The organism is Acinetobacter minutum, assembly GCF_035916735.1.
GTDB lineage: Bacteria > Pseudomonadota > Gammaproteobacteria > Pseudomonadales > Moraxellaceae > Acinetobacter.
Window position 1 is genome coordinate 1 of record NZ_JAQIHG010000008.1, and the last position, 45,792, is coordinate 45,792.

Sequence of the window (45,792 nt, forward strand, 5' to 3'; positions counted from 1 at the left end):
AAAGAAGGCGTTGAAATGGTTATGCCAGGTGACAACGTTGAAATGTCAGTAGAATTGATCCACCCAATCGCAATGGATCCAGGTCTACGTTTTGCGATCCGCGAAGGTGGTCGTACTGTAGGTGCTGGTGTTGTTGCGAAAGTAACTGCATAATATAATAAGTTGTGTTGCAAACCGGGAGCTACAGTTCTCGGTTTGTGTTGTAGGCCAGTAGTTCAATTGGTAGAGCGTCGGTCTCCAAAACCGAATGTTGGGGGTTCGAGTCCCTCCTGGCCTGCCATTTTTTTTCTAAATAAAAAGCTTGATGCTGGCTGAACTGTCCTATAATAAGTCGCGAATTCTACGACGAGTACAAAAATGTCGAATGATAAATCGCGTGACGCATTAAGCGAAGCGCCTATCCCTCAAAGAAATAATCCTGCTGAAGTTGTTGGTTCGAGTTCGCCTTTAGATATTGTGCTCTGGGTGATTGCATTAGGATTATTAATTGCTGCAACCTTGGTGAATCAGCATTTACCAGCGTACTGGGCACCAGCAAATGATATTTGGGTGCGCGTTGGGGTAATTTTGGCTTGTATCATCGTGGCTTTAGGTTTATTATACGCCACCCATCAAGGCAAAGGCTTTTCGCGTTTATTGAAAGATTCGCGAGTCGAGCTGCGTCGAGTCACTTGGCCAACCAAACAGGAAACTGTCAGTACCTCTTGGCAGGTGTTGTTGGTTGTAGTTGTGGCCTCACTGGTATTGTGGGGTTTTGATTACGCGTTGGGTTGGTTGATTAAGCTAATTATCGGGTAAAAGAGCTATGAAACGTTGGTATATTATTCATGCCTATTCTGGTTATGAAAAGCAGGTGATGCGTTCACTGAATGAGCGAATCCAGCGTAGCGCTGTTGCCGATAGCTTTGGTGAAGTTCTTGTTCCTACCGAAGAAGTGGTAGAAATGAAGGATGGCAAGAAGCGTAAGTCTGAGCGTAAATTCTTTCCAGGCTATGTGTTAGTCGAAATGGAAATGAATGATGAAACTTGGCACATCGTGAAAGAATGTCCGAAAGTGCTTGGTTTTATTGGTGGTACGGCAGAAAAACCGGCACCAATTACGCAAAAAGAAGCAGATGCGATTCTTGCTCGTGTACGCAATACTGGTGAAGCACCTCGTCCGAAGACGATGTTTGAACCAGGTGAAGAATTACTTGTAATTGACGGTCCATTCACCGACTTTAAAGGCGTGGTGGAAGAAGTTCAATACGAGAAGTCGCGTTTAACGTTGACGATTAATGTATTTAACCGACCAACTCAGGTTGAGCTGGAGTTTCGTCAAGTCGAAAAAACGATTTGATCTGAATTGGTTGAAAAACGCCCGATTTAATCGGGCATTGTTATTGTAACAATACTGTTACGTGAACGATTGGGGAGCCTAACGGCGTTTGTACCCAGAGGTAATTTGAAATGGCTAAGAAGATTGACGGCTATATCAAGCTGCAAGTTCCAGCTGGTAAAGCGAATCCATCTCCACCGATTGGTCCTGCATTAGGTCAACGTGGTGTAAACATCATGGCATTCTGTAAAGAATTCAATGCTGCTACACAAAAACTTGAAGTAGGTCTGCCAATTCCAGTCGTGATCACTGTGTACAACGACAAGTCGTTCACATTCATCATGAAAACTCCTCCTGCATCTATTCTTCTTAAGAAAGCTGCGGGTATCCAAAAGGGTTCATCTGTACCTAACAAAACTAAAGTTGGTAAGTTGACTCGTGCTCAGTTAGAAGAAATCGCGACTACTAAAGAACCAGATTTAACTGGTGCTGATTTAGACGCGCGTGTTCGTACCATCGCTGGTTCTGCACGTTCTATGGGCTTGGAAGTGGAGCTATAAGACATGGCAAAGTTAACTAAACGTCAAAAAGCCATTGCTGCTGCTGTAGAAGCAAACAAAGTTTACACTTTGGAAGAAGCTGTACAGGTTCTTGCTAGCTTGCCTGCTGCTAAGTTCAAAGAATCTTTGGACATTGCAGTAAATCTTGGTGTTGATCCACGTAAATCTGACCAAGTGGTTCGTGGTGCTACGACTCTTCCTGCTGGTACAGGTAAAACTGTACGCGTAGCAGTATTTGCTCAAGGCGCGCAAGCTGAAGCGGCTAAAGCTGCTGGTGCAGACATCGTTGGTTTCGATGACCTTGCTGAAAGCATCCAAGGTGGCAACCTTGACTTTGATGTTGTGATCGCCGCTCCAGACGCAATGCGCGTTGTAGGTAAATTGGGTACGATCCTTGGTCCACGTGGCTTAATGCCAAACCCGAAAGTGGGTACTGTAACTCCTGACGTTGCTGGCGCTGTGAAAAACGCGAAAGCGGGTCAAGCACGTTACCGTGTAGACAAAGCAGGTATTATCCATGCTGCGATCGGTCAGGTGGATTTTGCTGCTGAAGCTGTTCGTCAAAACGTTGAAACTTTGATTGCTGATTTGAAAAAATTGAAGCCAGCAACTTCTAAAGGTGTCTACATCAAGAAGATCACTTTGAGCTCAACTATGGGCCCTGGTCTGACTGTTGATGTGAACAACGTTTCTAACTAAGTCACGACTTAGACAGAATTTTAAAGCCCTGAGTGAGTTTTAAAGCCCTGCTTTAAAACTTACGCAAGAAACGCTCCGTCGTATTTTGCGAACTTAGGCAGACTTTGAATTGATAAATGTAAATTTATCAGCGTCAAAGACCTCAGGCGAGGGATGTTGTTCTTCGGAATAACATTCTTCTTAATACTCCAGCCTGCGTAGACGCGGTGGTGTGATTTATTCCTCCTCCGCGTGTAAGTCCAGTGATGGATTTACGAATTGGGAGTGTGCTTCGCGTAAGCACATAAATCACCGTTAGGAGGTTTTACAATGGCTCTTCTTATCGAAGACAAAAAACAGATCGTTGCTGAAGTAGCTGAAGTTGCTTCTACAGCGTTTGCTGCTGTTGTTGCTGACTATCAAGGTTTAACTGTTGAGCAATTAACTGCTCTTCGTGTTGAAGCTCGTAAGCTTGGTGTTACTACACGTATCGTGCGTAATACTTTGGCTAAACGTGCTCTTCAAGATACTCAATTCAATATCTTGAACGACAACCTTGTTGGCCCAACAATCTTAGCTTTCTCGACTTCTGAAGACGACATGGGCGCTGCTGCTCGTTTGTTCGAAGAATTTGCAAAAACTAACAAAGCATTTGAACTTAAAGCTGCTGCCTTTGATGGCAAGGTTTATGAAGGTGCTGACGTTAGCGTGATCGCGAATCTTCCGAACCAAGAAAAAGCACTTACTATGCTTGCGTCTGTTCTTCAAGCTCCTATTTCGAAATTGGGTCGCCTCATTACAGCGCTCAAAGAGAAAAACGAGTCAGAAGCTGCTTAAGCTTAAATCTACTTTCACACCATTCAATATCCATTTGGAGTTACTCTCATGGCTTTAACTAACGAAGAAATCCTAAACGCAGTTGCTGAAAAAACTGTTCTTGAGCTTGTTGAACTTATCTCTGCTTTCGAAGAGAAATTCAACGTATCTGCTGCTGCTGTAGCTGTTGCTGCTGCTCCAGGCGCTGGCGCTGCTGCTGCTGAAGAACAAACTGAATTCAACGTTGAGTTGACTTCTTTCGGCGCGAACAAAGTTGCTGTAATTAAAGCAGTTCGTGAAGCAACTGGCCTTGGTCTTAAAGAAGCGAAAGATCTTGTTGAAGGTGCTCCACAAGTTCTTAAAGAAGGCGTTTCTAAAGAAGAAGGCGAAGAACTTAAGAAGAAACTTGAAGAAGCTGGTGCTACAGTTACACTTAAGTAATTCTTTAAGGAGTCGATTTTTTAATCGGCTCCATAAAATGGCTGATGGCTCTTGGGTCATCAGCCTTTTTGCGTTACAATAATCGGCTCGATTTTTGTTTGTTCGATAAAATAATCGTCAAATTCAAGAATAAATGAATAAAGATCAAACGTTTACCAGTATTTTTATTGCTGTGAAAATATTGTTAAGCGTTTTTATACCACTAAAATTGCAGCATTTGTAAACAGTGGTGGCCATATCGGCCTGCGTAATTCCTTCTAAGTCCGTTCTGCAGGCGGCTTAGTTTACTTTCCGAGGACTCCAGATGGCATACTCATATACCGAAAAGAAACGGATCCGTAAGAATTTTGGTAAATTGCCCCAAGTCATGGAAGCTCCGTACCTGCTCGCGATTCAAGTCGACTCGTACAGAACTTTCTTGCAAGATGGCAAAACTCCAAAAAACCGCGAAGATATCGGTCTCCAAGCCGCATTTCGTTCAGTTTTTCCGATTGAAAGTTATTCTGGCAATGCTGCTTTAGAATTTGTTGAGTATAGCCTAGGTAAACCTGAGTTCGATGTACGCGAATGTATCCTTCGCGGTTCGACTTATGCGGCACCTATGCGCGTTAAAATTCGTTTGATCATTAAAGATCGCGAAACAAAATCAATCAAAGACGTTCGTGAGCAAGAAGTGTACATGGGTGAAATTCCACTCATGACCGAAAACGGTACGTTTGTGATTAACGGTACTGAGCGTGTAATCGTATCTCAGTTGCACCGTTCGCCAGGCGTATTCTTTGACCATGACAAAGGTAAGACCCACTCTAGTGGTAAAGTGTTGTATTCAGCACGTATCATTCCTTATCGCGGCTCATGGTTAGACTTCGAATTTGATGCCAAAGACCTGGTTTATGTACGTATTGACCGTCGTCGTAAATTATTGGCAACCGTGATCCTGCGTGCGCTAGGCTATAACAATGAACAGATCCTGAATTTGTTCTACGAAAAAGTGCCAGTGTACTTGGATATGGGCAGCTACCAGATTGACCTCGTTCCAGAGCGTCTACGTGGCGAAATGGCGCAATTCGACATTGCGGACAATGACGGTAAAGTGATTGTTGAGCAAGGCAAACGTATTAATGCGCGTCACGTACGTCAGATGGAAGCTGCGGGCATCCAGAAGCTTTCTGTACCTGATGAATACCTGTACGAACGTATCGTCGCAGAAAATGTTGAATTACGTGATGGTTCAGTGATTGAAGCCAATACCGTATTGAGCCATGAGATCATGGTGAAATTGGCTGAAGGTGGTGTTAAACAGTTTAACATCCTGTTCACCAATGACATTGACCGTGGTTCATTCGTTGCGGATTCTTTACGTGCCGATACAACTTCTGGTCGTGAAGAAGCACTGGTCGAAATTTATAAAGTGATGCGTCCAGGCGAGCCACCAACCAAAGAAGCCGCAGAGAACCTGTTCAATAACCTGTTCTTCTCTTCTGAGCGTTATGATCTTTCTCCAGTCGGTCGTATGAAGTTCAACCGTCGTTTGGGTCGTCCTTACGAAGTTGGTACTGATCAGAAGTCACGTGAAGTTGAAGGCATCCTGTCACATGATGACATCATCGATGTACTTCGTACTTTGGTTGAGATCCGTAACGGTAAAGGTGAAGTCGACGATATCGACCACTTGGGTAACCGTCGTGTCCGTTCAGTCGGTGAAATGACTGAAAACCAATTCCGTGTAGGTCTGGTTCGTGTTGAACGTGCGGTGAAAGAGCGTCTTTCACAAGCTGAAACTGATAACTTGTCGCCACAAGATTTGATCAATGCTAAACCAGTAGCTGCAGCGATCAAAGAATTCTTTGGTTCAAGCCAGTTATCTCAGTTCATGGACCAAAACAACCCATTGTCTGAAATCACGCACAAGCGTCGTGTTTCTGCACTTGGTCCAGGTGGTTTGACGCGTGAACGTGCGGGCTTCGAAGTGCGTGACGTACACCAGACGCACTATGGTCGTGTCTGTCCAATTGAAACACCTGAAGGTCCAAACATTGGTTTGATCAACTCGCTTTCTGTTTATGCGAAAGCCAACGACTTCGGTTTCTTGGAAACACCGTATCGTAAAGTGGTTGATGGTCGTGTAACAGACGAAGTTGAATACCTATCTGCGATTGAAGAAGTGGGTACTGTGATTGCACAGGCCGACTCGGCAATTGGTGCGGAAGGTCAGTTGACTGAAGAATTCGTTTCTGTTCGTCATCAAGGTGAATTTGTACGTATGCCACCAGAAAAAGTGACGCATATGGACGTATCTGCACAACAGGTCGTTTCTGTTGCTGCATCACTTATTCCGTTCCTTGAACACGATGACGCGAACCGTGCATTGATGGGTTCGAACATGCAACGTCAGGCAGTTCCAACGCTGATCGCGGATAAACCGTTGGTTGGTACTGGTATGGAAGCCAATGTTGCGCGTGACTCAGGCGTGTGTGTGATCGCGAAACGTGGCGGTACGATTGAATTCGTTGACGCATCACGTGTGGTGATTCGTGTGAATGAAGATGAAATGGTCGCAGGCGAAGCCGGTGTAGATATCTATAACCTGATCAAATACACACGTTCGAACCAGAACACCTGTATCAACCAGAAAGTTCTTGTGAATCTGGGTGATAAAGTTGGTCGTGGTGATGTATTGGCCGATGGTCCATCAACCGATGGTGGTGAATTGGCGCTTGGTCAAAACATGCGCGTTGCGTTCATGACCTGGAACGGTTACAACTACGAAGACTCGATCTTGCTCTCTGAGCGTGTCTTGCAGGAAGACCGTTTAACATCGATTCACATCCAAGAATTGTCATGTGTTGCACGTGATACCAAGTTGGGTGCTGAAGAAATTACTGCGGATATTCCGAACGTTGGTGAAGCTGCGCTGTCTAAACTGGATGAATCCGGTATCGTTTATATTGGTGCTGAAGTCACTGCAGGGGACATCCTTGTCGGTAAAGTGACACCAAAAGGCGAAACGCAATTAACACCTGAAGAAAAATTGCTTCGTGCAATCTTCGGTGAAAAAGCGGCAGACGTGAAAGACTCTTCTTTACGTGTTCCATCTGGTACTAAAGGTACAGTCATTGACGTTCAAGTCTTCACGCGCGATGGTCTGGAAAAAGATGACCGTGCATTGGCGATTGAAAAAGCGCAATTGGATGCTTACCGCAAAGACTTGAAAGAAGAATACAAAATCTTCGAAGAAGCAGCACGTGAACGTATTATCCGCCTGTTGAATAACCAAGTTTCGAATGGTGGTGGTAGTACTAAACGTGGTGACAAATTGTCTGAAGACGTATTGTCAGGTCTAGAGTTGGTTGATCTGCTTGAAATCCAGCCAGTAGATGAAGCAATTGCTGAGCGTTTGTCACAAATTCAAGTGTTCTTGAAAGAGAAGAGCGCAGAAATTGATGAGCGTTTTGCCGAGAAGAAACGCAAACTTTCGACTGGTGATGAACTCACCACGGGCGTATTGAAAGTTGTGAAAGTCTACTTGGCCGTTAAACGTCGTATCCAGCCAGGTGATAAGATGGCGGGTCGTCACGGTAACAAGGGTGTTGTATCTAACATTCTGCCAGTTGAAGACATGCCGCATGATGCCAATGGTGTTCCAGTAGACGTGGTATTGAACCCGCTCGGCGTACCATCGCGTATGAACGTGGGTCAGATTCTCGAAACTCACTTGGGCTTGGCAGCGAAAGGCTTGGGTGAGCAAATCGACAAGATGCTCAAACAGCAGCGTACGATTCTTGAATTGCGTGAATTCCTTGACAAGATTTACAACAAGGTTGGTGGTGAGCAGGAACAGCTTGATACCTTGACTGATGAAGAAATCTTGAAACTTTCAGGTAACTTGCGTGCCGGCGTTCCATTAGGAACTCCTGTATTCGATGGTGCGGAAGAGTCTCAAATTAAAGAATTGCTTGATCTGGCTGGTTATTCAAAAACAGGTCAGATGGACTTGTATGATGGCCGTACCGGTGAGAAATTTGACCGTCCTGTAACTGTAGGTTACATGTACATGCTCAAACTGAACCACTTGGTTGATGACAAGATGCATGCGCGTTCTACCGGTTCTTACTCGCTTGTAACGCAACAACCATTGGGTGGTAAAGCGCAGTTCGGTGGTCAGCGTTTCGGTGAGATGGAGGTTTGGGCACTTGAAGCATATGGTGCAGCGTACACGCTACAAGAAATGCTGACAGTGAAATCGGATGACGTCGAAGGACGTACACGCATCTATAAGAACATTGTAGATGGCAACCATTATATGGATCCGGGCATGCCTGAATCGTTCAACGTATTGACCAAAGAGATCCGTTCTTTAGGTATCAACATTGAACTGAAAAATGGTGATTAAGGCTTAAGCCTCACGAATTTTCAGGTAAACACAATATTTGTGACCCAGTCGGGTGAGCCAGGCTCCCCGACACACGGAGAAAAAAATTGAAAGACTTGCTCGATATCATGCGCAAAAAGACGGACTCAGACGGTCATGTACCCGTTGAGTTTGACCGTATCCGTATTGGTCTTGCGTCACCAGAAATGATTAAGTCATGGTCTCACGGTGAAGTGAAAAAGCCGGAAACCATTAACTACCGTACTTTCAAACCGGAACGTGACGGTTTGTTCTGTGCCAAAATCTTTGGTCCAGTAAAAGATTACGAATGCTTGTGTGGTAAATACAAGCGTATGAAATACAAAGGCGTCATTTGTGAGAAATGTGGCGTTGAAGTCACAACGGCAAAAGTTCGTCGTGAACGTATGGGTCACATTGAACTTGCATCTCCAGTCGCGCACATCTGGTTCTTGAAATCACTGCCAAGCCGTATCGGTTTATTGCTGGATATGACGCTACGTGATATCGAACGTGTATTGTATTTCGAATCATACGTCGTGACTGATCCTGGCATGACGCCAATGGAGAAATACCAGCTTTTAACCGATGAAGAGTACTTCAACGCGTTAGAAGAACACGGTGACGAATTCAGCGCGAAAATGGGTGCAGAAGCGGTTCAAGACTTGTTGAAAGACATCGACCTTGAAGCGGAAATTGCACGCCTACGTGAAGAAATCCCACAAACCACGTCTGAAACCAAGCTCAAGAAAGCTTCTAAGCGCTTGAAATTGATGGAAGCGTTCAAAGAGTCGAACAACAAGCCAGAATGGATGGTGATGAATGTACTGCCAGTACTTCCACCAGATCTTCGTCCGTTGGTTCCTCTTGAAGGTGGTCGTTTCGCGACTTCGGATCTGAACGACCTTTACCGTCGTGTGATCAACCGTAACAACCGTTTGAAACGTCTTCTTGATTTGGCTGCGCCAGATATCATCGTACGTAACGAAAAACGTATGTTGCAAGAATCTGTCGATGCCTTGCTTGATAACGGTCGTCGCGGTCGTGCGATTACTGGTTCGAACAAACGCCCATTAAAATCTTTGGCAGATATGATCAAAGGTAAACAAGGTCGTTTCCGTCAGAACTTGCTCGGTAAGCGTGTCGATTACTCTGGCCGTTCAGTGATTACCGTAGGTCCAACTTTACGTTTGCACCAATGTGGTCTTCCGAAGAAAATGGCTCTTGAACTGTTCAAGCCATTCATTTTTGCGAAACTACAAGCATCTGGCCAGGCAACCACCATTAAAGCTGCGAAGAAAATGGTTGAGCGTGAAACGCCGGAAGTTTGGGACGTTCTTGCTTCTGTGATCCGTCAGCATCCAGTGATGTTGAACCGTGCACCAACCCTGCACCGTTTGGGTCTGCAAGCATTTGAACCGATCCTGATCGAAGGTAAAGCGATCCGTTTGCATCCGTTGGTCTGTGCTGCGTTTAACGCCGACTTCGACGGTGACCAAATGGCGGTACACGTACCATTGACCCTTGAAGCACAGCTTGAAGCGCGTGCCTTGATGATGTCAACCAACAACATTTTGTCTCCAGCCAACGGTGAACCAATCATCGTACCGTCTCAGGACGTGGTCTTGGGTCTTTACTACATCACCCGTGATGCAGTAAATGCCAAAGGTGAAGGCATGGTGTTTGCGGATACGCATGAAGTGAACCGTGCTCTTGCAACCGGTCAGGTAAATTTACATGCCCGCGTAAAAGTACGTGTTCACCAAACTGTGATTAATGACGACGGTGAAAAAGAACATCAAACGATTATTGTCGATACCACACCAGGTCGTTGCTTGCTTTGGGAAGTTGTGCCACAAGGTTTAAGCTTCGAACAGATCAACCTTGAGATGACCAAGAAAAACATCTCAAAACTGATCAACTCTTGCTACCGTAAATTGGGTCTAAAAGATACCGTTATCTTCGCAGATCAATTGATGTACTTGGGTTTCCGTCAAGCAACACGTTCAGGCGTATCGGTTGGTATGGAAGACATGGTGATTCCACCAGCTAAGCATACGATTATCGATAAAGCTGAAGCCGAAGTCCGTGAAATCGAACAACAGTTCGAACAAGGTTTCGTAACCGCCGGCGAACGTTATAACAAAGTGGTCGATATCTGGGCACGCACCAACGACCAGGTTGCTAAAGCGATGATGGACAACTTGTCTTTCACCACTGTGAAGAACAAACAGGGTGAAGATGAGAAGCAAAAATCATTCAACAGCATCTACATGATGTCGGATTCGGGTGCGCGTGGTAGTGCAGCACAGATTCGTCAGTTGGCGGGTATGCGTGGTTTGATGGCGAAGCCGGATGGCTCGATCATTGAAACCCCAATTAAAGCGAACTTCCGTGAAGGTTTGACGGTACTTCAGTACTTCATTTCGACACACGGTGCGCGTAAAGGTTTGGCTGATACCGCATTGAAAACTGCGAACTCAGGTTACTTGACCCGTCGTCTGGTTGACGTAGCACAAGACTTGGTGATTACTGAGCCGGATTGTGGCACTTTAGGTGGCCTGGTCATGACGCCGTTAATTCAAGGCGGTGACGTGATTGAGCCATTACGTGACCGCGTATTGGGTCGTGTGATTGCTGATGATGTGAAACGTCCTGGTACAGAAGAAGTTCTGTTCCCTCGTAATACCTTGATTGATGAGAAGATCGCTTCTCAACTTGAAGAGGCCGGTGTGGATGAAATTCGCGTTCGTTCAGTCGTAAGCTGTGAATCTAGCTTCGGTGTCTGTGCGAAATGTTACGGTCGTGACTTGGCACGTGGTCACTTGGTGAACCCAGGCGAATCTGTTGGTGTTATGGCAGCGCAATCGATCGGTGAGCCAGGTACACAGTTAACCATGCGTACCTTCCACGTGGGTGGTGCAGCGAGCCGAACTTCTGCCGCGAATAGCATTCAAGTACGTAACAAAGGTACAGTACGTTTCCATAATGTGAAAACCGTACAGCACGCCAAAGGTCATCTGGTTTCAACCTCTCGTTCAGGCGAGATTGGTATTGCCGATGAGTTAGGCCGTGAGCGTGAACGCTATAAGATTCCATATGGTGCCAACATCATCATCAAAGATGGTGAAGCCGTTGAAGCTGGTGGAATTGTTGCGACTTGGGATCCGCATACCCATCCATTGGTTACAGAAGTTGCTGGTAAAGTCCGCTTCTCGCAAATTGCCGATGGTGTAACTGCAACATCGAAAACTGATGATGCTACAGGTATGACCACCGTTGAAATCTTGCCTGTGACTTCACGTCCTGCATCAGGCAAAGATTTGCGTCCAGCGATTGTGTTGGATACTGCAGATGGTGGCGAACAGTTCTACTTCTTGCCACAGAACACGATTGTGACTGTGCGTGATGGTGAAACCATTGGTGTCGGTGACGTTATTGGTCGTGTACCACAAGAATCTTCACGTACCCGTGATATTACCGGTGGTTTGCCACGTGTTGCCGACTTGTTCGAAGCACGTAAACCAAAAGAGCATGCGATCTTGGCAGAAGTGTCTGGTATCGTGAGCTTCGGTAAAGAGACCAAAGGTAAGAACCGTTTGGTAATTACGCCGGATGATGGTTCTGAGATCTATGAAGAACTGATTCCGAAATGGCGTACCATCAACGTGTTCGAAGGTGAACATGTGAACCGTGGTGAAACCATTTCCGATGGTCCACAGAACCCGCATGACATTTTACGTCTGAAAGGTGAAGTGGCGTTGACCAACTACATCGTGAACGAAGTTCAGGACGTTTACCGTCTGCAAGGTGTAAAAATCAACGACAAGCACATTGAAGTCATCGTACGTCAAATGTTGCGTAAAGTTGAAATTACCGATGGTGGTGATACAAGCTTTATCAAAGGCGAACAAGTGGATTACATCCGCGTAGTTCAAGAAAACCAAGCAGTACTTGCCCAGAACAAGTTCCCTGCGAAGTTTGAACGTCAATTGATGGGTATTACCAAAGCATCGCTTTCTACTGACTCGTTCATTTCTGCTGCATCGTTCCAGGAAACGACGCGTGTGTTAACTGAAGCGGCTGTAACCGGTAAAGAAGATGACCTGCGTGGTTTGAAAGAGAACGTTGTCGTGGGTCGTTTGATTCCAGCGGGTACAGGTCTTGCTTATCACTTGGAGCGTCGTCGTCAGGAAGCCGAAGCTGCAGAGCATGCTTTAGTGAATGACTTCTCTGAAGTGGATCAAGCCTTTTCTCAAGCTTTAAACCAAGAGCAATTCTAAGTTTAAGCGAATGATCAAAAAAGGAGCCTAAGGGCTCCTTTTTTATTGTGAACGATCTTATCTTTTTACAAAATTAGCCCCTATTTACTCTAGTTCGCTACATATGCTTACGTATTACTTCATCATTTAATCTTATGCTAAAGAGAGGAAAGAATAAGAGGGAATATTTCATGAAAAAGTCTTTAACGATCGTCTGCATAATGATGACATCAGGTCTACTTTTGACTGGCTGTGAAAGCATGAGTACGGCTGATCAACGGATCGGTGCAGCGGCACTAGGTGGTGCTGTTGGTGGTGGTGCAGGAAATGCTGTGGGTGGTAAAGTAGGTGGTGCAGTAGGTGCAGCTGTTGGTGCCGGTGTGGGAGCCAATTCGCAAGGTAGTAGCAAGACCACGACGACGAGCAGTGCAATCGGTGCCGGAATTGGGGCGATTGTGGGTGAGGCCGTCATTGGGGGGAATGCTGGGGCTGCAATTGGTGGTGCGATTGGTGGAGGTGCAGGTGCAGCCATCCAAGAGAAAAAATAATTTCCTTTTACAAAAGGCGCCGAATCAGGCGCTTTTTTTATTCTTAGGATAGATAAAAAACCATAGAAAAGAACCTGTTTAATTTTTGTGATATAAATATCCCTTATTTTTCGAAAATTTGTCTCATTAGTATAGTTTATTTAATTTATTCTTAATAAAAAAGAAGTAATTTTATAATGTATTCTGGTCAATAAATCATATTAAATCACTCGGATTAATAATAATTAAACTTGATTAACTTGGTTGGAATTTAAAACCAACCGTATTGGTCTATTTAAAATAAATATTTATATAAAACAATGTATTAAAAATATTTTATTAAATAAGTTATTAATAAGTATTGCCTAAAATTGAAACCCATGTTTTTATTAATGGTATGAATTAAAGGGGTGTTTATTATGTTAAAGCAAGCTGCGGTTATTACATTATTAGGTCTTTCTTCTGCCACTTTTGCGGGTGGTTGGCAAGTTAAAGTAGGTGCGAGTGCAATCGCTCCATCTGGTGAAAGTGATTTGGCTGGTGGTCTTAATGATGTATCAGCAACTAATGAAATTGGTTTTACGCCAGCAATTGAATATTTCTTTGCGGACACACCATTTTCTGCTGAGCTTTTGTTGGCTGCACCATATAAGCATGAGATTGAAACTCAAGGTACAAAAATTGGCTCTTTCAAACACTTACCACCAACATTGACAGTTAAATATAATTTTAAAAATACGAGCCGTTTTACACCTTATATTGGCGTTGGTGCAACAGCTGTGATTCCATTTGATGAACAATTAGATAGTGGTGCTGATCTTAAAGTGGATAATGCTTATGGTGTAGCGGGTCAGGTAGGCTTCTCATTCCAACCAGCAGATGCGAAAAATTGGGGTGTGTATGCTGATGTTCGCTATGCTGACATCGCAACAGATGTAGAAGTAAATGGTGCTAACTTGGGTGAATTAGAAGTAAATCCATGGGTTTATACCGTTGGTTATAGCTACAAGTTCTAATAACCAATAATAAAAATCATCATAATTAAGATAAGAAAAATTGCGCAGCCCCATTGGAAGAACAATGGGGCTTTTTTATTGAACTGAATATTAAAAAGTTACATTCTTTCATTTAACAAACTTTAAAAATGGCCTGGTAATTAAAATAAGTCCTCGCTACGCTCAGTAGACCGTATTTAATAAAATGAAGATAAAAATGCCAAGATGGATAATTTGTATATTCCTGCTGAGTAATATAGGAATATTCACTCAGGCACAGGCGGCCAGTTTTCGCTGTGAATTGGCTAAAACCAAAACTGAAGTGAAGATCTGTGCAAACCGTAGCTTGAATGATGCAGATGTGAAAATGGCAACCACTTATCAAATTCTGATCCGTCTGGTTCCCATGGGAAACCGTAACATTATTCAGGAAGAACAAGTGAAGTGGCTGCATTTGCGTAATCAATGTCAGGGTTCATTTCGCTGTTTGCAACGTCAATATTTGTTACGTCAGCAAGCTTTAGAACTTCATATGAATCGTATTTATCAGCAGGGCCCATTTTGATGGGCAATGAAAGTAAAAACAAAAATAAAAAATTTATTTTTTAGGATTGAAAAATTTAACAGCTCCTCCATTTCATAAGGCATCGAATAAATACGACCTGTGAATGTTAAGGAGTGATCTATGAGTGGGCAGAGCAATACACAACATTATAACTTCCAAGCGGAAGTGGCTCAGCTTCTACATTTGGTGACCCATTCTCTTTATTCTAATCCTGAAATTTTCTTGCGTGAGCTGGTATCGAATGCTTCGGATGCCTGTGATAAATTGCGCTTTGAAGGCATTAACCATCCAGAATATTATGAAAATGATGCAGATTTGCATGTGCGCATCTCGCTGGATAAAGAACAAAAAACATTGACCATTTCTGATAACGGGATTGGTTTGAGTCAACAAGAAGCCATTGATAATTTAGGAACGATCGCCAAATCAGGAACTAAAGACTTTATGTCCAAATTGACTGGTGATCAAAAATCCGATGCCCAACTGATCGGTCAATTCGGGGTAGGGTTTTATTCTGGCTTTATTGTGGCAGATAAAATTACCGTTGAATCCCGTCGCGCCGGTTTAGCAACCGATGAAGCTGTACGCTGGATTAGCGGTGGAACGGGCGCATTTGAGGTTGAAAAAATTCAGAAAGCTTCTCGTGGTACGGACATTATCCTACATTTGCGTGAAGATGCGCTTGATTATCTCGAATCGTGGAAAGTTAAACAGATTATTAATAAATATTCTGACCACATTAGCTTGCCAATCCAGATGCAAAAAGAAGTCTGGCAGGAAGACGAAGCCGCTGAGGGTGAAGAGTCAAAAGGCGGCCAGATGGTTAAGACGGATGAATGGGAAACCATTAACTCCGCGAGTGCTTTATGGACACGCAATAAAAACGAGATTAGTGAAGACCAATATACTGAATTCTATAAAAATCTCAGCCATGCCTTTGAAGCGCCATTGGCTTGGACACATAATCGTGTAGAAGGCAGTACCGAGTATACCCAGCTACTTTATATTCCAGCCAAAGCTCCGCATGACATTTTTACCCGTGAAGCGAAAGCTGGTATCAAGTTATATGTAAAACGCGTGTTCATTATGGATGATGCGGATAATTTGATTCCGAATTATTTGCGTTTCGTTCAGGGTGTGGTGGATAGTGCAGACCTTCCGCTCAACGTGAGCCGTGAGTTATTGCAGGAAAGCCGTGATGTGAAAACCATCCGTGAAGGCAACACACGTCGTATTCTGAATTTGTTGGATGGATTGGCAAAATCGGAAGATGAAAAAGAGCAGGAAAAATTCAAGCAGTTCTATCAGGAGTTCGGTGCCGTTCTGAAAGAAGGCTTGGGCGAAGACTTTGCCAACCGTGAGCGTATATTGAAGCTGTTACGTTTCGCGACTTCAACCCATGACGATGTAGCTACTTCTTTTGCCGAGTATAAGGCTCGCATGAAAGAAGGACAAAAGGCGATTTATTATGTGACAGCTGAAAGTCTGGCGGCAGCGAAAAATTCTCCGCAGCTTGAACTCTTCAAGAAAAAAGGGATTGAAGTCCTGTTAATGGCAGACCGTGTGGATGAGTGGGCGATGAATTTCGTGCATGAATTTGATGGTACACCGTTACAGAACGTTTCTAAAGGTGCTGTAGATTTGGGTGATCTGCAAGATGCCGAAGAGAAAAAAGCCCTTGAGCAAGCTGCTGAACAATTCAAGCCCGTCGTTGAACAATTGAGTAGCGCGTTAAAAGACAAAACTCAACAAGTTCGTGTTACGACGCGTCTGGTTGATTCGCCTGCCTGTCTAGTGACAGGAGAGGGTGAGTTGTCCCCACAATTAATCCGTATGTTAAAGCAAGCGGGCCAAGCTGTGCCGGAAAGTAAACCAATTCTGGAAATTAACCCAGAGCATCCATTGGTGAAAAAACTGGAAGGCTCGGAGCAGTTTGATGACTTGGCCAATGTGATTTTTGATCAGGCGGTGATTGCTGAAGGGGGGCTACCAGAAGATCCTGCTGCTTATGTGAAACGTATTAATAGCCTATTGTTAAAATAATTTTCCGAGAATAAAAAACCCTGAATATTCAGGGTTTTTTTATGACTATTTAAAATAGAGCTTCAAGGCGTAGCAGGGCACTTAAGTAATGATCGCGGTCTTCCCGATGATCATTGAAATAGTTAAGATCCCCTTGGACATAGAACCATTCACGCCACAAAGGCTGCCGCCAGGAGACAAATGGCCCCCAACTGTTCAGGCGCAAATCACTGTTATTATAAAAACCACCGGTATACAGCCCATAGTTAAAACGGTTACCTGCAAAAAACTGGTGTTGACGGAAAGTACGGTTGTCCCATGTCAGATCGTCCTCTTGTTCATCTGCATAAGTCAGATCAAACTGGTTGGCGAGAATTGCCTGGTTTGGATGAGCATGAACCAGTTGCAGGTTGGTTCTCAGGTAATTTTCACTGTCGATGCCGTACCGGTAAATTTGTTCAGCATAAAATGTGAAATCATTGCGTAATGGCCACTCTTTCGAGGCTTTGGCTCGTACGTAGAGATCATCGCCGGAGCGTAAACCCAAGTCGAGTTCGGTTTGGAAAGGTAAACGCGAGGAAAATTCAGACCAGCGCAATGCAAAGGAACTGTTTTCTTCGCGGCTGCGTTTCTCATCAATGACTTTATCCGTTTCTTTGCTACGATTTTCATTGGTAATCGCAACGTTATTGCTCAGTTCGTTGTCGAGAGAGTCATCACCAAAGACCAGACTAAGCTGGCGCTCTAGGGTCGGTAATTTGATTTTGCCGCGGATCCTTGGCTTGATTTCGTAGTCATCATATTTATTCCAGCGGTTATCCAGAATTACCCTTAAGCTCGCTGTCCCAGGTTTGTTGGGGTCAGATTCTCCAAACCAGCCATCAATTTTATGTGCTGTGTCATCTGCCCAGTGCCGGATGCCTTGTTGTTTTTGGTCAAACCAGGTTTGATTTTCTGTTTCTATTGTTGGTGGCACAATATTCTGGGCTGACTCGGGTGGCAGAATGGTTGGCGTGGCATCAATCCAGCGTGGAATACGGTCGAGCAAATGGTTGCTCTGATGGTGCGGTTCTAGGTTTGTATCGGTATTCGCTGGTACAGGGGAAGGGCTGGCGTAGCTGAGTACCTGTTCAGCCAAGGCAACCGGACTCAATACGCCAAGTAATGTGCATAAAATTCCCTGAGGCACAAATCGTAATGTTTTTTTCATCATGCTGTAATCTTTATTATCTGTCTTGTTGTCTATAACTGTTGTTGATTCCTTCCCTGAAATCAAGAGCTAACAACAAATTTAAGCACTTTTTATCTGATTTGTACCCTTTGAACGCTGCATGATACTGTTGAACAAGACTTCAGCTTGAACGGGCGTTGACAACTCCTGTAAGGCCTGTTGGATCAGTTGCCAAGAAATTCCGGACTGACGATCTAACATGAGATACGGTACAAAGATTTGTTCAGGGAAAGACTGCAAACGTGACAGACCATGTACCACTCGAATCTTTTGTCGCTCTTTGAGGAGGATTAATGGGGTTTCTGCACTCGCTGGCATTTCATCAAAGGCAATAAATTTATGGGTGTGTAATGCGGTGACAGGAACATAGCCTTGATACTGTTCACGTTGCCATAAAAATTTATCTTCTGAACTATATTGCTCAAATACAGCATCGATATTATTTAATGAATGGCGAATTCCTGACCAATCGAGCGTTTTGCAGGAGATTAGTTCATGGCGTTGATGGTGACTGAGCTGGTTCAGTAAACGTAAGGCTTGCACTTGGCTTTGTGCACCCAGTAGAACGAGATAAGCAACAAATTGTCCTTTTTTATTGATTTGTTCTCCGACATATATTGGATTCTGTGTCAGTTGTTCACTTTCATAGTGGCAGCTGTAGAGGCGTAAGAAAGCTGAACAATCAGTAGGTTGGCAGTCTAATTGATACAACTGTTCGGATGTTTGAGTTCCTAATTTTAACTGCTGGACCTGAACGTGTAAGCCATCAAGCAATAAACGCTTTGGCACAGTTTTAGGCTTGCTGAGTATAGGCGTTACAGTAGGGGGAGTCGGTTCACGTTGTATAGGTGTGGATGCTGTATTAATTTCGGTGGGTAAAGCGAATGCTTGTTCAGCAGTCTGGCTCAGTGAGGCGGAAATTGTTGGGAATGCGGTGGATGGCTCGTTAATTTCCAGAACAGGAACGATGGGGGTGAGTTGTTCATCGGGTAGTATCAGACCATCTTGTACATTTTGCTCCAGCCATTTGAAGCATTCTGCCAAACTCGATGCGCTAAAAGATCGGGTCTGTTCACTTTCTGGATGAGCGAATGCGATGAGCCAACCGGATTTTTTATGATAACTCAGCCCCCAACGTGGAGCACTGGCAGTTTTCAGTTGTTGTTGTAATTCATCGGGGGTATTGAAACGGCCACAAAAACTGAGTTGAAAATGGCTATTGAGGAGATACTCCTGCAAAGCCTGATCTGGAGATAAGCGCTCTTTCAGGGCCTGTTGCTGTTTCTGGAAAATGCAAGGATCACAGGATTGAAAAATATTTTTTAGGCGCTGTGTTACCTTAGCCCGCTCAAATAACGTCAATGAGGGCTGTTGCAAAATCTGGGTGAGTTGTTGAACTTCCTGAATAAGTTTGGCTTTTTCAATCAGGCTCATGCATTTCTCTTATACATACTCAAGTGCTTGTTCTAGATAACTGGCCAATACAATATTAAGAACCATCTCTAGTAATTTAAATTCACTTGAAGCAGGCTGTGGATGCTGCTCTGCGAGCGTTATTAAATGTTCGAGATCGGCCTGTAGAGGAGGCAGCTGACCTTGGATAATCGCCTGAAGTTGTTGCATGCTGCTAAAACCTTCATGTGACTTATTTTGTGCGTTTATTGATTATAAGGTTTTAGCCTCGATTTGCATGGGCAAGAGTCGTCATTTAACTGAGGAAGAGGTTGATAAAAGGTTGAATGCTATCGTGGATTGATCGTTATTTTATGGTTATTTTGTGAGATGGTTTTGGTTTTTTGAGTAAGGTGATTGGCATAAAGTATCATCTCGTTTGAATTTAAAACAGTTTTTAAAATGAAGATGAATTCTCTATTTACTAGATACAAGATATGTGAATTTGATCGCTTGGTATAGAGTTTTGTAATGGATAAGTTCCCTAAAAAATATCAGCAGATTTGGATTTTTCTGCATTTCTATGGGAAACAAGTTTATAGGGTCAAGTACAAAGTGAAATGAAAGGAAAGAAAATTCCCTATTTGATCTTATCGTAATCAGTGAACTGATCTTCTTTACTGCGATGTTTTTACAATGGTATTAAAGATCAGAGTCTTAGTGTGCCAATAGGTGCATTCGGAATGTGAAAGGAAGGAATGATCTTAAACGGTATTGTGGAAAGACCTCACCGATCTGAGGCCTTTCCAAGGCGATTGAGTTAAGCTGATTTTTTGAACCAGTTAAACCAGCCTTTTTTCTCTTTTTTAACTTCTGCTTGAGACGCTTGTGGTTGTAATTCAGTTTTGGCTTGAGCAGGAGTGTGCTCAATCTTATTCTCGATGGTTACAGCCTCCTGTTGAGCGGGTGCTGTCGAGGCCGCTAATTTTTCTTTGGCTACGCTAAGCTGCGCGGGTACTTGAGGGACTTGTTGTTGTGCAGTTTCCACTTTCAACTCAGCAGCCTGTTTTTTCATTTCCGCATTTTCATGAGCCAGTTGAGCTCGCTCTTGACCGTGCTGTTTGGCCATTTGCGCTTTTTGGCTCGCTTCCAATTGTGCTGCTTCTGCATGAGCAGGCGCTTGCATCATATTTTGCATGGTCGAGGCTGTCATTTTATGTTGATGTGTTTTTCCAGGTTCAGCCAGCGCATAACCAGAACTTGCAAGGACTGCCACAGATAAAACACTTTTCACTACTGTCATGATCTTTTACCGTTTCTTATTAAATGAAGCTGAAGAAAAATTAAATAGGCCTCAGCTGAAATCAAGTGTAGACCTGTGCTGATTGAAAAACTGTGTAAAAATACGCCGTTTTCTGTTGAATGATGGGTGATTAAGCAATCTTTACAATTATGTAACACAGGTCAGGTGAGGACTCATCGTTTTGAGGAATGCTGTCCTGTGCTGTTAGAAAATAATTTCCAGCAACACAGGTCAGGGATTAGTGACTGTAGGATGAATGTGTGGATTTACATTTACGTTGATACCAGTTACCTGCAATCCCGCCCAACAGTGCACCGCTAAATGTACCGAATACAGGGAGAATACGCCCTGCTACCGCACCGACCAGTACACCGGTCATGGTTGGTGAGATCGGTAAGGCATTGAGTGTACTGAGCGCCTGTTGTTTCATGCTTTGCTTTGTCATATCTGTTGCAGCCAAGGTGTTTTCGGCATTTTCATTACTGACTTCAGTTGTATCCTGCTGGGGTGTTTGATGGTCAAGTGTAGACATAAGGATTCTCTCTCTGTCAAAAAAAACAATTTCATTATGCTAAAGGGATTTATTCTGCTGGATGTAGTGAGGCTGTAATTCTGGGCAGATTTTTAGTAACTTTTCGCCGCTTTCTGTAGTTTTATTTCAGCATGATTAAATCACACGCTAGATTTTTCATTTTTTAAGTTATTTAAATATATAAATATTTTTAATTAATGGTCTGTCGGGCCAGTATAGGTATAAATTGAAGATATTGCTGTTTGCAAGGAATAAGCAGGGTTGTGTATGACTCTGGTGAGCGTTATTTAATTTTCAGGTTTTTCCTTAAAAGTGGCGTTAACTTAGAAAAACAATAAAATCATCTGAGGGTAAACTTATGTCGATTGCAAAAGTTTTGGAAATAACAGCGACCAGTAACCGTAGTTTTGAAGATGCGATTCAGAGTGGTATTGCCAAGGTGACTGAAACGGTACAAAACGTTCAAGGCGCTTGGATTAATGAGCAGAATATCGTGATTAAAGACAATGCTATCGTTGAATACCGAGTGAATTTAAAAGTAACTTTTGTCGTTGAATAAGCTTTCTTAACGCCAAAAAACCCCCATCTCAGATGGGGATTTTTTTATGCCTAATCGCTTTATGCCACTCGAAATAGTTTATATCTCAGGCAGTTCACAGTTATCAGTTTCACATTGTGCAGCCCCCTCTGTGCTGACCGCAGCATGTTCCAGATCATGTTGAACCTTGCTGAGTACTTCGGTGAAAACTTCTAACGGCTGAGCGCCTGATAGGGCAACGCGCTGGTCAAAAACGAAGAATGGAACGCCATTGACCTTAAGTTGTTCTTTGGCAATTTGTTCATCATGACGCACAAAATCGGCAAACAGATCGGTATCCAGCACATATTCGACTTCAGCGGCATCGAGACCAATTCGCGCTGCCACATCTTCAACCGTTTCACGCTCCCCAATCGGTAAGCCTTGGGTCATATAGCTATAGAAAAAAGCCTCTTGTGCCTGATGGCCTAGCCCTTTGCTCTGTGCTAAGTGAATAATGCGGTGGGCATTAAAGGTATTTCCCGAGTTGGCTTGTTGCCAGTTAAATTCAATGCCTTCTTCGGCAGCCATCTCTGCAATGCGCTGCTGCATCTCCTGCATGTCACTCAGGCTGCGGCCATATTTCTCTGCCAGTCGTTCAGTATTGCTGATCGCATGTTTTTCTGGTGCATCTGGATCAAGTTCATAACTGTGCCAGTGGATTTCAAGTTCGATGCCGGCTTGTTGTGCCGCTTTTTCAAGACGTTTCTTGCCGATATAACAGAACGGACAGACCACATCAGACCAGATATCTACACGCATGGGAATTCTCGATGATTACTTGAAACAAAATGATAGGGGGATCGGTCGTGCTTTAAAAGAGGAGAGCCGCAATTAAATTGTTGTGCTGAATTCAAATGTAAGGGAGTGACGAGGAAGGAGGCATTTATCGGATTTAAGTAAAATTCAGCCACAGCTATAAGAGTGATGGTCTAAGATATTCAAAAAGCAGAGATCTGGAGAGAGCAATGCGCCGTATCTTTCTGATTTTAGGTTTATCGGTTGTTTTGGTATTTGGTTTGCTTTTCTATCAATACCAGTTGCAGCAACGTGAGGCAGCCGAATTGCAGGTCTATCAAGCGGTGATGCAGGAAAAGATGACCCTCATTTACCAGCAAGCCCAAGATTGGTCCAAGCCAATTCATGTGCCCATTCAAGATCAACGCTTGCAGGATGACTATCAGATTATTGCCAATTTTGTCTTAACGCAGATGATACAGAATGCTGAGGCCCGCAATGCTTATTTACGTGCATTGGAGGCAGCACAGTGGCCACGTTTTTTACAGATCGAGCGTCTTGATCAGGATCGTCAGCACAATTTCCGTGAAACGGAACAGATGCTCAAACAGGTACATGCGATTACTGAACGCTATCAACAGCAGAGCCAGCTCCGAGAACAACAGGCACTAGAACAGGCGAAAGCCTTGCCCATCAAGGCACGTTTTCGTAAGCAGTTGGCGCAAAGCCTGCGAGAGAGCCATGAAAGTGACCAGACCTATGCTTTGTTTGCGCTGGAATTACAGGTTCTAACGAAAGCAGATGCGATGTTTGACATCCTTAAACGTGATAAATGGGTACGTAAAAACAAAACCTTTATGTTTGAAAATGCGCAGGCGGTCAAACAGTTTAATGCTCTCTACAAAGATGTACTGAGCTTAAATGCACAAATGGAGCGAATTAAAAAACAGAATATTCAGGCAGTTGAGCAGAAGCTATAAGATCACCATCTATCGGAAAATCCAGCATTTTTAGGCAGATGTCACAGAGCATTCAATCTTCTATTCTAGGCTTAAGACCGTGGACATAGATCACCCATCTGATCGGCAGGATTTGATATGAACACCATCCAAGTCTTTGATGAGCTTCAACAGAAATATGCTCAGTATCTGGAAAATCAGCATTATCCTAAACTGGAACGGTTAAATAACTGGGGCAAAAATCGATTTTTCTTTCATCAATATTTTCATCTGATCGAAGATCAGCATCAAACTGAACAGATCGTCATAGAGTTCCATCAGCGCCAATACTGCTTACAGACTGGCAAGGCACCAGATTTTATGGATCAGGAAAAGTATATGGCCTGGCTGATACAAGAATTATGGCATTAGAAAGGTAAGTTGGCTTTGGACGCTTGATCGGTCGCTGGATGTCATCGAGACTTTTTTCAGCTTGATGACCGATAAAAGAATCCCCGCACTGGACGGGGATTCTTTTTATTTCTTAGATCAGTTAAACACGCTCGATAATGGTGGCGATCCCCTGACCTAGACCAATACACATGGTAGCCAGACCGATTTGGGTGTCTTGTTGTTCCATCACATTCAGCAGGGTGGTGGTGATACGTGCGCCTGAACAGCCGAGTGGATGACCTAAGGCAATGGCGCCGCCATGCAGGTTAACGATGTCCTGTTTATCATACAGTCCCAGACCTTTTAGAACAGACAAACCTTGAGCAGCGAAGGCTTCATTAAGCTCGACCGTTTGAATATCACTGATGCTCAAACCCGCACGTTTTAAGGCCTTTTGTGTGGCTGGAACCGGACCATAGCCCATGATTGCAGCATCACAGCCTGCCACGGCCATAGAACGGATCACCGCACGTGGTTTTAAGCCGAGGGCTTGTGCACGTTCAGCAGACATTAACAGCATGGCTGAGGCACCATCGGAAAGTGCGGAAGAGGTTGCCGCCGTGATAGAACCTCCTTTTGGGTCAAAGGCAGGTTTGAGTGCTTGAAAGGCTTCTAGGTTGGCATCGGCACGGATGACTTCATCAATGTCACAGAGGATTTTAAAACCGTTGGTATCGTGGCCCTCAATACCGACGATTTCATTTTTGAAAGCACCGCTTTGAGTCGCTGCCCAGGCACGGCGGTGTGATTCCACACCAAAAGCATCCTGTTCTGCACGGCTAATCCCATTCATTCGGCCGAGCATTTCCGCAGTCAAGCCCATCATGTTGGAGGCTTTGGCATAATGCTTGGAGGCTTCCGGGTTAATGTCCACGCCATGCATCATGCTGACATGCCCCATGTGTTCAACACCCCCAATAATGAAGATGTCACCCTGGTTGGTTGCAATCTGTCCTGCTGCGGTATGAATCGCTTGCATCGACGAACCACATAAACGGTTGACCGTTTGACCAGCCACGGTTTTTGGTAAGTCGGCGAGTAGGCTGGCGGTGCGTGCAATATTCCAGCCTTGTTCGAGGGTCTGGTTGACACAACCCCAGATCACGTCTTCAATTTCATTCACATCAAACTGGTTACGTGCAACCAGCGCACGGATCAATTCGGCGGACATGCTGTCAGCACGGACATGACGGAACATGCCGTTTTTCGATTTGCCCATTGCAGTACGTACGCCATCTACAATCACAACGTCACGTGGATTTAAAGTAGTCATTCACGTTGCTCCTTAACCGTAGAATTTCTGATTATTTTCAGCCATGTCACGCAGCATTTGCGGTGCTTCATAGGCTTTGCCCAGATAGGCGTACTTGTTGCACAGCGCGACATATTCAGCCAAACCGGTCTGGTCGATATAACGGCATGGACCACCACGGAAGGCTGGGAAGCCAATCCCCATGATCATGGCCATATCGGCTTCGGCCGCAGTCGCGACAATCTTGTCTTCCAGACAGCGTACGGTTTCGTTACATAACGCCAGCATCATGCGATCAATAATGTCCTGCGGATCGAACTCACGTTTTTCACCGGTCACGACGGGTGCAATAATGTCGTAGGTGCTTGGGTCAACTTTTTTGGCTTTTTTACCTTTTTTGTCCAGTTCATAGTGATAGAAACCGACATCATTTTTCTGGCCCAAACGTTGTGCTTCGTAGAGGGTTTCAATGGAGCCTTTGAAATTCGGTTTCATGCGATCCGGGAAACCTTCGGCCATGACTTCGGCACCATGTACGCCAGTATCGATCCCGACCACATCCATCAGATAGGCAGGACCCATCGGCCAGCCAAATTTCTCCATGACCTTGTCGATTTGCTGGAAATCTGCGCCGTCTTTCAGGAGTAAGTCGAAAGCACCAAAATACGGGAACAGTACGCGGTTGACCAGGAAGCCCGGACAGTCATTGACTACGATTGGGGTTTTCCCCATTTTTTGTGCCAAGACCACTGTAGTCGCGATTGCTTCATCCGAGGTTTTTTCACCGCGGATCACTTCCACTAAGGGCATCATATGCACAGGGTTAAAGAAGTGCATGCCGACAAAGTTTTCCGGACGCTGCAGCGCTTTAGCCAAGCGAGTAATAGAGATGGTCGAGGTATTGGATGCAATAATGGTATTGTCACGAACCTTGCTTTCAGTATCACGAAGCACGGCTTCCTTGATTTTTGGATTTTCCGTGACTGCTTCGATTACGATATCGACTTCTTTAAACTCGTCATAGCTCAAGCTTGGACGGATGCGTGCCAGAGTTTCGCCCATTTTGGCTGGTGTGAGTTTCTGACGTTCCACCTGTTTGGTCAGTAACTTGTTGGCTTCTGACATGCCCAGTGCAAGCTGTGGGTTGCCAATGTCTTTCATGATGATTGGCGTGCCTTTCACTGCGGATTGATAGGCAATCCCACCACCCATAATGCCGGCACCCAGTACAGCCGCCTGATTGACCGGATGTGCGCCTTTTTCATATTTTTTCGCGGTCTTTTTCACGATCTGGTCGTTCAGGAACAGACCAATCAGAGCCTCAGCCTGTGGTGTGACTGCGACTTTGGCAAAGTTTTGTGCCTCGATTTTAACGGCTTCATCACGCGGCAGGCTGGCAGAAGCTTCGAGTGAATCCAGCAAAATTTTCGGTGCTGGATACTGTGCCGGATTGGCTTTGGCAAATACCACACCGCGTGCACTGTTAAATGCCATCATTTGTTCCAGTGCGCTGAGTTTGACCGGGTCAATTTTTTCCTGACGTTTGGTACGCCAGTCCAGACGCCCCGCAATTGCCTGTTTGACCAAATCTAATGCCGCAGCCTGGAGCTGGTCGGCTGCTACGACCGCATCTACGGCACCATCTTTCAGGGCGGCTTGTGCTTTTTTCGGTGCGGCCAGTGTCATCCATTCAATGGCATTATCAATCCCGATGACACGGCTCAAACGGATGGTTCCACCAAAGCCTGGAATCAGGCCCAGTTTGATTTCAGGCAGACCGACTTGTGCCTGCTCCGCCATCACACGGTAGTCACACACCAGACACATCTCAAAACCACCGCCGAAGGCAATGCCATTGATTGCGGCAACTTTCGGAACATCGAGATCTTCAAATCCGCTAAACACATCATGACTTGGCAATAACCAGTCGACGATGCCCTGTTCACCACGAGCGAAGTTTTCATCAAATTCGGTAATGTCCGCACCGACAATAAATGTGGATTTGGCCGAAGTCACGATCAGACCCTGAATTTCTGGATGTGCTTTCACGGCATCAATTGCGGCCTGAAAATCTTCAATCGTTGCACGGTTGAACTTGTTAACCGACTCACCTTGTAAGTCAAAGCGGAATTCTGCAATTCCGTCCGCAAGCATCTGGACGGTAATGGCATTGCCAGCGTGGATCATGCCCTGATCTCCTTTATTTTGGAGGACTATTTTGTTGATGTCATAAAGCGGGTGTACCTGTCCTGCACACCTCGAGGTTCGCTCAATCTTACGATAACTGTCCGAAAAATAAATATCACAAGTTGTATCAAGCCGTGACGCTAGGGTCACTAATTTTTTGTGGCTATGCTTGCGTAGTTGATCAGATTTTTTAGGCAAGTCTGATGACGCTGAGAAATCGTTCTGTTTTTATGGGATTTTTTAACCCGGGAGGAATGGTTCAGGGATGAAATGTTTACGGATTTCTGGCATTAGCTTTACAAATTTTCGGTCAAAATAGTCAATCCAAGTGATTAAACCACCATTGGATTGTGCCAAAAAGGACACGGCAGCGTTGCAGGATTGTGGATGGCGTGTTGCTGTTTTTTTGCTAGAATCCGTACAATTTTCAATGTTTTCTTGCTTTAAGACCGGCTTTTTTAAGTCGCTTAACGCTGTGTCCTGTTAGTGAGTGGTCATATGATTAAATGGATCATCCTCGCGATTTTCGTGATTTCCGCCCTGTATATTCAGCATCGCGGTAAAGTGCGTCACTCGTTTTATCGTCAGTTTTTTGACCATTCAACGCTGCTCGCCCCGATTAATTTCCTGATGTACCTGTTTTCCAAGGTGCCGAACCAGCCTTATATCGACACCCAGTATTTTAAAGATCTGAAGGTGCTGGATGAGAACTGGGAAATGATCCGTGATGAAGCCAAGGCGCTGTATGCTCAAGGCGGCATCAAGGCATCCAGCACTTATGATGATTTAGGGTTTAACTCGTTCTTTAAAACTGGCTGGAAACGTTTTTATCTGAAATGGTATGACTCGGCACATCCTTCTGCCGCAGAGTTGTGTCCGAAAACCACGGCCTTGCTGAAAACCTTGCCTTCGATTAAGGCGGCGATGTTTACCGAACTTGCACCTGATAGCCGTCTGGTGCGTCACCGTGATCCGTATGCAGGTTCTTTACGCTATCACTTGGGCTTGATGACGCCAAATGATGACCGTTGTTTTATTGATGTGGATGGTCAGCGTTATTCCTGGCGTGATGGCGAAAGCGTGGTGTTTGATGAAACTTATATCCACTATGCCGAAAACAAAACTGACCAGAACCGGATTATCTTTTTCGCTGATGTGGAACGTCCGCTTAAATCCAAACTGATGGAAGGTTTTAATCACTGGTTTGGACGTAAGGTGATGACGGCAGCCAGTTCACCGAATGAAGCAGGGGATCAGACGGGTGGCCTCAACAAACTGTTTGGTTATGTTTACCAAATCCGTATTAAAGCCAAGGCGCTGAAAAAGTCCAACCGGACTTTGTATTACATTCTGAAATGGGTGCTGATGCTGGGAATTTTCTTCCTGATCTTTATTCGGCCTTATGTGTTTTAGATCTTCGATCAAAACGCTCCGCATGGAGCGTTTTTTTATGGCCAAGCATGTGACTGATTTTACAAAAATCTAGCCAAAACCTGATGAACTCCAATATGATGCAAAAATCATCTATACAATAGAAAGCGGGTTTAACATGCGCATCAAACAAGGATTATTTGGGGTTGGACTTCTGGCGTTCGTGGGCTTGACCCATGCGACAACGTGGACTGCTGAAAGTCCTTATGTGGGACGGGTGAATGCTGGTATTTCTGGTGGTGCAGTTGTGCAATGGCAGTGTGACGGGCAACGTTGTGAAATGTCCGGCCCTTGGGGGGCTGGGCTATCCATGGAATCTTGCCAACAGCTGGTGGCAAAAGTCGGGCCGATTCAGAGTTACCGTAATTCAGCAGGTCAGGCCTGGGCAGCGGGTTCGGCGGAATTGGCGCAATGTAATCAGCTATCTCGTGCCGCCCCTGCAATCGGAATGAATACCTGGTATGCACAAAGCAAACATCAGGGGCAGGTTATTACGCAAATCCCGGGTGGCGTGCAGGTGGTCTGGAATTGTAATGGCCGTGAATGTGCGATGACTGGTCCTTGGGGAGCGGGGTTGTCACTAGAAGCCTGTCAGGATCTCACTCGCAAAATTGGCAAGATTCAGAGTTACCGTAATTCAACCGGACAGCAATGGAAACAGGGTTCAAAAGCATTGGCTGCCTGTAACGCTGTGGCACCTTAACGCTTCATCCATGCAGTTCCCCAACCGATGCTGTTATGTGGTGAGGGGAGCTGTCGCGATCACGTGTAATTGTCCTTGCTGGCAATCGATCTGCACCTCAAGTTGTTCAGGATATTGCAGAAAATACGCCGCAAGTACCGGTTCTAGTTCGGTACGCATTTTACGCGCCAGATGTCGGGCACCAAAACGGATGTCATGGCCTTGGTAAAAATGGGCTTGGGCCGCTGTGCTGAGCTGAACCCGGCGTTTCTGGTGTTGCAGGCGCTGATTGAGTTTTTCCATTTCGATCTCAACCAGACGCGGCAGGGCATTTTCCTGAACCGGAAGATAATGCAAGGTGCGGTCAATGCGGTTTAAAAATTCTGGATCAAACTGGCGGTGTAACACTTTTTCAATCAAACGCTGTGCGGGCAGGCGTTTTAATAACAGACTTTGTGCCTTTTCTGGGAGATAACTGAGTTTGTTCAGATATTCCTGTGCCGCACGTGCACCAACATTACTGGTCATGAAAATCATGCAGTTGCGGAAATCGATGGTTTTGGTACCCGCGGACAAGGTCAGTTTTCCGGTATCAAGCACATTCAGTAAACTGCGAATGACTTCGGTACTGGCTTTTTCCAGTTCATCAAATAACACGATACCTGGGCGGGTATGCGAGCCTTGAATGGCCACTTCATCAAACAGCGTGTTGCCTTCTTTGGAGCCCACGTAGCCGGGAGGGGCACCGGTCAGTGCCGCCGCATAATGTTCCTGTGCTAGCGTGTTCATGTCGATCCGGCAAAATGCATCACTACGGCCATAAATGGCTTCACTGATTAGACGCACAGTTTCGGTTTTGCCTACGCCGGTGGGGCCAAGCATCAGGGTCACAGACAAAGGACGTTCCGGATTGGAGAAATCCGCTTTCACTACCTGCAGCATTTTTTCGATTTCACCCAGTGCCGTATCTTGTCCGATAATCCGTGCCCGTAAGCGCTGCATCACCTGCTGTGGCTCAAAATGAAAACGCGGTTTACCGATCATTTTATCCTTGGCGGATGCTGTGGTATTTGGCATGAAAGGCTGAGCAAAAGACGGGTTTGGGGATTGGGTCGACATGCGGTTACTTCTTCATCCGGCTGTTGCGCAGAGCATAACAAAATTGACCGAAACAACTTATAGACTTTAGCAATCAGATGATTGTTCCGGGCTATAGCATTGTTGTGCGCGAGGAGCGTTAAAAAGTCCGGTTTGCATTCCATTACTGGTTAACTAATCTGATCTAATGTGGGGTGAGTTTTATAGAGAACCAACTTGAAAAATAGAAGTGAAGCAGCACATCATGTTACAGAGCAAAATGTGATGATAGAAATAGGCTGGATGTGAACGAAAACGCACGTGAACATATTGAAAAGATTTTGGCGCATATGACCCAATTGCCTGGCGTATATAAAATGCTGGGCAAGGATGGAGAGCTGCTGTATGTGGGCAAGGCCAAAAATCTGAAAAACCGTGTCTCCAGTTACTTCGTCAAAACCATTGAACATCCGAAAACCCAAGCCTTGGTGGCACGGATTTATGATATTGAAACACTGGTGGTCCGTAGTGAGACCGAAGCGTTGCTGCTTGAGCAGAACCTGATCAAACTGCACCGTCCACCGTATAATATCCTGCTACGGGATGACAAATCCTACGTCTATATTTTTGTGTCCAGCGACCAGCCTTATCCGCGGATTGCCAGTGGTCGTGGCAAGGGCAAACATGCGGTGGGCAAGTTTTTTGGTCCTTACCCAAGTGCCTATAGTGCACGGGATACCCTGTTGGTCCTGCAAAAACTGTTCAATGTGCGCCAGTGTGAAAACAGCTATTTTGCTCAACGTAAACGTCCCTGCTTGCAGTATCAGATCAAACGTTGCTCCGCGCCCTGTGTGGGGTTGATCAGCCCTGAGGCTTATCAGGAAGATGTGAAAAACTCGATCCGCTTTTTGCAGGGGGATACCCGCGAGTTGAATCAGGAACTGATCAGCAAAATGGAGGCTGCCGCGGAACAGCTGGAATTTGAAAAAGCCGTTTTTTATCGCGACCGTTTAGGACTGTTACGTGAAGTACAGGCCCAACAGGCCGTATACAAAATCAAAGGCGAAGCGGATATTCTGGCCATTGCCCATGCGGCGGGGGTGACCTGTGTGCAGATCATGTATGTGCGTAATGGCCGGATGCTGGGAGGCAAGAGCTATTTTCCGGATATGCTGAGCGATGATCTGGGGCAAATGTTGAGTGATTTTATTGCCAACTTCTATTTTCAGGTGGCGGATGAAATCCCGGTGGAACTGATCGTGAATGTTGAACTGCCGGATCGACAGGAGCTGGAAGCCGCTTTTCAACAACAGTTTGACAAGAAAGTTCAGATCAAGCACAAAGTGCGTGAAACCCGTGCTGAATGGCAAGAGCTGGCCGTGATGAACGTGCAGCATGCCATCAAAGGACAGTTATCAAATCACTTTGAGCTGAATGAACGTTTCCATCAGCTGGAACAAGCGCTTGGTCGTCCAGTGGATCGCATCGAATGTTTTGATATTTCCCACACCATGGGTGAAGCCCCGATTGCCTCCTGTGTGGTCTTTGACCAAGGTGGGGCACGTAAGCGGGATTACCGCCAGTTTGCTATTGAAGACATTACTGGTGGTGATGACTACGCCGCGATGCGTCAAGCTTTAACCCGGCGCTACAAAAAGCATATGCTGCCAGATTTACTCCTTATTGATGGCGGTAAAGGCCAGTTGCATATGGCGATGGACGTCATGCAAGAACTTGGCCTTGAGGCCTTTATGGTTGGCGTGTCTAAGGGGGAAGGGCGTAAACCTGGACTGGAAACTTTACATTTTACCGATGGCACAAAAATCCAGTTACCAGAAGACAGCAAGGCACTCCACCTGATTCAGCAGGTGCGCGATGAAGCCCATCGTTTTGCGATTACTAAACATCGTGCCAAGCGGGATAAGCGCCGTGCAGGCTCCGTGCTGGAAGCTATTCCGGGATTGGGACCGAAACGCCGTCGTGATTTGCTGACCCATTTTGGCGGGATTCAAGGTGTACTCAAAGCGTCAGAAAAAGAACTGACCGTGGTGCCGGGGCTCGGTCCAATGATGGCACGCACCATTTATAAAATTCTGCATGAGTAACCTGGCGATCCTGTATCAGAGCAACCCGTTGAAACTTTCCAGATGTTTTTAGTATCACATTCTTCGCAGGCCATTTTTTGTGAACAGATTGGTTGCCCTTGTTTCGGAGAAACTCTGACTTATTTCGGGCTTTTGACCTTTATCTTGCATTCGTTCGCATAAAATTGGCATTCACCTCCACCCGTGAACAAGACAGTCTCTGGATCAGATCGGGTTGCCTAGTCGACACTTTCTGGCATTTCGTATAAAGTGACGCCTATTCAAGAGGGATAAATCCTCTATTTTTGCAGGTTGCATGTCGCGAGATGCAACACGGGGACAACACTGGCGGTGTCTATGACAACAGGTCGCATCCTGAATATTCCAAACATTTTAACGCTGGCACGTATTGCACTGATTCCAGTGTTTTTACTGATTGCCTACTGGCCTCCTGCCATTGGGATTGGTGGAAGTACGGGTGGCATGACTCGACATATTTTGCTGACCGCAATCTTTGTGCTGGCAGCGGTCACGGACTGGTTTGATGGTTATCTGGCACGGACCTTAAATCAGACGTCTGCCTTTGGCCGTTTTCTGGATCCAGTGGCAGATAAACTGATGGTGGCGGCTGCACTGATTGTCTTGGTGCAATGGCAGCCGACCATTTCCATGGCCTTTGCTGCGATTGTGATTATCTCGCGCGAGATTACTGTTTCTGCGTTGCGCGAATGGATGGCAGAGTTGGGGGCACGTACCAGTGTCGCTGTGTCAACTGTTGGCAAATATAAAACCGCCTTTCAGATGATTGCGATTAGTGTATTCCTGCTGAACTGGCCACCGCTAGAGATGTTGGCCTATGGATTGCTTTATACCGCTGTCGTCTTAACCCTGTGGTCGATGTTTATTTATATGAAAGCCGCCTGGCCTTATTTAAAACAACCGTAAGATGAGCGAAATGGCCTTTCTGTTGAAAGGCTTTTTTATGCCTTGTAGATTGTTCTCATTGATATGTGGAGAAGACCCCATGCATCTGGATCTGTTTGCACCCCAGCCACAGCAAAATCTTCTGCCTTATGACGGGGACGTGCAGGATTACGGTCTCGTGCTGAACTGTACCGATGCGAGTGCCTATCTTGATTATTTTTTACAGCATCTGCCATGGCGTCCTGATCAAGTCAAACTCTATGGTTGCCAAATTCAGACGGCACGGCAAATGGTCTGGTACGCGGATCAGGCCTGCAATTATGCCTATTCCGGTGTGACACGACAGGCTTTGCCCTGGGATTCGCGTTTATTGCAGCTTAAAGAGCAGATTGAACGAGAAACCGCTGAGCAGTTTAATTCCTGTCTGGCCAATTTATATCAGGATGGTACACAAGGGATGGGTTGGCATCGCGATGATGATATGGGGCTGGCTCCGACTACCAGCATTGCTTCGCTCAGTCTCGGGGCGACACGTAAATTTGTTTTTCGTCATCTGCATACTCATGAAAAGGTGGAAATCCAGTTACAGCATGGCCAATTGATTTTGATGAAAGGGGTCACCCAAAAATATTGGCAACATGCCTTGATGAAGTCGACTCGGGTCATGCAACCTCGTATCAACCTCACGTTTCGCCAGTTTCAGTTTTAAACTTTGTCGGCACTACAGGCATAAAAAAGCCCATGCTGAGCACGGGCGGATGAGCACTTCACGTTAGGGCTGCAAGCCTTGCGGGTCACGATACCAGCTCTCGATCAACAGAGCAGCGGCCAGACTGTCAGCCGCCAGACGTTTTCCACGACCTTGAGCCTGATAGTGTTCCAGTTCATCCCGCGCCTCACGGGTAGTTAACCGTTCATCCACCATCAGGGTTTCAATATGGGTCTGGTGATGCAGTCGGCGAGCGAACTTGCGTGCACGGGTAGACAGCTCGGATTCAGTGTCATCCATATTTAACGGTAAACCGACCAGAAATAGATTGGGCTGCCATTCCTTGACCAGTTTTAAGAGATGGTCCCAGTTCGGAATGCCATCTTTCATCGCAAACAGAGGTAGGGGATTACTACTGTGGATCGTGGACTGACCCACAGCCATCCCCATTTTTTGTGTGCCGAAGTCAAAGGCCATGATCAGTTGTGGTGCAGTTAAATCAGGCATGACCGATCTCTGAAGCCAGCCAGGTACGGTCAACGCCCATTTTTTTATAGGCGGCGTCCCAACGGTCGCTGTACGGTAAATTAAAAATCAGATCCATATCGGCATCACAGATCAGCCAGTCACCGCGTGCGATTTCTTCTTCCAGTTGGTGTTTGCCCCAGCTGGCATAGCCTAAAGCGATCTGATAGCGTCCAACCCCTTCATTATGCGCAATCGCATCCAGAATATCTTTACTGGTGGTGATACAGACATTCTCACCTACGGCAATGGAAGAATGCCAGGTTGGTTGACCAGTATGCAGGACAAAGCCCGCTTCTGGACGTAAAGGCCCACCTTGCAACACTTCATGCGGTTGCACATTGTCGGCATCAATATCCAGATCATTCAACAGTTCTTTAATCTGGATGCCCGATGGCCGGTTAATAATAATGCCTTGCGCACCATCTGCATCATGTCGGGCCACATAAATCACGGTGTTGGCAAAGTTTTCATCGGCCAAGTCGGGTGGGGCAATCAGACAACGATGCATCAGATATTGTTTTGTCACCTAAGCTGTTCTCCTAAAATCAGCGTGTATTCTTTGCAGTCTTAACCGTCATCAATGGCGGTAAAATGCCTGATTTCAATCGTTGAACTGCAGATTCCCTATTTCTACTTATCCCATAAAAAGCAAAGGCTGACAACTTGAGTTCACGCAACAACAGCCAGGATAGAACGTAATTTTTCAGCAAAATTCTGAGATTGGCGGCGGACTGTATAAAAAATGTGAGATTTCTAAGGGGGCTTTACCAGAACGTCATGCAGATCAGTTGAAGTTTGATATGGATAAAAAAATCCCTCAGCTTGAGGGATTTCTAACGTGGCTTTGGCATTTAAGCATGCTGGAATTTGAGCTGACGCAGCTGTTTGGCATGTTGTAAGGTCGTCTCATTGATTTCAATACCACCAGTCATGCGGGCCAGTTCCAGAATTTTTTGCGTTTCATCCAGTTCAACAATCGTGCTGCTCGCTGGATCGGTCTGCAGTTTTTTCACCAGCAAATGCTGGTCTGATTGTGCCGCCACCTGAGCCTGATGGGTGATACAAAGAATTTGTACATGCTGTCCCAGGCCGGCCAACAGACGTCCGACAATTTCAGCCGTGCCACCACTGATCCCGACATCAATTTCATCAAAGACCAAAACCTCAGCTTCGGTTTTTTCTGCATTCATCACCTGCATCACCAAGGCAATACGGGAAAGTTCCCCACCAGAAGCGACGCGTGCCAGCGGTTGTGGAGGAATACCCTTATTGGCGGTAAACAAAAGCTGGATAAAGCTGAGACCTTCAGCAGAAGGTTGTTCAAGAGGTTCAAACTTAAATTCAAAATAAGCTTCAGGTAAGGCGAGCTGTTTGACCTGTTCAGTCAATTGCTTGGCCAGAGGCACTGCGGCAGCACGACGAATCTCATCCAGATGCTGTGCCTTGGTCATGAAGTCCTGATAAGCGACTGCAACCTGCTCTGCCAAGGTTTCGGGATCTTCGAGCTGATGCAGCTGTTCCAGTTCGGTTTGCCACTCGCCATAGTGTTGTTTTAACAATTCAGGCTGTGTGCGGTATTTACGCGCCAGACGATGAAACATTTCTAGCTGTGCGTTCAGCTGTTCCATGCGTTCCGGATCAAAACTTTGCCGGTCAATAAACTGGCGTAAGTTTGCCGTTGCATCCTCAATCTCACTTTGTGCATTCAGCAAGGAGGTGTAGATTTCCGCCAGTTGTTCACTGCGTCCGCTATGCTGTTCGAGGCGTCGCAGAATCGAGGCGATTTCTTGGGTAATATTCGGTTCCGCTTCATCCAGAATATTCAAGCTGTAGGCACAATCCTGCATGATGCTTTCATGATGGCTGAGCCGGTCAAACTCTTGTTCGATCTCCGGATAATCGATCTGGATCAGTTCTTCAAGTTCTTCGAGCTGGACTTCCAGGGTTTCAATCCGCTGTTTACGGGTGGCTTGTGCATCTAGGGCTGCCTGATGCTGGCGAATCTGTTTTTGCCAACCGCTGTAAGCCTCGCGTACGTCTTGTGCAGGTTGATAAAAGTTGCTGTAACGGTCTAGCCAATGTTTAGGATAAGGGGGTTCAAGCAGCTGTTGTTGGCTATGCTGGCTATACAGTTGTACCAACAGACGGCCGATTTCCTTGAGTTCGGCCAGACTGCTGGGGCGACCATTGATCCAGGCTTTGCTACGTCCTGTGGCAAAAATGACCCGACGTAAATGAATTTCTCCCGATTCATCAGCCAGTTCATGTGTGGCCAACCACTGGGCTTCAGGACTGTCCGTTTCATAGCTGAAAATTGCCGTGACATCAGCCTTATCCGACCCATAGCGCACGTAGTTGGTATCAGTGCGTTCGCCTAAACAGGCCGAAAGTGCATCCAGTAGTAAGGATTTACCGGCCCCTGTCTCACCGGTGAGCACGTTAAAACCTGGTTCAATATCAACAGCTAGATGTTCAGCAAGGGCAAAATTGATCAGAGTTAAATGGGTCAGCATAAACGCGTCCGGACTGCGGAAAGTTTTGTTCTAAGATAGAGAAGTTTGCTGATGAGCTCAAGCGATCAACAGGCTGAAGTGAGAGGAAAAATCTGATTTCAGTGCTTTTTTTGCAAAAGAATAATATTTTGTGCTTCCACTATTTTTACGTTCATGATTTTTCTATATTTATTTGAAAAATCGAAAATTCATGTTGCACCTACGATGCCTCTATTAGGCTGAATTTGTTCCTCATGGAGAAAGAATGGTCTCATTGATTGACTTTAAATTGTGAGCAATGTCATGTAATCAATCTAAGAATTAAACATGCCTACGTGGAAAGAGAAGTTAAGCTGATGAGGTTCTTGATAAAAACATAGATTGATTAGTTGTAGCGGCACAATTAAACTAGCTCGCAGAATGTAGGATAGAGCGTTATCTGGAGAATACGCATGAGTTCAGCTCAGTTTGATCACGTATCTGTGGTAAAAAAATCAAATGTCTACTTTGGTGGCATGTGTATTAGCCACACAGTACAGTTTGAAGATGGAACGAAGAAAACTTTAGGGGTTATTTTACCGACCGAGCAGCCTTTAACGTTTGAAACCCACGTCCCTGAACGTATGGAAATCATTTCGGGTGAATGCCGTGTCAAAATCGCGGACAGCGAAACCAGCGAATTGTTCCGTGCAGGCCAGTCTTTTTATGTGCCGGGCAACAGCAAGTTTAAAATTGAAACGGATGAAGTATTAGATTACGTCTGCCATTTAGAAGGCTAAGAAATCTACTGCTAAATCGGTTACACTAGTCCTTATAAGAGAAATCCTGTGAAGTTGGCTTTGCAGGATTTTTATTTTGTATTGTAGTCACGATAGAGGTCGTTCATGGCAAAACCAGAATATTATTATGGCGTTCACTCAGTGGAGTCATTATTAGAGCTTGAGCCGGAACGGGTATTAACTCTCTTTACGTTGAAAGGACGTGATGACCAGCGTTTGCAACGTATTCTGCAACTGGCTGAACCTTTTGGAATCAGCGTACAGAAAGCCAGTCGTGACAGTCTGGAAAAACTGGCTGGTTTACCTTTTCACCAGGGTGTTGTGGCTGCCGTGCGACCACATCCAACTTTAAATGAAAAAGATCTGGATCAGTTACTGGAGCAGACCAGCAATCCATTGTTGTTGGCACTAGATCAGGTGACCGATCCGCACAATCTCGGTGCCTGTATCCGTACGGCGGCTGCCATGGGGGTGCAGGCGGTTATTGTACCGCGTGACCGTTCTGCCAGTCTGACGCCGACTGCACGTAAAGTGGCCGCCGGTGGAGCGGAAAAAGTACAGTTTATTCAGGTGACCAATCTGGCACGTACTTTGGCGCATCTTAAAGAAACCACGCATATTCGCGTAATTGGCACCATGCTGGATGAAAAGGCATTACCCTTGCAACAGTGTGATTTGACCGGGCCTGTGGTGATTGTGATGGGTGCTGAAGATACCGGGTTACGTCCGATTACCCAGTCACAGTGTGATCAGACGGTATTTATCCCGATGTCAGGCAATCTGCAAAGTTTGAATGTTAGCGTAGCGACGGGTATGGCGTTATATGAAGCTTGCCGTCAGCGCCAAGCCTGATTCATTTTACCGACGATTACACAGCCAGTTTATTTATGTCACCCCGTACTCAAGGTTATTTCTTTATTGCCATTACCATGTGTATCTGGGGGGGATTTACCATTTTTTCCCGCCTCAATACACAGTGGCAAATTAGTGCCTGGGATATTACTGCACTGCGTTTTGGTCTGGCTTTCCTGATTCTGATGCCGGTTTTGCTGTACAAGAAAGACACCGCATTTTTGTGGCAAAAACGCTCTGTCATTTTGGCACTGATTGGTGGTGTGGGATATTGCTTGACCGCCTATACGGCATTTTTATACGCGCCAGCCGCGCATGCTGCTATTTTCCTGAATGGCTGTATTCCTTTGACGACCGCCGTTGCTGCGTGGATTCTGTTTAAACAACCTTTTGATAAGCATACCTGGATTAGCCTGTCGATTATGCTGACCGCCCTAGGGCTGATGAGTTTTCTGATCTCCCAGAGTAGCAGCCATGCCTTTGGTAAAGGGGATGTATTGCTATTTATCAGTGCGATCTGGTGGGGACTCTTTACTGTTTTACTCAAACAGTGGAGATTATCGGCTTGGCATTCAATGGCCAGTGTTGCCATTTGGTCAGCGATCATCTATTTGCCGATTTATCTGTTATTTATTCCTAAACATCTGACGGAACCTGAGCCGATTCATTTGCTGATTCAGACTGTGTTCCATGGCATTTTTGTGGTGATTATTGCAACCCTGACCTACGTCGCCGCGATTGAACGCTTAGGCGCTTTTAAAACTGGAAGCATTGTGACCTTGGCACCATTTATTGCTGCGCTGCTTGCTGTTCCATTACTAGGCGAACCCTTAAGTCCAGCCATTGTCTGTGGTCTGGTTGGGATGGGAATAGGCGCGTTGCAACCTTGGCGTTGGCTACGTCAAGATAGCTTGACCCAGCAATTGCAACAGCAAAAAGATCAGTGATGTTTCTCTGCTCGGAGCAGATACAGCTCATGTAATGGCATTAATTGTGAATAAAGATGTTCAATATGGCCATCATTGGTCACAATATCATCTGCCATGGCAATTTTTTGCTGACGTGACATTTGTGCCGCAATAATCTGGCGGATCTGTTCAGGTGTCTGACCATCACGGCTACTGGCACGTAGGATCTGGATTTCTTCACTGGTATCGATCAGCAGGTTATGATCCGTCATTTCATGCTGATTGGTTTCAAATAACAGCGGAGAAACCAGAATCACATAAGGGCTGCTTGCCTGTTGTAATTGCTGAATGATGGAGGCACGAATAGCCGGATGCGTAATCTGGTTCAGAACTTGACGGGCTTCCGGAAATTGGAAAATATGATTGCGTAAGGCCGTTCGGTCGAGCTCACCATTATTGAGTAACACCCAGTCGCCAAACGCCAGACGGATATTGTCGAGCGTGACCTGACCGACCTGGACGACTTCACGTGCGACCACGTCTGCATCCACCACATGAATTCCTTGGGTTTCAAACCATGCACTGGCGGCTGATTTGCCGCTGCCGATTCCGCCGGTCAGTCCCAAAATAAAACCCATGTTATCCTCCTAAATACACCTTCATGATCTGCTCACCCCATAAAAAGGCAATCCAGCCTGCAATCGCAATATAAGGACCAAAGGCAAAAGGCTGATTTTCTTGACGCACTTTTAATAAAATAATTCCGATGATCGCACCGACCAATGAGGAGAGCAGTACAATCAGCGGTAGCATGAATGGCCCCATCCAGGCACCGAGTGCAGCCAGCAGTTTGAAATCACCGTAGCCCATGCCTTCCTTACCCGTCAAGAGTTTAAATAGGTAATACACAATCCACAGACATAAAAAGCCGATGACATAGCCCCAAATGGCAGAAGTGGGTGAGGTGTAAATAGAACCACTATTGATGGCTAGACCGAGCGCAGCTAGAGGTAAGGTAAAGCGATCTGGTAAAAGTTGTGTATCAAAATCAATAAAGGTGAGCGCTATAAGCGTCCAAGTCAGTAGTAGGCCAAAGAGCATCTGTAGGCTGGGACCAAACACTGCGACCACTAGTAGGGAGCACGCGGCGGTCAGGACTTCAATAAAAGGATAACGTGCACTAATCGGATTCTGACAGTTAGAGCACTTTCCGCGCAACAATAACCAGCTCAATACCGGTACATTCTGGTACCAGCGAATTGGACTGGCACATTTCGGACAGCTTGAAGCTGGATGGCTTAGGGTAAATTTACTTTGCTCAATGATTGGCTGTTCAGGATGCAGTAGCAACTGGCATTCCTGTTGCCATTGTTGCTCCATTATTTTCGGTGTACGTAAAATCACCACATTTAAAAAGCTGCCAATACACAGGCTAAATAATCCGACGATCAGATAAAGTGCTATAGGGTTGTTGATTAGCGTTTGGATAAAATCTTGCATTACACCACAGAACCCATCTGGAAAATCGGAAGGTACATGGCAACCACTAGACCACCAACGAGTACACCCAAGATGGCCATAATTAACGGTTCCATCATGGAAGTTAAGCCATCAACAGCGTTATCCACTTCATTTTCAAAGTGTGTGGCAACTTTATCTAACATGGCATCTAGTGCACCAGATTCTTCACCAATCGCGACCATTTGTACGGCCATCGGTGGGAACAGGTTGCTGGCACGCATCGCGAACTGTAATTGTTGCCCAGTAGAAACATCCTCACGGATTTTCATTACTGCACGCTCATAAATCACGTTGTTGGTGGCACCAGCAGTTGATTCCAAAGCATCAATCAGTGGTACACCTGCAGCGAACGTGGTAGCAAGTGTGCGGCTATAGCGTGCAATAATCGCTTTGTACACCAAATCCCCAAAAATTGGCAGCTTCAGGGCCAGTTTATCAAGAGTATCGCGGAATTTCTGGCTACGTTTTTTCGCTTCAATGAATGCCGCCACTGCACCACCAATTCCGATAATGAGTAGGAACCAGTATTTCTGCATCCATTGCGACATATTCACGACCATCTTGGTAAAAGCCGGGAGATCGGCACCAAAAGAGGTGAATAGGTCTTCAAATACCGGTACCACTTTCACCATCAAAATAATTGTGACAATAATCGCCACGACGATAACGGTCGCGGGATATTTCATAGCTTTTTTGATTTTTTGTTTAAGTAGTTCACTTTTTTCTTTATAGATCGCGACCCGATCTAGCATGGTCTCTAGGGCACCCGATTGTTCACCTGATTCAACAAGAGAACAAAACAGTTTGTCAAAATATTGCGGATATTTGCGTAAAGCACCGGCAAAGGTGTTGCCGCCTTCTACTTCGCCTTTAATCCCCAAAACCACTTCACGCATGGCTGGATTTTCTAGACCTTCCGCAACGATTTCAAAGCCTTGTACTAGTGGAACACCTGCTTTCATCATGGTGGCTAACTGGCGAGTAAATACGGTGATATCCAGCGTAGACACTTTTTTCTTCATCAATCCTTCGAGAATATTTTTGCGTTTTTCTCGAATATTGTTGATGGTGATGCCTTGTTTGCGCAGGGTGACTTTGGCAAGAGCCATGTTGCGTGCAGGCAACTCTCCCTTGATTTTCAACCCCTTGCGATCGACCCCGTCATAGGTAAAAGTCGGCATCATTTGTGCTTTTTTCGCTGCCATCACATTATCCTTATTTTAAATACTGACTAAATTATTCACTGGTCACACGGTTCACTTCTTGTAATGAAGTGACCCCTTGCATGACTTTTTTTAAGCCTGAACGTCGCAGATTATCAAACCCCAATTTTGTCGATGCCGCTGCAATTTCCAACGCATTGCCATCTTCCATGATAATCTTCGAAATCTCAGGGGTCACTTTCATGACCTCATAAATCCCGACCCGGCCTTTATAGCCTTCACGACATTCTGAACAGCCCACCGGTTGGTAGAGTTTAAATTCAGGATTCGCCAGATCTTCTTCAGTGAAGCCCATTTCGAGCAAGCTATTTTGAGGAACCTCGACCGGAGCCTTGCATTGACTGCATAAACGACGTGCCAAACGTTGCGCAATCACCAGATTGACCGAAGTGGCGATATTGAAAGAAGGGACACCCATGTTACGTAAACGGGTCAGTGTTTCGGGTGCACTATTGGTATGCAGTGTCGACATCACCATGTGACCGGTCTGTGCAGCCTTAATCGCGATTTCTGCGGTTTCCAGATCACGAATCTCACCGACCATGATAATGTCTGGATCCTGACGTAAGAAAGATTTCAATGCTGCAGAGAAGGTCAGCCCTACTTTATTGTTTACGTTGACCTGGTTAATGCCTTCCAGGTTAATTTCGACGGGATCTTCCGCCGTGGAAATGTTGGTGTCCTCACGATTGAGGATATTCAAGCCGGTATATAAAGAAACGGTTTTACCTGAACCCGTCGGACCGGTAATCAATAACATGCCTTGCGGTTTTTCCAGCGCTTCCATAAACAGGGCTTTCTGATCGGGTTCATAACCTAGCGCATCAATGCCTAGCATGGCACTCGATGGATCGAGAATACGTAGAACCAGTTTCTCCCCAAATAGGGTTGGTAGGGAGTTGACACGGAAATCAATCGCTTTGGTTTTGGATAATTTTAGTTTGATACGGCCATCTTGAGGAATCCGTTTCTCCGAAATGTCCATTTGTGACATGACTTTTAAACGTGAAGCCAGGCGGTTCGCCAATTGTAATGGAGGCGTTGCGATCTGACGCAAGACCCCATCGACTCGGTAACGCACCCGATAGATTTTTTCATACGGTTCAAAATGCAGATCCGATGCACCCATACGGATGGCATCAACCAATAGTTTGTTGATGTATTTGACAATCGGAGCTTCATCACCTTGTGGACCATCATCATCGTCATCATCAGATTGTGATGAATCATCAATATCAATATCGAGCTCTTCACCATCAAAATTAAAGGTATCTTCTTCGGTGAACTGTTTGCTGAGCAGTTGACTCAGTTTGTCATATTCAACAATGACTGATTCAATGTTCAGTTTGCTATTGAAGCGGATGGCATCGAGTGCTTCGATATTGGTTGGGTTGCTGGTTGCAACATATAAGGTATTGCCACGTTTAAACAGCGGTGCAATATGATGTTTGGTCAGCAGTTTGTCTTCAACCAGATCGCGTGGTAGTAATGCTGCATCATAAACTGCAAGGTCGAACAGCGGCTCGCCAAATTCGCGTGAAATGGTATCGGCAAGAATGAGAGGTGAAATACCATGATGCTCAATGAGGTAGGCGACAATATCTCGTTTGGCCTTTTTTGCATTTTCGACAGCAGTTTGCATATCTTCAGCTGAGATATGATGTTCCTCGACTAATCGACGAATAAATCCTGTAAATTTAGGAAATCCTTGCAATACTGACATCCGCTACCACGCCTTGAGTCTGAACTGGTTTGTTTATAATTCGTATCGTAAAATTATACTTTTGTTGCGCAAAAATACCATATCAGAAAATGCTGTTATCTGCGTACTATCTTATAAAAACCTGAACCAGTCGAATTTTCATGAAATTAATTTTCTCAAGGGATTGGAATCTTGTGAATTTTATAGATTTGTAATTAACAAAATTGATCGGTGCTATCTGAAAATTTATCAGCAAGGGATAGAATTCCGTGTAGAATATCTGCATTTTTCATCACAGGTCAGAGCAGTATGTCGGGTTCGACTATTATTCCTTGGGTTGTCGGCAATTGGAAAATGAACCCAATGCAAGCGAATGCCAAACAACTTGTTCAAGAATTCAAACAATTACTCGCCCAGCATGATATTCCAGCTGCACAATGTCATCTTGCTGTGGCACCCGTCACGATTGCTTTAACCACTGTTCAGACGGCATTGGCTGATGCAGCACGTCCCGTACATGTGGTTGCACAAGATGTATCGCGTATTGCAGGTACAGGAGCATATACCGGTGAGGTGAGTGCAGAACTGCTGAAAGACAGCGCGATTGACTATGTGTTGATTGGCCACTCTGAGCGTCGTGAAATTTTTGCGGATGATGTCGCTGCTGTGCAGGCCAAAATTAAAAATGCTTTAACGGCTGGCTTGACCGTGATTTATTGTGTGGGTGAGAGTCTGGAGCAGCGTGAGCAGGGCATTGCTGATCAGGTGGTATTGCAGCAGATTTGTGACGTGGCTACTGTGATCAATGCTGAGCAATGGCAGCAACAGATGATCATTGCTTATGAACCGATCTGGGCGATTGGTACGGGTAAAACCGCTTCTCCGCAGGATGCCCAGGCGATGCATGCCAAAATCCGTGAAGGACTGACGCAGATTACACCAGCAGGACAACAGATTGCGATTCTCTATGGTGGTAGTGTTAAACCAGAAAATGCAGCAGAATTGGCAGCGTGTCCAGATATTAATGGTGCATTGGTCGGTGGTGCATCATTAAATGCTGAATCATTTTACCAAATTGCCCGTGCATTTGCAGATAACAAATAATTAGGAGTTCACATGCATACTTTTGTGCTGGTGGTACATATTATCTTGGCCATTTTGATTATTGCGCTGGTTTTAGTGCAACATGGTAAAGGTGCCGATGCGGGTGCTTCTTTTGGTGGTGGAGGTGCAGCAACTGTGTTTGGTGCGTCAGGTTCAGGTAATTTTTTGACTCGCCTCACCGCTATTTTGACCGCATTGTTTTTTATGACCAGTTTGACTTTGGCGGTCTTTGCCAAGCAGCAAACTTCAGATGCTTATAGTTTGAAAACGGTTAATACCACGGCACCTGCGCAAACTGCATCGCCTGAAACTTCACCAACTGCACCAAAAACTGGCGAATAATCGTAATTAGGGCTTTCCTTTTGCAACGGATGCGCATAGAATGCGTCCTGCTGCGGTGGTGGTGGAATTGGTAGACACGCTACCTTGAGGTGGTAGTGCTTTCGGGCGTGGGGGTTCAAGTCCCCCCTTCCGCACCAACAATGAACCAGATTGTTGAGTGTGAGCAGCAAAAACATTGATGCGGGATGGAGCAGTCTGGTAGCTCGTCGGGCTCATAACCCGAAGGTCGTTGGTTCAAATCCAGCTCCCGCTACCAA

At 45.5% G+C, this 45,792-nt stretch carries 42 protein-coding genes and 3 tRNA genes; 29 read left to right on the plus strand and 16 right to left on the minus strand.

Going from position 1 to position 45,792, the window contains the following annotated elements:
* The 14 genes from PAE54_RS04980 to htpG form a co-directional block, all read left to right on the plus strand.
* Positions 1-153, plus strand: a 153-nt coding sequence (locus tag PAE54_RS04980; protein ID WP_447270508.1) for an EF-Tu C-terminal domain-related protein, incomplete at its 5' end; no start/stop codon positions are given.
* A 51-nt stretch (positions 154-204) separates the two neighbouring features.
* Positions 205-280 (plus strand) — tRNA-Trp (locus tag PAE54_RS04985).
* Positions 281-357: 77 nt separating this feature from the next.
* Positions 358-798, plus strand: coding sequence for a preprotein translocase subunit SecE (gene secE / locus PAE54_RS04990; protein ID WP_273778243.1), 441 nt, complete (start codon positions 358-360; stop codon positions 796-798).
* 7 nt (positions 799-805) lie between these two features.
* Complete coding sequence (gene nusG, locus PAE54_RS04995; RefSeq protein WP_011182015.1) at positions 806-1,339, plus strand: transcription termination/antitermination protein NusG; 534 nt, start codon at positions 806-808, stop codon at positions 1,337-1,339.
* 110 nt (positions 1,340-1,449) lie between these two features.
* Complete coding sequence (gene rplK, locus PAE54_RS05000; RefSeq protein WP_004637639.1) at positions 1,450-1,878, plus strand: 50S ribosomal protein L11; 429 nt, start codon at positions 1,450-1,452, stop codon at positions 1,876-1,878.
* A 3-nt stretch (positions 1,879-1,881) separates the two neighbouring features.
* Positions 1,882-2,577 (plus strand): 50S ribosomal protein L1, encoded by a 696-nt coding sequence (rplA, locus tag PAE54_RS05005; RefSeq protein ID WP_326518660.1) that lies wholly within the window; start codon positions 1,882-1,884, stop codon positions 2,575-2,577.
* Positions 2,578-2,886: 309 nt separating this feature from the next.
* On the plus strand, positions 2,887-3,393 hold the full coding sequence (gene rplJ, locus PAE54_RS05010; RefSeq protein ID WP_273778245.1) for a 50S ribosomal protein L10: 507 nt from the start codon (positions 2,887-2,889) through the stop codon (positions 3,391-3,393).
* 48 nt (positions 3,394-3,441) lie between these two features.
* Entirely contained in the window at positions 3,442-3,813 is a 372-nt protein-coding gene (gene rplL, locus PAE54_RS05015; RefSeq protein ID WP_004985065.1) for a 50S ribosomal protein L7/L12, read from the plus strand.
* A gap of 304 nt (positions 3,814-4,117) precedes the next feature.
* The gene (rpoB, locus tag PAE54_RS05020; protein ID WP_273778246.1) at positions 4,118-8,206 is read left to right on the plus strand and encodes a DNA-directed RNA polymerase subunit beta; all 4,089 of its coding nucleotides are present in this window, start codon (positions 4,118-4,120) and stop codon (positions 8,204-8,206) included.
* Positions 8,207-8,292: 86 nt separating this feature from the next.
* Positions 8,293-12,486, plus strand: coding sequence for a DNA-directed RNA polymerase subunit beta' (gene rpoC, locus PAE54_RS05025; RefSeq protein ID WP_326518661.1), 4,194 nt, complete (start codon positions 8,293-8,295; stop codon positions 12,484-12,486).
* Between the two features lie 170 nt (positions 12,487-12,656).
* Positions 12,657-13,013, plus strand: a complete 357-nt coding sequence (locus PAE54_RS05030) for a YMGG-like glycine zipper-containing protein (RefSeq protein WP_326518662.1) — start codon at positions 12,657-12,659, stop codon at positions 13,011-13,013.
* Between the two features lie 398 nt (positions 13,014-13,411).
* Positions 13,412-14,008 carry an OmpW/AlkL family protein gene (locus PAE54_RS05035; protein WP_326518663.1) on the plus strand — a complete coding sequence of 199 codons (597 nt, stop codon included), beginning with the start codon at positions 13,412-13,414 and terminating at the stop codon, positions 14,006-14,008.
* A 196-nt stretch (positions 14,009-14,204) separates the two neighbouring features.
* Entirely contained in the window at positions 14,205-14,552 is a 348-nt protein-coding gene (locus tag PAE54_RS05040) for a lysozyme inhibitor LprI family protein (RefSeq protein ID WP_326518664.1), read from the plus strand.
* Positions 14,553-14,672: 120 nt separating this feature from the next.
* A complete protein-coding gene (gene htpG, locus PAE54_RS05045; protein WP_326518665.1) occupies positions 14,673-16,595 on the plus strand; it encodes a molecular chaperone HtpG in 1,923 nt (640 codons plus the stop codon).
* A gap of 49 nt (positions 16,596-16,644) precedes the next feature.
* Here the strand turns inward: htpG and PAE54_RS05050 are convergent, their stop codons facing one another.
* The 5 genes from PAE54_RS05050 to PAE54_RS05070 form a co-directional block, all read right to left on the minus strand.
* On the minus strand, positions 16,645-17,784 hold the full coding sequence (locus PAE54_RS05050; RefSeq protein ID WP_442784380.1) for a hypothetical protein: 1,140 nt from the start codon (positions 17,782-17,784) through the stop codon (positions 16,645-16,647).
* 81 nt (positions 17,785-17,865) lie between these two features.
* Positions 17,866-19,239, minus strand: coding sequence for a hypothetical protein (locus tag PAE54_RS05055; protein WP_326518666.1), 1,374 nt, complete (start codon positions 19,237-19,239; stop codon positions 17,866-17,868).
* 9 nt (positions 19,240-19,248) lie between these two features.
* Entirely contained in the window at positions 19,249-19,428 is a 180-nt protein-coding gene (locus PAE54_RS05060) for a hypothetical protein (RefSeq protein ID WP_273778255.1), read from the minus strand.
* Between the two features lie 589 nt (positions 19,429-20,017).
* Entirely contained in the window at positions 20,018-20,500 is a 483-nt protein-coding gene (locus PAE54_RS05065; RefSeq protein WP_326518667.1) for a hypothetical protein, read from the minus strand.
* A gap of 238 nt (positions 20,501-20,738) precedes the next feature.
* Positions 20,739-21,032 (minus strand): hypothetical protein, encoded by a 294-nt coding sequence (locus PAE54_RS05070; RefSeq protein WP_273778257.1) that lies wholly within the window; start codon positions 21,030-21,032, stop codon positions 20,739-20,741.
* Positions 21,033-21,390: 358 nt separating this feature from the next.
* Here PAE54_RS05070 and PAE54_RS05075 point away from each other — a divergent pair, with 358 nt between their 5' ends.
* Entirely contained in the window at positions 21,391-21,591 is a 201-nt protein-coding gene (locus PAE54_RS05075; RefSeq protein WP_273778258.1) for a dodecin family protein, read from the plus strand.
* A 78-nt stretch (positions 21,592-21,669) separates the two neighbouring features.
* Here PAE54_RS05075 and PAE54_RS05080 read toward each other — a convergent pair whose 3' ends face one another.
* On the minus strand, positions 21,670-22,371 hold the full coding sequence (locus PAE54_RS05080; RefSeq protein ID WP_326518668.1) for a DsbA family oxidoreductase: 702 nt from the start codon (positions 22,369-22,371) through the stop codon (positions 21,670-21,672).
* A gap of 206 nt (positions 22,372-22,577) precedes the next feature.
* On the opposite strand from PAE54_RS05080, the gene PAE54_RS05085 reads away from it, so the two are divergent.
* Together PAE54_RS05085 and PAE54_RS05090 are read left to right on the plus strand one after the other, a co-directional pair.
* A complete protein-coding gene (locus tag PAE54_RS05085) occupies positions 22,578-23,327 on the plus strand; it encodes a hypothetical protein (RefSeq protein WP_326518669.1) in 750 nt (249 codons plus the stop codon).
* 117 nt (positions 23,328-23,444) lie between these two features.
* Complete coding sequence (locus tag PAE54_RS05090) at positions 23,445-23,717, plus strand: hypothetical protein (protein WP_273778261.1); 273 nt, start codon at positions 23,445-23,447, stop codon at positions 23,715-23,717.
* A 121-nt stretch (positions 23,718-23,838) separates the two neighbouring features.
* Here the strand turns inward: PAE54_RS05090 and fadA are convergent, their stop codons facing one another.
* Both fadA and fadB read right to left on the minus strand, forming a co-directional pair.
* On the minus strand, positions 23,839-25,011 hold the full coding sequence (gene fadA / locus PAE54_RS05095; RefSeq protein ID WP_326518670.1) for an acetyl-CoA C-acyltransferase FadA: 1,173 nt from the start codon (positions 25,009-25,011) through the stop codon (positions 23,839-23,841).
* Between the two features lie 12 nt (positions 25,012-25,023).
* A complete protein-coding gene (gene fadB / locus PAE54_RS05100) occupies positions 25,024-27,177 on the minus strand; it encodes a fatty acid oxidation complex subunit alpha FadB (RefSeq protein WP_326518671.1) in 2,154 nt (717 codons plus the stop codon).
* A gap of 498 nt (positions 27,178-27,675) precedes the next feature.
* Between fadB and lpxO the strand changes: the two genes are divergently transcribed.
* Positions 27,676-28,590 (plus strand): lipid A hydroxylase LpxO, encoded by a 915-nt coding sequence (lpxO, locus tag PAE54_RS05105; protein ID WP_326518672.1) that lies wholly within the window; start codon positions 27,676-27,678, stop codon positions 28,588-28,590.
* 136 nt (positions 28,591-28,726) lie between these two features.
* A complete protein-coding gene (locus PAE54_RS12445; protein ID WP_273778266.1) occupies positions 28,727-29,311 on the plus strand; it encodes a DUF8200 family protein in 585 nt (194 codons plus the stop codon).
* 33 nt (positions 29,312-29,344) lie between these two features.
* Here PAE54_RS12445 and PAE54_RS05115 read toward each other — a convergent pair whose 3' ends face one another.
* On the minus strand, positions 29,345-30,367 hold the full coding sequence (locus PAE54_RS05115) for an AAA family ATPase (RefSeq protein WP_326518708.1): 1,023 nt from the start codon (positions 30,365-30,367) through the stop codon (positions 29,345-29,347).
* A gap of 305 nt (positions 30,368-30,672) precedes the next feature.
* Here PAE54_RS05115 and uvrC point away from each other — a divergent pair, with 305 nt between their 5' ends.
* The 3 genes from uvrC to PAE54_RS05130 all read left to right on the plus strand — a co-directional run bounded on the left by uvrC (position 30,673) and on the right by PAE54_RS05130 (position 34,084).
* Complete coding sequence (gene uvrC, locus PAE54_RS05120) at positions 30,673-32,472, plus strand: excinuclease ABC subunit UvrC (RefSeq protein ID WP_326518673.1); 1,800 nt, start codon at positions 30,673-30,675, stop codon at positions 32,470-32,472.
* A 336-nt stretch (positions 32,473-32,808) separates the two neighbouring features.
* The gene (gene pgsA, locus PAE54_RS05125) at positions 32,809-33,396 is read left to right on the plus strand and encodes a CDP-diacylglycerol--glycerol-3-phosphate 3-phosphatidyltransferase (RefSeq protein WP_273778268.1); all 588 of its coding nucleotides are present in this window, start codon (positions 32,809-32,811) and stop codon (positions 33,394-33,396) included.
* Positions 33,397-33,475: 79 nt separating this feature from the next.
* A complete protein-coding gene (locus tag PAE54_RS05130; protein ID WP_326518674.1) occupies positions 33,476-34,084 on the plus strand; it encodes an alpha-ketoglutarate-dependent dioxygenase AlkB family protein in 609 nt (202 codons plus the stop codon).
* A 63-nt stretch (positions 34,085-34,147) separates the two neighbouring features.
* Here PAE54_RS05130 and ruvX read toward each other — a convergent pair whose 3' ends face one another.
* From ruvX to recN, 3 genes are all read right to left on the minus strand, one after another.
* The gene (gene ruvX / locus PAE54_RS05135; RefSeq protein WP_326518675.1) at positions 34,148-34,591 is read right to left on the minus strand and encodes a Holliday junction resolvase RuvX; all 444 of its coding nucleotides are present in this window, start codon (positions 34,589-34,591) and stop codon (positions 34,148-34,150) included.
* Positions 34,584-35,138 carry a YqgE/AlgH family protein gene (locus tag PAE54_RS05140; RefSeq protein WP_273778271.1) on the minus strand — a complete coding sequence of 185 codons (555 nt, stop codon included), beginning with the start codon at positions 35,136-35,138 and terminating at the stop codon, positions 34,584-34,586. The genes ruvX and PAE54_RS05140 overlap by 8 nt, the downstream gene beginning before the upstream one ends.
* A 325-nt stretch (positions 35,139-35,463) precedes the next feature.
* Positions 35,464-37,125, minus strand: a complete 1,662-nt coding sequence (gene recN / locus PAE54_RS05145; protein WP_326518676.1) for a DNA repair protein RecN — start codon at positions 37,123-37,125, stop codon at positions 35,464-35,466.
* A 431-nt stretch (positions 37,126-37,556) separates the two neighbouring features.
* On the opposite strand from recN, the gene ppnP reads away from it, so the two are divergent.
* From ppnP to PAE54_RS05160, 3 genes are all read left to right on the plus strand, one after another.
* Positions 37,557-37,883 (plus strand): pyrimidine/purine nucleoside phosphorylase, encoded by a 327-nt coding sequence (gene ppnP / locus PAE54_RS05150; RefSeq protein ID WP_273778274.1) that lies wholly within the window; start codon positions 37,557-37,559, stop codon positions 37,881-37,883.
* A 105-nt stretch (positions 37,884-37,988) separates the two neighbouring features.
* On the plus strand, positions 37,989-38,735 hold the full coding sequence (gene rlmB, locus PAE54_RS05155) for a 23S rRNA (guanosine(2251)-2'-O)-methyltransferase RlmB (protein ID WP_273778275.1): 747 nt from the start codon (positions 37,989-37,991) through the stop codon (positions 38,733-38,735).
* Positions 38,736-38,770: 35 nt separating this feature from the next.
* Positions 38,771-39,682, plus strand: a complete 912-nt coding sequence (locus PAE54_RS05160) for a DMT family transporter (RefSeq protein ID WP_326518677.1) — start codon at positions 38,771-38,773, stop codon at positions 39,680-39,682.
* Here the strand turns inward: PAE54_RS05160 and coaE are convergent.
* From coaE to pilB, 4 genes are read right to left on the minus strand one after another with little or no spacing between them, the layout of a single operon-like run.
* Positions 39,676-40,281 carry a dephospho-CoA kinase gene (gene coaE / locus PAE54_RS05165; RefSeq protein ID WP_326518678.1) on the minus strand — a complete coding sequence of 202 codons (606 nt, stop codon included), beginning with the start codon at positions 40,279-40,281 and terminating at the stop codon, positions 39,676-39,678. The genes PAE54_RS05160 and coaE overlap by 7 nt on opposite strands.
* Position 40,282: 1 nt before the next feature.
* Positions 40,283-41,143, minus strand: coding sequence for a prepilin peptidase (locus tag PAE54_RS05170; protein ID WP_326518679.1), 861 nt, complete (start codon positions 41,141-41,143; stop codon positions 40,283-40,285).
* Positions 41,143-42,369 (minus strand): type II secretion system F family protein, encoded by a 1,227-nt coding sequence (locus PAE54_RS05175; RefSeq protein ID WP_326518680.1) that lies wholly within the window; start codon positions 42,367-42,369, stop codon positions 41,143-41,145. The genes PAE54_RS05170 and PAE54_RS05175 overlap by 1 nt, the downstream gene beginning before the upstream one ends.
* Before the next feature lie 31 nt (positions 42,370-42,400).
* On the minus strand, positions 42,401-44,110 hold the full coding sequence (pilB, locus tag PAE54_RS05180) for a type IV-A pilus assembly ATPase PilB (protein ID WP_326518681.1): 1,710 nt from the start codon (positions 44,108-44,110) through the stop codon (positions 42,401-42,403).
* Between the two features lie 288 nt (positions 44,111-44,398).
* Between pilB and tpiA the strand changes: the two genes are divergently transcribed.
* The 4 genes from tpiA to PAE54_RS05200 all read left to right on the plus strand — a co-directional run bounded on the left by tpiA (position 44,399) and on the right by PAE54_RS05200 (position 45,791).
* A complete protein-coding gene (gene tpiA / locus PAE54_RS05185) occupies positions 44,399-45,193 on the plus strand; it encodes a triose-phosphate isomerase (protein WP_326518682.1) in 795 nt (264 codons plus the stop codon).
* A gap of 12 nt (positions 45,194-45,205) precedes the next feature.
* Positions 45,206-45,535 carry a preprotein translocase subunit SecG gene (gene secG, locus PAE54_RS05190; protein ID WP_273778283.1) on the plus strand — a complete coding sequence of 110 codons (330 nt, stop codon included), beginning with the start codon at positions 45,206-45,208 and terminating at the stop codon, positions 45,533-45,535.
* Positions 45,536-45,587: 52 nt separating this feature from the next.
* Positions 45,588-45,672 (plus strand) — tRNA-Leu (locus PAE54_RS05195).
* Between the two features lie 42 nt (positions 45,673-45,714).
* Positions 45,715-45,791, plus strand: a tRNA-Met gene (locus tag PAE54_RS05200).
* The last annotated feature ends 1 nt before the right edge of the window (position 45,792 follow it).

What these genes read in the sequence shown, in the direction of transcription:
- recN (WP_326518676.1), bottom strand. Translation starts at nt 37,125, where the DNA reads ATGCTGACCCATTTAACTCTGATCAATTTTGCCCTTGCTGAACATCTA.
- pgsA (WP_273778268.1), top strand. Translation starts at nt 32,809, where the DNA reads ATGACAACAGGTCGCATCCTGAATATTCCAAACATTTTAACGCTGGCA.
- ppnP (WP_273778274.1), top strand. Translation starts at nt 37,557, where the DNA reads ATGAGTTCAGCTCAGTTTGATCACGTATCTGTGGTAAAAAAATCAAAT.
- PAE54_RS05170 (WP_326518679.1), bottom strand. Translation starts at nt 41,143, where the DNA reads ATGCAAGATTTTATCCAAACGCTAATCAACAACCCTATAGCACTTTAT.
- nusG (WP_011182015.1), top strand. Translation starts at nt 806, where the DNA reads ATGAAACGTTGGTATATTATTCATGCCTATTCTGGTTATGAAAAGCAG.
- rplJ (WP_273778245.1), top strand. Translation starts at nt 2,887, where the DNA reads ATGGCTCTTCTTATCGAAGACAAAAAACAGATCGTTGCTGAAGTAGCT.
- pilB (WP_326518681.1), bottom strand. Translation starts at nt 44,110, where the DNA reads ATGTCAGTATTGCAAGGATTTCCTAAATTTACAGGATTTATTCGTCGA.
- PAE54_RS05115 (WP_326518708.1), bottom strand. Translation starts at nt 30,367, where the DNA reads ATGCCAAATACCACAGCATCCGCCAAGGATAAAATGATCGGTAAACCG.
- PAE54_RS05055 (WP_326518666.1), bottom strand. Translation starts at nt 19,239, where the DNA reads ATGAGCCTGATTGAAAAAGCCAAACTTATTCAGGAAGTTCAACAACTC.
- PAE54_RS05080 (WP_326518668.1), bottom strand. Translation starts at nt 22,371, where the DNA reads ATGCGTGTAGATATCTGGTCTGATGTGGTCTGTCCGTTCTGTTATATC.
- ruvX (WP_326518675.1), bottom strand. Translation starts at nt 34,591, where the DNA reads ATGCCTGATTTAACTGCACCACAACTGATCATGGCCTTTGACTTCGGC.
- PAE54_RS12445 (WP_273778266.1), top strand. Translation starts at nt 28,727, where the DNA reads ATGCGCATCAAACAAGGATTATTTGGGGTTGGACTTCTGGCGTTCGTG.
- PAE54_RS05060 (WP_273778255.1), bottom strand. Translation starts at nt 19,428, where the DNA reads ATGCAACAACTTCAGGCGATTATCCAAGGTCAGCTGCCTCCTCTACAG.
- PAE54_RS05175 (WP_326518680.1), bottom strand. Translation starts at nt 42,369, where the DNA reads ATGGCAGCGAAAAAAGCACAAATGATGCCGACTTTTACCTATGACGGG.
- PAE54_RS05050 (WP_442784380.1), bottom strand. Translation starts at nt 17,784, where the DNA reads ATGAAAAAAACATTACGATTTGTGCCTCAGGGAATTTTATGCACATTA.
- PAE54_RS05090 (WP_273778261.1), top strand. Translation starts at nt 23,445, where the DNA reads ATGAACACCATCCAAGTCTTTGATGAGCTTCAACAGAAATATGCTCAG.
- tpiA (WP_326518682.1), top strand. Translation starts at nt 44,399, where the DNA reads ATGTCGGGTTCGACTATTATTCCTTGGGTTGTCGGCAATTGGAAAATG.
- fadA (WP_326518670.1), bottom strand. Translation starts at nt 25,011, where the DNA reads ATGACTACTTTAAATCCACGTGACGTTGTGATTGTAGATGGCGTACGT.
- PAE54_RS05130 (WP_326518674.1), top strand. Translation starts at nt 33,476, where the DNA reads ATGCATCTGGATCTGTTTGCACCCCAGCCACAGCAAAATCTTCTGCCT.
- htpG (WP_326518665.1), top strand. Translation starts at nt 14,673, where the DNA reads ATGAGTGGGCAGAGCAATACACAACATTATAACTTCCAAGCGGAAGTG.
- rplK (WP_004637639.1), top strand. Translation starts at nt 1,450, where the DNA reads ATGGCTAAGAAGATTGACGGCTATATCAAGCTGCAAGTTCCAGCTGGT.
- rpoB (WP_273778246.1), top strand. Translation starts at nt 4,118, where the DNA reads ATGGCATACTCATATACCGAAAAGAAACGGATCCGTAAGAATTTTGGT.
- secE (WP_273778243.1), top strand. Translation starts at nt 358, where the DNA reads ATGTCGAATGATAAATCGCGTGACGCATTAAGCGAAGCGCCTATCCCT.
- PAE54_RS05085 (WP_326518669.1), top strand. Translation starts at nt 22,578, where the DNA reads ATGCGCCGTATCTTTCTGATTTTAGGTTTATCGGTTGTTTTGGTATTT.
- PAE54_RS05040 (WP_326518664.1), top strand. Translation starts at nt 14,205, where the DNA reads ATGCCAAGATGGATAATTTGTATATTCCTGCTGAGTAATATAGGAATA.
- fadB (WP_326518671.1), bottom strand. Translation starts at nt 27,177, where the DNA reads ATGATCCACGCTGGCAATGCCATTACCGTCCAGATGCTTGCGGACGGA.
- lpxO (WP_326518672.1), top strand. Translation starts at nt 27,676, where the DNA reads ATGATTAAATGGATCATCCTCGCGATTTTCGTGATTTCCGCCCTGTAT.
- rlmB (WP_273778275.1), top strand. Translation starts at nt 37,989, where the DNA reads ATGGCAAAACCAGAATATTATTATGGCGTTCACTCAGTGGAGTCATTA.
- PAE54_RS05160 (WP_326518677.1), top strand. Translation starts at nt 38,771, where the DNA reads ATGTCACCCCGTACTCAAGGTTATTTCTTTATTGCCATTACCATGTGT.
- rplA (WP_326518660.1), top strand. Translation starts at nt 1,882, where the DNA reads ATGGCAAAGTTAACTAAACGTCAAAAAGCCATTGCTGCTGCTGTAGAA.
- rplL (WP_004985065.1), top strand. Translation starts at nt 3,442, where the DNA reads ATGGCTTTAACTAACGAAGAAATCCTAAACGCAGTTGCTGAAAAAACT.
- PAE54_RS05070 (WP_273778257.1), bottom strand. Translation starts at nt 21,032, where the DNA reads ATGTCTACACTTGACCATCAAACACCCCAGCAGGATACAACTGAAGTC.
- PAE54_RS05065 (WP_326518667.1), bottom strand. Translation starts at nt 20,500, where the DNA reads ATGACAGTAGTGAAAAGTGTTTTATCTGTGGCAGTCCTTGCAAGTTCT.
- PAE54_RS05035 (WP_326518663.1), top strand. Translation starts at nt 13,412, where the DNA reads ATGTTAAAGCAAGCTGCGGTTATTACATTATTAGGTCTTTCTTCTGCC.
- PAE54_RS05030 (WP_326518662.1), top strand. Translation starts at nt 12,657, where the DNA reads ATGAAAAAGTCTTTAACGATCGTCTGCATAATGATGACATCAGGTCTA.
- PAE54_RS05075 (WP_273778258.1), top strand. Translation starts at nt 21,391, where the DNA reads ATGTCGATTGCAAAAGTTTTGGAAATAACAGCGACCAGTAACCGTAGT.
- secG (WP_273778283.1), top strand. Translation starts at nt 45,206, where the DNA reads ATGCATACTTTTGTGCTGGTGGTACATATTATCTTGGCCATTTTGATT.
- coaE (WP_326518678.1), bottom strand. Translation starts at nt 40,281, where the DNA reads ATGGGTTTTATTTTGGGACTGACCGGCGGAATCGGCAGCGGCAAATCA.